The 57,671-nt window shown below is 30.0% G+C and carries 54 protein-coding genes and 2 pseudogenes (2 of these 56 running past the window's edge); 11 read left to right on the plus strand and 45 right to left on the minus strand.

The genetic code is table 11. The annotated features are described in order from the left end of the window. From G9F70_RS15900 to G9F70_RS15920, 5 genes are all read right to left on the minus strand, one after another. A protein-coding gene (locus G9F70_RS15900; RefSeq protein ID WP_164943896.1) for an LURP-one-related/scramblase family protein crosses the window boundary here: on the minus strand, positions 1 to 407 show its 5' portion. 85 nt of this gene lie to the left of the window's left edge; the window shows 407 of its 492 coding nt (coding positions 1-407); its start codon is at positions 405 to 407; its stop codon lies off the left edge, out of view. A gap of 92 nt (positions 408 to 499) precedes the next feature. Next, complete coding sequence (locus G9F70_RS15905; protein ID WP_164943897.1) at positions 500 to 2,254, minus strand: DUF4153 domain-containing protein; 1,755 nt, start codon at positions 2,252 to 2,254, stop codon at positions 500 to 502. Between the two features lie 23 nt (positions 2,255 to 2,277). Next, positions 2,278 to 3,066, minus strand: a complete 789-nt coding sequence (locus tag G9F70_RS15910; protein ID WP_164943898.1) for a RelA/SpoT domain-containing protein — start codon at positions 3,064 to 3,066, stop codon at positions 2,278 to 2,280. A gap of 47 nt (positions 3,067 to 3,113) precedes the next feature. Beyond that, complete coding sequence (locus tag G9F70_RS15915; protein ID WP_224617612.1) at positions 3,114 to 4,034, minus strand: putative RNA methyltransferase; 921 nt, start codon at positions 4,032 to 4,034, stop codon at positions 3,114 to 3,116. A gap of 2 nt (positions 4,035 to 4,036) precedes the next feature. Next, positions 4,037 to 5,062, minus strand: a complete 1,026-nt coding sequence (locus G9F70_RS15920) for an AI-2E family transporter (protein ID WP_164943900.1) — start codon at positions 5,060 to 5,062, stop codon at positions 4,037 to 4,039. Positions 5,063 to 5,245: 183 nt separating this feature from the next. Between G9F70_RS15920 and G9F70_RS15925 the strand changes: the two genes are divergently transcribed. Next, positions 5,246 to 5,506 carry a glutaredoxin family protein gene (locus tag G9F70_RS15925; protein ID WP_124999195.1) on the plus strand — a complete coding sequence of 87 codons (261 nt, stop codon included), beginning with the start codon at positions 5,246 to 5,248 and terminating at the stop codon, positions 5,504 to 5,506. A 55-nt stretch (positions 5,507 to 5,561) separates the two neighbouring features. Here the strand turns inward: G9F70_RS15925 and G9F70_RS15930 are convergent, their stop codons facing one another. Together G9F70_RS15930 and G9F70_RS15935 are read right to left on the minus strand one after the other, a co-directional pair. After that, complete coding sequence (locus G9F70_RS15930; RefSeq protein ID WP_164943901.1) at positions 5,562 to 6,284, minus strand: hypothetical protein; 723 nt, start codon at positions 6,282 to 6,284, stop codon at positions 5,562 to 5,564. Positions 6,285 to 6,733: 449 nt separating this feature from the next. After that, positions 6,734 to 8,008 carry a DEAD/DEAH box helicase gene (locus G9F70_RS15935; protein ID WP_164943902.1) on the minus strand — a complete coding sequence of 425 codons (1,275 nt, stop codon included), beginning with the start codon at positions 8,006 to 8,008 and terminating at the stop codon, positions 6,734 to 6,736. 1,074 nt (positions 8,009 to 9,082) lie between these two features. Here G9F70_RS15935 and G9F70_RS15940 point away from each other — a divergent pair. The 3 genes from G9F70_RS15940 to G9F70_RS15950 all read left to right on the plus strand — a co-directional run bounded on the left by G9F70_RS15940 (position 9,083) and on the right by G9F70_RS15950 (position 12,103). After that, positions 9,083 to 9,952 (plus strand): SDR family oxidoreductase, encoded by an 870-nt coding sequence (locus tag G9F70_RS15940; RefSeq protein ID WP_164943903.1) that lies wholly within the window; start codon positions 9,083 to 9,085, stop codon positions 9,950 to 9,952. Between the two features lie 84 nt (positions 9,953 to 10,036). Continuing rightward, a complete protein-coding gene (locus G9F70_RS15945; RefSeq protein ID WP_164943904.1) occupies positions 10,037 to 10,972 on the plus strand; it encodes a M15 family metallopeptidase in 936 nt (311 codons plus the stop codon). A gap of 15 nt (positions 10,973 to 10,987) precedes the next feature. Continuing rightward, on the plus strand, positions 10,988 to 12,103 hold the full coding sequence (locus G9F70_RS15950; protein WP_164943905.1) for an amidase domain-containing protein: 1,116 nt from the start codon (positions 10,988 to 10,990) through the stop codon (positions 12,101 to 12,103). A 67-nt stretch (positions 12,104 to 12,170) separates the two neighbouring features. Here G9F70_RS15950 and G9F70_RS15955 read toward each other — a convergent pair whose 3' ends face one another. Then, positions 12,171 to 13,835 carry a ribonuclease J gene (locus G9F70_RS15955; protein ID WP_164943906.1) on the minus strand — a complete coding sequence of 555 codons (1,665 nt, stop codon included), beginning with the start codon at positions 13,833 to 13,835 and terminating at the stop codon, positions 12,171 to 12,173. A 309-nt stretch (positions 13,836 to 14,144) separates the two neighbouring features. Here G9F70_RS15955 and G9F70_RS15960 point away from each other — a divergent pair, with 309 nt between their 5' ends. Then, positions 14,145 to 14,444, plus strand: a complete 300-nt coding sequence (locus tag G9F70_RS15960; RefSeq protein ID WP_124999181.1) for a hypothetical protein — start codon at positions 14,145 to 14,147, stop codon at positions 14,442 to 14,444. 42 nt (positions 14,445 to 14,486) lie between these two features. Here the strand turns inward: G9F70_RS15960 and G9F70_RS15965 are convergent. Beyond that, positions 14,487 to 14,624 (minus strand): annotated as a pseudogene (locus G9F70_RS15965) (FprA family A-type flavoprotein); the annotation flags it as partial. A gap of 132 nt (positions 14,625 to 14,756) precedes the next feature. Here G9F70_RS15965 and G9F70_RS15970 point away from each other — a divergent pair. The 3 genes from G9F70_RS15970 (at position 14,757) to pepF (ending at position 18,223) form a co-directional block, all read left to right on the plus strand. Then, positions 14,757 to 15,467: a Crp/Fnr family transcriptional regulator gene (locus G9F70_RS15970; protein WP_164943907.1), complete on the plus strand. Its 711-nt coding sequence runs from the start codon at positions 14,757 to 14,759 to the stop codon at positions 15,465 to 15,467. A gap of 121 nt (positions 15,468 to 15,588) precedes the next feature. Then, a complete protein-coding gene (locus G9F70_RS15975) occupies positions 15,589 to 16,035 on the plus strand; it encodes an RrF2 family transcriptional regulator (RefSeq protein ID WP_124999177.1) in 447 nt (148 codons plus the stop codon). Positions 16,036 to 16,252: 217 nt separating this feature from the next. Then, positions 16,253 to 18,223 (plus strand): oligoendopeptidase F, encoded by a 1,971-nt coding sequence (gene pepF / locus G9F70_RS15980; RefSeq protein ID WP_164943908.1) that lies wholly within the window; start codon positions 16,253 to 16,255, stop codon positions 18,221 to 18,223. Between the two features lie 151 nt (positions 18,224 to 18,374). Here the strand turns inward: pepF and G9F70_RS15985 are convergent, their stop codons facing one another. The 10 genes from G9F70_RS15985 to G9F70_RS16030 all read right to left on the minus strand — a co-directional run bounded on the left by G9F70_RS15985 (position 18,375) and on the right by G9F70_RS16030 (position 27,612). Continuing rightward, the gene (locus G9F70_RS15985; RefSeq protein ID WP_164943909.1) at positions 18,375 to 19,718 is read right to left on the minus strand and encodes a patatin-like phospholipase family protein; all 1,344 of its coding nucleotides are present in this window, start codon (positions 19,716 to 19,718) and stop codon (positions 18,375 to 18,377) included. Between the two features lie 178 nt (positions 19,719 to 19,896). Beyond that, positions 19,897 to 20,670 (minus strand): RNA polymerase sporulation sigma factor SigG, encoded by a 774-nt coding sequence (gene sigG / locus G9F70_RS15990; RefSeq protein ID WP_124999171.1) that lies wholly within the window; start codon positions 20,668 to 20,670, stop codon positions 19,897 to 19,899. A gap of 313 nt (positions 20,671 to 20,983) precedes the next feature. Further along, a complete protein-coding gene (locus tag G9F70_RS15995; protein WP_164943910.1) occupies positions 20,984 to 21,349 on the minus strand; it encodes a hypothetical protein in 366 nt (121 codons plus the stop codon). Between the two features lie 48 nt (positions 21,350 to 21,397). Continuing rightward, positions 21,398 to 21,700 carry a MutS-related protein gene (locus G9F70_RS16000; RefSeq protein ID WP_224617614.1) on the minus strand — a complete coding sequence of 101 codons (303 nt, stop codon included), beginning with the start codon at positions 21,698 to 21,700 and terminating at the stop codon, positions 21,398 to 21,400. Continuing rightward, positions 21,685 to 22,296, minus strand: a complete 612-nt coding sequence (locus G9F70_RS16005; protein ID WP_224617616.1) for a hypothetical protein — start codon at positions 22,294 to 22,296, stop codon at positions 21,685 to 21,687. Before G9F70_RS16005 ends, G9F70_RS16000 begins: the two co-directional genes overlap by 16 nt. Before the next feature lie 184 nt (positions 22,297 to 22,480). Then, entirely contained in the window at positions 22,481 to 22,633 is a 153-nt protein-coding gene (locus G9F70_RS16010; protein ID WP_164943911.1) for a hypothetical protein, read from the minus strand. A 170-nt stretch (positions 22,634 to 22,803) separates the two neighbouring features. Continuing rightward, positions 22,804 to 23,610, minus strand: a complete 807-nt coding sequence (locus G9F70_RS16015) for a DUF2268 domain-containing putative Zn-dependent protease (protein ID WP_224617619.1) — start codon at positions 23,608 to 23,610, stop codon at positions 22,804 to 22,806. 97 nt (positions 23,611 to 23,707) lie between these two features. Then, the gene (locus G9F70_RS16020; protein WP_224617782.1) at positions 23,708 to 25,030 is read right to left on the minus strand and encodes an IS1380 family transposase; all 1,323 of its coding nucleotides are present in this window, start codon (positions 25,028 to 25,030) and stop codon (positions 23,708 to 23,710) included. Positions 25,031 to 26,034: 1,004 nt separating this feature from the next. Then, complete coding sequence (locus tag G9F70_RS16025; protein ID WP_224617860.1) at positions 26,035 to 26,529, minus strand: DUF6143 family protein; 495 nt, start codon at positions 26,527 to 26,529, stop codon at positions 26,035 to 26,037. A gap of 201 nt (positions 26,530 to 26,730) precedes the next feature. After that, on the minus strand, positions 26,731 to 27,612 hold the full coding sequence (locus G9F70_RS16030) for a GNAT family N-acetyltransferase (protein WP_164944150.1): 882 nt from the start codon (positions 27,610 to 27,612) through the stop codon (positions 26,731 to 26,733). A 480-nt stretch (positions 27,613 to 28,092) separates the two neighbouring features. Between G9F70_RS16030 and G9F70_RS16035 the strand changes: the two genes are divergently transcribed. Then, positions 28,093 to 28,833 (plus strand): hypothetical protein, encoded by a 741-nt coding sequence (locus G9F70_RS16035; protein WP_164944151.1) that lies wholly within the window; start codon positions 28,093 to 28,095, stop codon positions 28,831 to 28,833. 306 nt (positions 28,834 to 29,139) lie between these two features. Here the strand turns inward: G9F70_RS16035 and hfq are convergent, their stop codons facing one another. The 5 genes from hfq to miaB form a co-directional block, all read right to left on the minus strand. After that, entirely contained in the window at positions 29,140 to 29,391 is a 252-nt protein-coding gene (gene hfq / locus G9F70_RS16040; RefSeq protein WP_164944152.1) for an RNA chaperone Hfq, read from the minus strand. Positions 29,392 to 29,472: 81 nt separating this feature from the next. Beyond that, positions 29,473 to 30,411, minus strand: a complete 939-nt coding sequence (gene miaA, locus G9F70_RS16045) for a tRNA (adenosine(37)-N6)-dimethylallyltransferase MiaA (protein ID WP_164944153.1) — start codon at positions 30,409 to 30,411, stop codon at positions 29,473 to 29,475. 15 nt (positions 30,412 to 30,426) lie between these two features. Continuing rightward, on the minus strand, positions 30,427 to 32,313 hold the full coding sequence (gene mutL / locus G9F70_RS16050) for a DNA mismatch repair endonuclease MutL (protein ID WP_187352966.1): 1,887 nt from the start codon (positions 32,311 to 32,313) through the stop codon (positions 30,427 to 30,429). A gap of 21 nt (positions 32,314 to 32,334) precedes the next feature. Continuing rightward, entirely contained in the window at positions 32,335 to 35,016 is a 2,682-nt protein-coding gene (gene mutS / locus G9F70_RS16055) for a DNA mismatch repair protein MutS (protein WP_164944154.1), read from the minus strand. Positions 35,017 to 35,037: 21 nt separating this feature from the next. Continuing rightward, complete coding sequence (gene miaB / locus G9F70_RS16060; RefSeq protein WP_164944155.1) at positions 35,038 to 36,372, minus strand: tRNA (N6-isopentenyl adenosine(37)-C2)-methylthiotransferase MiaB; 1,335 nt, start codon at positions 36,370 to 36,372, stop codon at positions 35,038 to 35,040. Between the two features lie 292 nt (positions 36,373 to 36,664). Here miaB and G9F70_RS16065 point away from each other — a divergent pair, with 292 nt between their 5' ends. Both G9F70_RS16065 and G9F70_RS16070 read left to right on the plus strand, forming a co-directional pair. Then, on the plus strand, positions 36,665 to 36,823 hold the full coding sequence (locus G9F70_RS16065) for a hypothetical protein (RefSeq protein WP_164944156.1): 159 nt from the start codon (positions 36,665 to 36,667) through the stop codon (positions 36,821 to 36,823). Positions 36,824 to 37,066: 243 nt separating this feature from the next. Further along, positions 37,067 to 38,377, plus strand: a complete 1,311-nt coding sequence (locus tag G9F70_RS16070; RefSeq protein ID WP_164944157.1) for a pyridoxal phosphate-dependent aminotransferase — start codon at positions 37,067 to 37,069, stop codon at positions 38,375 to 38,377. 222 nt (positions 38,378 to 38,599) lie between these two features. On the opposite strand, the gene G9F70_RS16075 is transcribed toward G9F70_RS16070, so the two are convergent. The 21 genes and pseudogenes from G9F70_RS16075 to rny all read right to left on the minus strand — a co-directional run. Further along, positions 38,600 to 39,472, minus strand: coding sequence for a GNAT family N-acetyltransferase (locus G9F70_RS16075; protein ID WP_164944158.1), 873 nt, complete (start codon positions 39,470 to 39,472; stop codon positions 38,600 to 38,602). A gap of 113 nt (positions 39,473 to 39,585) precedes the next feature. Continuing rightward, entirely contained in the window at positions 39,586 to 40,644 is a 1,059-nt protein-coding gene (locus tag G9F70_RS16080) for a CotS family spore coat protein (RefSeq protein ID WP_224617621.1), read from the minus strand. Between the two features lie 203 nt (positions 40,645 to 40,847). Beyond that, positions 40,848 to 41,687, minus strand: a pseudogene (locus G9F70_RS16085) (4-hydroxy-3-methylbut-2-enyl diphosphate reductase); the annotation flags it as partial. A 35-nt stretch (positions 41,688 to 41,722) separates the two neighbouring features. Continuing rightward, positions 41,723 to 42,388 carry a (d)CMP kinase gene (gene cmk, locus G9F70_RS16090; RefSeq protein WP_164944160.1) on the minus strand — a complete coding sequence of 222 codons (666 nt, stop codon included), beginning with the start codon at positions 42,386 to 42,388 and terminating at the stop codon, positions 41,723 to 41,725. Positions 42,389 to 42,422: 34 nt separating this feature from the next. Continuing rightward, positions 42,423 to 43,649 (minus strand): NAD(P)/FAD-dependent oxidoreductase, encoded by a 1,227-nt coding sequence (locus G9F70_RS16095; protein WP_164944161.1) that lies wholly within the window; start codon positions 43,647 to 43,649, stop codon positions 42,423 to 42,425. 195 nt (positions 43,650 to 43,844) lie between these two features. After that, positions 43,845 to 45,197 carry an NADP-specific glutamate dehydrogenase gene (gene gdhA / locus G9F70_RS16100; protein WP_124999143.1) on the minus strand — a complete coding sequence of 451 codons (1,353 nt, stop codon included), beginning with the start codon at positions 45,195 to 45,197 and terminating at the stop codon, positions 43,845 to 43,847. 188 nt (positions 45,198 to 45,385) lie between these two features. Beyond that, a complete protein-coding gene (locus G9F70_RS16105; RefSeq protein WP_124999141.1) occupies positions 45,386 to 46,264 on the minus strand; it encodes a MurR/RpiR family transcriptional regulator in 879 nt (292 codons plus the stop codon). Between the two features lie 215 nt (positions 46,265 to 46,479). Next, complete coding sequence (locus G9F70_RS16110; RefSeq protein WP_164944162.1) at positions 46,480 to 47,190, minus strand: pseudouridine synthase; 711 nt, start codon at positions 47,188 to 47,190, stop codon at positions 46,480 to 46,482. Positions 47,191 to 47,485: 295 nt separating this feature from the next. Next, positions 47,486 to 47,965 (minus strand): peptide-methionine (S)-S-oxide reductase MsrA, encoded by a 480-nt coding sequence (gene msrA, locus G9F70_RS16115; RefSeq protein ID WP_164944163.1) that lies wholly within the window; start codon positions 47,963 to 47,965, stop codon positions 47,486 to 47,488. 125 nt (positions 47,966 to 48,090) lie between these two features. After that, positions 48,091 to 48,420, minus strand: coding sequence for a single-stranded DNA-binding protein (locus G9F70_RS16120; RefSeq protein WP_164944164.1), 330 nt, complete (start codon positions 48,418 to 48,420; stop codon positions 48,091 to 48,093). A 163-nt stretch (positions 48,421 to 48,583) separates the two neighbouring features. Beyond that, on the minus strand, positions 48,584 to 48,913 hold the full coding sequence (locus G9F70_RS16125; RefSeq protein WP_164944165.1) for a hypothetical protein: 330 nt from the start codon (positions 48,911 to 48,913) through the stop codon (positions 48,584 to 48,586). A gap of 69 nt (positions 48,914 to 48,982) precedes the next feature. Then, positions 48,983 to 49,126: a hypothetical protein gene (locus tag G9F70_RS16130; RefSeq protein ID WP_164944166.1), complete on the minus strand. Its 144-nt coding sequence runs from the start codon at positions 49,124 to 49,126 to the stop codon at positions 48,983 to 48,985. Next, a complete protein-coding gene (locus tag G9F70_RS16135; RefSeq protein WP_164944167.1) occupies positions 49,089 to 49,331 on the minus strand; it encodes a hypothetical protein in 243 nt (80 codons plus the stop codon). Before G9F70_RS16135 ends, G9F70_RS16130 begins: the two co-directional genes overlap by 38 nt. Positions 49,332 to 49,349: 18 nt before the next feature. Next, a complete protein-coding gene (locus G9F70_RS16140; RefSeq protein WP_164944168.1) occupies positions 49,350 to 49,973 on the minus strand; it encodes a HutD family protein in 624 nt (207 codons plus the stop codon). 52 nt (positions 49,974 to 50,025) lie between these two features. After that, positions 50,026 to 51,270, minus strand: a complete 1,245-nt coding sequence (gene uvsE / locus G9F70_RS16145; RefSeq protein WP_164944169.1) for a UV DNA damage repair endonuclease UvsE — start codon at positions 51,268 to 51,270, stop codon at positions 50,026 to 50,028. Between the two features lie 212 nt (positions 51,271 to 51,482). Beyond that, positions 51,483 to 52,580, minus strand: coding sequence for a WG repeat-containing protein (locus G9F70_RS16150; RefSeq protein ID WP_164944170.1), 1,098 nt, complete (start codon positions 52,578 to 52,580; stop codon positions 51,483 to 51,485). A 443-nt stretch (positions 52,581 to 53,023) separates the two neighbouring features. Next, positions 53,024 to 54,001, minus strand: coding sequence for a tyrosine-type recombinase/integrase (locus G9F70_RS16155; RefSeq protein WP_164944171.1), 978 nt, complete (start codon positions 53,999 to 54,001; stop codon positions 53,024 to 53,026). A 125-nt stretch (positions 54,002 to 54,126) separates the two neighbouring features. Then, entirely contained in the window at positions 54,127 to 54,387 is a 261-nt protein-coding gene (locus tag G9F70_RS16160; RefSeq protein ID WP_164944172.1) for an HPr family phosphocarrier protein, read from the minus strand. Between the two features lie 102 nt (positions 54,388 to 54,489). After that, positions 54,490 to 55,680: a pyridoxal phosphate-dependent aminotransferase gene (locus tag G9F70_RS16165; protein WP_164944173.1), complete on the minus strand. Its 1,191-nt coding sequence runs from the start codon at positions 55,678 to 55,680 to the stop codon at positions 54,490 to 54,492. A gap of 206 nt (positions 55,681 to 55,886) precedes the next feature. After that, entirely contained in the window at positions 55,887 to 56,147 is a 261-nt protein-coding gene (locus G9F70_RS16170) for a stage V sporulation protein S (RefSeq protein WP_124999118.1), read from the minus strand. 119 nt (positions 56,148 to 56,266) lie between these two features. Continuing rightward, positions 56,267 to 57,671 carry the 3' portion of a ribonuclease Y gene (gene rny, locus G9F70_RS16175; protein WP_224617623.1) on the minus strand. 149 nt of this gene lie beyond the right edge of the window, so 1,405 of the gene's 1,554 nt are visible here — the last part of the coding sequence; the start codon falls outside the window, past its right edge — the gene reads right to left on this strand; its stop codon occupies positions 56,267 to 56,269.

A 57,671-nucleotide genomic window follows, 5' to 3' on the forward strand; every position in this document is an offset into this window, starting at 1 on the left:
TCATTGATATCAATCTCATAAGTATCTCCCCAAGATAACCATTTTTTGTTTACTTGTGCAACCGTGCTACTATTCTTTGTAATGGAAAAATCATGAGCAAGAAAATTCCCTTCAATTTCATAGTTCCCCATGTTGCTGTCTATATCAAACCTATTACTAAAGAAAGTAAATTCTTTTTTCACTCTCGCAGCATAGTTCCCGTTTAAGTATATATTGTATTCAGGAAGTAATTTAAATAACTTTTGCTCAATATAAACAATCTCGTTGTTATCCACATCGTAAATTTTCAACTTATTTCCTATGGAAAAAACCTTTCCTTCTACATTGAATACATCATTACCTGAAACATCCTGAATGCTAAATTTGTCACCTATTGAGAATATTTTTTCTCGAATATAAAACTTCATACAAAAACCCCCTTTTAAAATTCCTGCTTATATATCCTATTAATAATTTATAATATTATTCAATTACTCAGGATAATCCCACACCCAATTGTTTATTTTAATTTCACAAGAACATAAAATTCAAAATTCTTTGATTCTATTTTACCACTTGAAGTATTCTTATTTCCTGATAGATTAGAGAATTGTATCTTAATTTTCACTTTGCTATTTTCATCTTCAAAGAGCATTTCCTCTTGAGTTGTAGCTTGATTTTTCGGGTTAATTCCATATTTATCTATAAGCTTAGTGGCAAAATCCATTAGATCTTTTTCATAAATATCTTTTCCATCTTGAGCTATCTTTAAAATGCTTGATTCATAATCAAAATATATGCTAAAGTCTGAGCTACTTGCGCTCTGTTGCCTAGAATTTCTTGAATCAAACAAATAGTCATATCCTTTTATATCAATTGGTTTTAGTGAACCTAAGGAATTAAAATAAAAATATCCATTGTTACCTGTATTATATTCATCAGTGTATTTTACGCCCATTATCCTTTCCATATTAGATATTTTAAAGTCTAGTGGCAATCCCCTAATATCTTTTAGACTGTGATTTCTATCAAAGTAATTAAGAATACTAGATATTTGTCTTGAATCCTCAGAAGAAACCACAGCACTTGCTTTAATTACATTGCTATCTTTAATCATATTGTTTGCAATGAATATCTTAGCTAACCTCTTATTTTGGCTGTATTTTGAAACTGAGTAGCTACTAAAAGGCCCAAATACAGATATAAATGTTATTACTGCAAGTGATAGTGGAAGCATTATATTTCTTAGTTTTTTTGTAGTTGCGAAGTAAATCATAACTAAAAATGCCCATATACCAAGCGCTACAACAAAGTATCTATTTTCAGTTACCCCATATGCATTAATTCTTATTCCTATAGAGATGAACATCATGACTATTAACGGAAAGATTGCCTTTGGAAAATACTTCATATATCTTTTGGGCCAGGTCTTCTCATGAAGTAAGGGTGATATAAAAAATAGCACCGCTGAACTTATCACAGAATACCAAAGCACCAAATGAGATACAAGACCCTCTGGCCATTGCCTTGTAATAATTATTTTCCCGAAATAGATATATAGTATTATTGTATATATTGAAATAAGTGGCATTATGATGTATAGCACAAGTACATTTAAAAGCCGCGAATAATCCTTTAAAGATAATATTTCATTTTTTGTAGGAAGACCTGCAAGAAAAAATGCAGGCGCGAATATACCAGCGACAATAAGAAAAGCGTAATAGTAAAGCTCACCTTTAATATTAATTCCTAGAAGTCTATCAATTGTAAAAAGAATGGCCGCAAGTCCAAGATATAAAACTAGGGAGTATAAAACTGTAGTGAAAAATCTAGTAAAAACTCTTACAGCAAAAATCTCAAAGTTTTCTCGATTTGGTAAATATGATATGAAAAGAAAAATTAAATATAGAATAAGGTTAAAGGCAATATATCTTGACATTGAAACCATGTCAAGCATCCCTATATCCTTTAGGAAGAAGTAATAATAGAAGATTAGTAAAACAGTACCTCCTAAATAAGAAGCGTACAGCGATACCTTCTTGTAGGTTTCTAAGCCTTCAAAAAAAAGGTTAATACATAATGAAAGCGGAATTCCAAGAGCAACAATCATAGTTATCCTACGGAGGGTTTCTATAAAATCACCACTTGTTCCTGCTATTACTTCTGATATATAAATGAGAAGTATAACACACGCCGTTGATATACCAATAGTTTGTGGGAATCTATTAATACTTCTCACAATGCCTTTCAATATTGCATTAAACGCTTTTTTCATTACATTCCTCCTTCATTATTTTATTATTCTCCTTTGAGTTCATTTATTTCTTTATCCTTTAGCGCTATTATCTTTTCATATTTTGCTTCCATTTCAGTCCAATTTTTATTTAGTAGATTTATTAGAGAAGCCATTTCATCGGAACTACCTGCTATACGATTAAATAATAGTAGATTAAGTGCTAGCACTTCTGGAATTTCCTTATGTGAATATCTTAACTGATGGTCGATTTCGCCATAGCCTTCTTCAAATATTGTTCTCACCTGGATCTCTGCTATAACCTTTTGGCTGGTTGGAAAAAATTCTATCAAATAGTGAACAGAACGGTAGCCTGATTTTCTAGAATGAATTTGAATATTTAATTCATCAAACCTTTTAGTATCATCACCTTCACGAACATTGGCGGTTATTTCAATTACTTTCCAAGTACTATAAATAAAATTGTGTATATCTTCCCAATCTTCTTTAAAAATATGTATTGCCCTAACCCCTATTAAATCATTTATTTCTTCTTTATAGTTTTCCATGGAAAATTGAAATTCTGCGCCATATTTTTCTTTTCGCCCTGGCGTCTTTCTAATTATCTTCTCTATTAACCTATCCGATTCTTTAACTCTAGACTTTACTGAATGTATTTTTTTATGTGTTCTTAGAGTATCTGCAATAAATCCAGCCTGACTCTCATAACTACTCCTATAGCTATCAAAGTCAGTGTATATTTCATTTAATACCGCCCAATCTATTTCATTTTTAATAATATCATTTTCTGTAATATGAGTTTTCTTTAAGAAGTCTTCTTTTTTAAGATTCATGATTTCCCCCTAATTAATATAATATGCTTTATGATTTTAGTATATTATTAACACTTTTCATATACATTAATATTAAAATGGAGCAAGGTTGAAAGTCTAGAAGTTCCACTGGCTTTTTCTCTCATACAATTATCAAAAGTCCAATAATAAGGAGTCATTGCAATAAGATTCTTTACATGCTCCCCATCGTCTATATGAATATCGTACTTAACTTCTGCTCTGTCAATTAACTTAAATCCCTCAAAGGATATTTCTTTTTCTTCATGTTCTCTAGGATTTACATATAATATTTCTTTTAACCCATATAAATGTTGAATCCCAGGTGTTACAACAATTAACTTGCCGTTATCCACTAGAACCCTCTTAAGCTCAGTCTCATCAGAAGGTGCAAAGTTTCTGATAATAATATCTATGGTGTTTGTCATTATAGGTAAGTTAAAATTACTTCCAACTATAAAGTTTATTTTTTTATCTCTTTTAGTTGCATAAGTAGCTGCTGCTTTCGAAATATCTACACCAAAAAAATTAATCATACTATTTTGAGTAATCTTAGCTTCACTGCTATATATAGCTTCCTTTAATCTCCATAAAAAATACCCTTCTCCACAACCAGCATCAAGTATATTTACAGTGTTTCCACTTATATTTGATATTATTACCTCGCTTAATTTTTCAGAGAAAGTGTGATAATAACCTTTATTTAAAAAGTCTCTCCGACCTTCCATCATTTCTTTACTGTCCCCAGGCTCTTTTGTGTTCTTTTGATTAGCAAGTAAAAGATTAATATATCCTTTGCTTGCTATATCATAACTATGATTATTTGTACATATGTATTGTTTTTCATGTTTTTTTAGACATAAATTGCAAACAGGACATTTTAATATAGATTCCATATTTTCTGTTGTCACAAAATCACTGCCTTCCTTAAATCTGCTAAAGTCGTTTATAGTTTTTTTATTTTTATTCAATTTTAGTGTGATTTTTTCTCGCTTAAATCTACGCCAATTATATCTAATAAAAATATGAATATTGGTATTCCAAGAAGTAGACCCCAAATGCCCATAAAATGTTCTGACACTATTAATGTAACAAAAGTAAAAAATATTGGAAGATGTGTGGTATCAGACATAAGCTTTGGGTTTAAAACATAACTTTCAATAGCATGAATTATAAAAATCATAATAAGCACGAAAACTACTTTAATTAGCCCACCTATCTTAAAAGCAATTAAACATAGTGGGATTAATGAAATAAATACCCCAGCTACTGGTACAAGACTTAAAATAAATATCATAAAGGCAAGCGCTAATAATTGAGGAAATCCCATTATAGTAAGTCCAATAATTGATAATACTGTGTTTGTAATAGCTATCATTATTTGAGCCTGTATTACTTTACCAAAAGAATTTAAAAAATTATTGCCAAAATAGCTAAGGTAGTTATATTCCACTGATATTTTACTCTCTTTAAACTTATATAGAAATTTTAAGATACTGCCTTTCTCTAATATAAATATGAAGCTTATTAAAAGTGCCATAAAAAAATTCAAGCTCCATTTTCCAAAATCAGTTACAAAAAACATAATACTTTGGATACCAGATTTTGCATAACTAGCTATGTCAATTTGCTCTAATATGGGCGTTAAATAAACCATTACCCCACTAGTAGTCTTAGGAAATTTAATATACTCCAACTTATCCAAAATAAGTATACTTTCGGAAATAGCAATTGGTATATACTTAACTAGTAGAAGAACTATAGTTGCAGCCATAAACATATAAATAATTATGGTAATAAGAGCTGGATTTACTTTTATAACTTTATTGATTTGCTTAACCAATAAACACTGTAAACTATTAGCTAAATAAGTAATCATAAAAGTTAATAAAGCCAAATTAAAAATAGATCTTATTAAATATGCAAATAATGCTAATGCTAGTAATAATATTATTTTTATTACTGTTTCTCTCTGAAATAACTGTTTAACTGTTTGCATTCAAGGTTCTCCTTCATTTCTTTTATTTATTTTTAACTATTTCATTATAGCAAATCATTTAACTGATTTCTATAAATAATTATTATAATAGGTGAAGAATGCGAAAAATAGTGTATAATATTTATATATAAAATAATATGAAATAATATATATATTATTTAAAAAGTTTGGTGGTGATATTAAATGAAACCTGTAATTATGTTTGTAACTGAATGGTGTCCATATTGCAAAAAAGCACTTGCTTGGATGGATGATATAAAGAAACAAAATCCAGAATATGCTGATATTGAAATTAAAATAATTGATGAAGAACTTCAACCGGATATAGCAAAACAATACACCTATTATTATGTACCTACCTACTATGTAGACGGAGTTAAAATTCACGAGGGAGCTACCTCTAAAAATATTGTTAATAAAGTGTTCCAAATGGCATTAAAATAGAAAAGTTTATATTGGCATCTAAAAAAATAGACTAGCATTTAAACTAGTTATTTTTTTAAAGATGTCTTGATTTTTTGTAATGATTAACTTCTAGTATAAATTTTTTTTCAATTTCTTTATACTCCCCTAAACTCTGAATTCTTATAAGAAAAAAATCAATGCCTTTTTCCATATTTATAATACACTTTCTCATTCTTGCTAAGGACACTTTATCTGCAATTATTTTTCTCTTATATTTACTTATACTATTGTTATCATATTGTTTTTCTTGTCTGATTTTTTCCTTTATTTTATTACATTGCAGGATTTTAGTTTTTATACTCAGCTCATTAGAATATCTCAAAAATACCCTTCTATAGCTACTAAAAAGTATTTTCTTAATAGATTTAAATTTTTCTCTTTTAACAAAAATCCTAAGAGCTTCATTATATTTTTTACTTTGTCTTCGCTCTTGTATTATTTTATTTTCTAACTTATTCATATTGACCTTAATCACCTTAATCTCCTGTTTGTGCTGTATAATCTTATCTTTCAGCTCTATTTGTCTTTTCTCAAAGCCTTTTATCTTTGATTTATTTATATCTATATTTCTAATAAACTCTTTTTCATATACATTTAAATCTTCATCTGAAAACACTCTTATCTTTAAAAGATTGCATAGGTCCATTTTAGCTTTAGTTAAATCTTCAACTTGGCTTTTCATTTTTTCTAAAATATCACTACTTAATTTAAATTCCATTACAATAGAGTTGTAAATTTCATTATCTTCTACCATCATTGTAACTACCTCTTTTCACTCTTTAATTCAATAATTGCACAAATGTATTTTACCATATTTGTACAATTTCTGCAAAGCCCAATAATCTTCTACTACTACTTATATAAATGGCAGTGTGCTATTTATATAGTAGCTCATTAAGCTAAACAATTCCTTATTATAACTGGTGAAATAAAAAATGTAGAACTTGCTACTAAAAGATATTTTATTTCTGCGTATATCTTTTTAAGTCTGGGTTATACTATTAATGTAGTCAACTAGCCAACATTAAACTTATAAAGGGAGATGTTAGTTATGTTAATCAATAGATTTATGGTTTTAAGCGTAGGCAGTATTGCTAAGGCTAAGAACGGAGATTACTAAGTAAGTCCATATGAAATTTAAAATATGGATTAGTAAAGCCAATGATTATTTAATATAATCATTGGCTTTATGCATTTTATCTTATTTTATCTTGCTGCTCTAGCATTTCTAGGTTGCTGTCTTCCGGATTGATTTCTTTCATTCCTTCTAGCATAACCATTTGCTCCTGACTTTCCTGTAGAAACTTTCTTTGTGCTATCCTTAGTAACTACTGCTTGTAAATTACTTGCAGGATAAGGATGATCCTCTATTACTGGTATTGATTTTGCAATAACCTTCTGAATATCTTTTAGGAAATCTTTTTCTTCTGCGTCACAAAATGAAATTGCTACTCCACCAAGTCCTGCCCTGCCAGTTCTTCCTATTCTATGTACATAGGTTTCTGGTATATTAGGTAAATCAAAATTGATTACATGAGATAATTCATCAACATCTATACCTCTTGCTGCTATATCTGTTGCTACTAATACCCTTGTAATACCAGCCTTGAAATTATTTAATGCAAGTTGCCTAGCACTTTGTGATTTATTCCCGTGAATAGCTTGAGCCTCTATTCCAGAATTATTGAGATCTTTAGTTATTTTATTTGCTCCGTGCTTTGTTCTTGAGAATACCAAAGCAGAAACTATGGACTTATCTTGCAGCAAATGAATTAGTAGAGGTTTTTTATCTTTTTTATCCACAAAATATACTGATTGTTCAATAATTTCAATAGTAGAAGAAACAGGCGTCACTGCTACCTTTACTGGATTCACAAGAATAGAATCCACTAGCTTTGAAATTTCTGGTGGCATAGTTGCTGAAAATAGCATGGTTTGTCTGATTTTAGGTAGTTGCGCTATAACTTTTTTTACATCCCGCAAGAATCCCATATCAAGCATACGATCTGCCTCATCAAGTACAAACATTTCCACATGATGTATGCTAATAAATTTCTGTTGCATTAAGTCAAGTAGTCTACCAGTAGTTGCGATTAAAATATCTACTCCGCCTTTTAATGCATCAGTTTGTTTTTTTTGTGATACACCTCCAAAAATAACTGCACTAGTAAGATTCATATGTTTGCCGTAGGCATCAAAGCTTTCTCCAATTTGAATTGCCAGTTCTCTAGTTGGTGCCAGGATTAGGGCCTTTATATTTTTAGGTCCCTTTATAACTTTTTGCTTTCCACAAAGAATTTGAAGTATAGGAATAGCAAAGGCCGCTGTCTTTCCAGTGCCTGTTTGAGCACAACCTAAAAAGTCTTTTCCATTCAATATACTAGGAATTGCAGCTTCTTGTATAGGTGTAGCTTCTACGTAACCTTCAGTTTCTAGTGCTTTTTTAATTGGCGTAATGAGATTTAAGTTTTCGAATAACATTATTTTCTCCTTTGGAAGTGGTCGTCTTGAACTTTAAATGTCGCAAATCACTGATATCCTGTTATGAATCTTCTTGAAAATTGGAAACAACAACTTTCGTGCATGATTATATTGCATCTAAGAAACCACCCTTTATTAGTGATATGAGTATATTTAGGCTGATTAATCTTCATTTTAACTCTGACTTTATAGGTCTTTATGTATAAATAAATTTGTTTCATTTATATCAACTTAATTTTATTATTTTTTTAATTTAAATGTTCGTTGTACTCATATTTTTTAATTATAACATATTTCAACCCTTCTTGCTATTCTTCTACTAGATTGTCAGAGCTGAAGCATGAAAAATTCACTTAATTTTATAGAATCTTTTCGCAAAACCTACTTTAACCAACACATGTAGCACTTATTATGATATAATAAAGGATTGCACATAAATCCGTGATACATATAGATATTATTTAAGTTAATAAATGCAATATATTTGATTATTATGGAATATTAATTTCCAACAATAAACCTTAAATGGAGTTATATTCAAGGGTGTCAATGCGTAAAATTTGTATGTTTTAGAGTGTTTGCGAAAAAGTTTTTATCTGAAACCGATATATCCATTGAATTTACTACATTTTAAAATTCATGCTTCAGCTCTGCTAGATTGTCAGAGCTGAAGCATGAAAAAACAGCTTAATTTTATAACTTTTTTTCGTGAAAACGACTTCAATCAACACATATACCATTTTTTTATGATATAATGGATGGTTACACATAAAACCATTTTACAAATAAACACTATTTTAGTTAATAAATGCAATATATTTCATAATTATGGGATGTTATTATCCTTTAATTAACCTTAAATGGAATTATATTTAAGGTTGTATTCCGTAAAATTTGAATATTTTAGAGCGTTCGCGAAAAACTTTTTTATCAAAGACCCCCTAGGCATTGAATTTACTACATTTTAATATTCATGCTTCAGCTCTGCTAGATTGTAGATGAAATGAATATAAATGTCGATTTACCATAAACTATAGCTACAAAATATATTCTATAAAAAAAGGAGACATTTTTATGAATGAAAACTTTAATTTCCCTACCAACGTACCTGAGCAAACACAAGATAAACAGCCGGGACTCGAGGCACTTATGAATCCAAGACCTATTTTTGAAAATTCAAATTGTGTAGGTTCTAGTAAATTAATGAATAAGATTGCCTTAATTACAGGAGGTGATAGTGGCATTGGAAAAGCAGTTGCGTTGTCTTATGCCAGAGAAGGCGCAGATATAGCCATAATATATCTTGATGAGCATGAAGATGCGCTAGAGACAAAAAAACTTATTGAAAAAAAAGGTAGAAAATGTATTTTGATACCTGGAGATATAGGAGAATATAATTTTTGTAATCAGGCTGTAACCAAAACAATAAATGAGCTTGGCAAAATAGACATTCTTGTGAACAACGCCGCAGAGCAACATCCGCAAAATAGTATTGAAGATATTACAGTGGAGCAGCTAGAAAAAACCTTTAAAACCAATATTTTCGCCATGTTTTATATGGTAAAAGCTGCATTACCCCATTTAAAAGAAGGTGCTACAATTATAAATACTTCTTCAGTTACCGCCTATGAAGGACATAAAACACTAATTGATTACTCCTCAACTAAGGGAGCAATAGTTACCTTTACTCGTTCCTTAGCTCTTTCCCTTACAAGTAGAAAAATACGAGTTAATGCAGTGGCCCCAGGTCCTATATGGACACCTCTTATACCCGCATCATTTAGCGCCATTGAGGTTGGTAAATTTGGAAGCAAAACTCCCATGGGAAGACCAGGTCAACCAGTGGAACTTGCCGAAACTTATGTATTTTTAGCTTCTGACGGCGCTTCCTATATAAGTGGCGAAACTATCCATGTCAATGGTGGTGTGGTTATAAATGGCTAGTGGCATCTTTATCCACACATATAATAAGAATTCATAGGCAATTATATATAGCAAAAGTATTTTTGAAAAGGAGATACTATTATTATGAAAAAACACTTTGCTTTAATTTTCGCTACTAGCTTACTTTTTATCATGATAAATATAAGAATATCCCCTGTTGCAAATGCTATTTCCACTAAGGAAAATACTACTATATATAATGTGGCAATGAAGCAAGACCTACTATGTCTAATGATAGCTTATCCTAAATATATTACAAATATTGAAGAAAAAAATGGATATGTATATTTAGTACTTAGGTCTGGAAAGAAGCTCCTGTACGATGACAAAATAAGAAAAAATTCACAAGAAAAACTAGAAAACCCAGATCTTCAAGATACTCTAGAACAAATATATCCCCTTTCACCTATTAGAACTATTATGAAAACAGATTATGACCCTGGTCGTACTCGTTCCTATGGATTATTAACGGAAATTTATGGTTCTTCTAAAAAAGATATAGAATCTAGACTTACAAAAGTTAAAGTAGGCTACAACAATTATCAATTCAATATAAGTAATAGTGCAGCCGATTCACTGCAAGCTGTTATGAAAGAAGTAATGCCCCTTGCACAAACAAACCCAAACGTGAGAACCTGCCTTTTGCCTTGCAGTGGTACTTTTAATTACCGGGTAATTTCAGGCACAAGTAGGTTAAGCCCTCATGCTTTTGGAATTGCTATAGATCTTGCTAGTGATAAAAGAGATTATTGGAAATGGGCTTCTAAAGAAGCTGGTGAAAAAAGATTAGCCTCCTATGCCAGCGAACTTGTGGAAATCTTTGAGAACCACGGTTTTGTTTGGGGCGGTAAATGGTCACACTTTGATATCCTACATTTCGAGTATAGGCCTGAAATAATTTTAAAAGCACGCTATTTTACAAATAGTATGGATTCAACAAAATTATGGTATGAAGGTGCACCATTAAAACAACTTGATATAAAAAATGCCGTAGAAAAAATCGATACATTAATAAAATAATAGGAGTAAAATATTATGAATTTTTTTAAAGGGTCAAATATACAATGGTCCAAAAACAGATTATTTATATTTATAATACTTCTTTTATTGGTGCAACTATGCTCTCCTAACTTTGCCTACGCTGCAACAGATGATGAAAAAAAAGAAGTTACGAGTCATATAGAAAAAATTTTTCAAAGCAGAAACAAAGCTATATTAAGCGGTGATTTAGAATTAATTAAATCAATTTATAACATGGACACAAAATATGGAACTTGGGCTTATGAATATGAAAAACGAAAGATGGATTATATTAATAATTGGGAAGAAAAACAAGGTGTTAAGTTTATAGATATTACACCAACAGTAATTGTAAAAAGAATTAAAGGTAGTAATGATAATTTTTCTGTTTATTTATTGTGTTCCACAGAATATAAGTATGTATATGAAGATCAACCAGAAATAGAAAATATTTCAAGAATCGGAACCTATCACAATTTACAGCTTATGAGTAAGGGCGGATCTTTGGTAATTTCTAAAGAGTGGTATAAAGATCCCTTTGCTAATTCACTAGACTTAGATAATATTAAGGTAGATTCAATAAAAAGCCATATACTATCTCAAACTGCAAGAGATTTTTCTACTCTGCACAAGAGAAGAGTCACGGCTATAGAATATGCTGAAAAATATTGCGGTGCTGCAAGTGAAGCTGAAAATGAATATAAGTATAACAAAAAATATGTTGACTATAATCCTCAAGGTGGTGATTGTGCAAACTTTGCTTCACAAATTCTTTTTGAAGGTGGGAAATTTAGAAAAAATTCTGCTTGGAACTATGACAAAAATGGTGCAACAACAGGTTGGCTTAATGCGGATGGATTTAAAAGATACATGACAAATAGTGGCAGAGCATCGATAATTGCCTATGGTAGCTACGAGAAAGTATACAAGGCTAGTTATAAACTACTGCCAGGAGATTTCGTTGCCTATGAAAAGAAAAATGACATCACTCATATTTCTGTTGTGACGGGGGCAGATTCAAAAGGATATTCCTTGGTTAGTTGTCATAATTCAGATAGAAATAAAGTACCTTGGGATCTTGGATGGAGCGATAAGAGCATTAAATTTTGGTTAGTTAGAGTTCATTATTAATAAAAATACTAAAAGCTGAGGGCATTAAACCCTCAGCTTTTATATGCCATGTGGATGCACCTGTTTTTTAAATTTCCATGATAATAGGAAAAATAGTTGGTCTACGATTTGTTTTTTGGTATAAATATCGCTCTACAGATTTTTTCATGTTAGATTTTAATACATACCATTCAATGACTTTATTATCTAAGCATTTATTAAGTTCAATTCTTACAATCTCTTTTACTTCATTAATCAATTCATCTGATTCCTTTGCATATATAAATCCACGAGTAATTATGTCTGGTCCTGCAATTATACTATAGGATTCCCGTTCTAAGGTAACTACTATTGTTAACATCCCATCTTCTGCTAGGTACTTTCTATCTCTGAGCACTATACTTCCAACGTCACCAACACCTAAACCATCTACAAATACTGCTCCCGTGTGTACTCTCCCTGCTATTTTAGCTTCATCAACTGTAATTTCTAATATCTGCCCTGTTTCCATAGTAAATATATTTTCACCTTGCATACCTAACCCTTGTGCTAATTTAGCATGTTGCCTTATATGTCTATATTCACCATGAACTGGCATAAAGTATTTAGGATGAACTAAGGCATGGATTAATTTTAATTCCTCTTGGTAGGCGTGGCCGGATACATGCACTTCTTCTAAATCCTCATAAATTACCTCTGCTCCTTTTTTGAATAACTCGTTTATTACTCTAGATATAAGTTTCTCATTGCCCGGAATTGGAGATGCAGAAATAATATACAAGTCCTCTGGCTCAATGGTAATTTTCCTATGAGTAGAAAAAGCTATTCTTGCAAGACCTGCCATGGGTTCGCCTTGACTTCCAGTAGTTATTATTGTAATGTTTTTATTATTGTAATTTTGCATATCATCCATTCTTATAATGTACTCTTCTGGTATATGAAGATATCCTAGGTCCATAGCCACTTTTGAGATGTTCTCCATACTCCTTCCACTAAAAACAATTTTTCTATCATTCATTACAGAAGCATCTGCAATTTGTTGCATTCTATGAATATTTGAAGCAAAGGTGGCTACAATAACTCTTCCCGCGGCATTAGAAATTATTCTAGTTAAAGTCTTTCCTATAGCTTTTTCTGAAATTGTATGCCCTTCCCGTTCCACGTTTGTACTATCAGCCATAAGAAGCATTACGCCCTCTTTACCTAAATTTGAAATACGTTCTAGGTCCATGACTAATCCATCAATGGGAGTAAAATCTATTTTGAAATCACCTGTATGTAATATGACACCAAGTGGTGAGTGAATGGCAATAGCACAGGAGTCTGCTATGCTGTGAGTGACCCTTATAAATTCTATTTTGAAATTCTTTAATTCTATTATGTCTCCTGCATTTACATTGTGAAGTTCACAATCTGATAATATATTGTGCTCCTTTAGCTTATTTTCAACTATTCCTAAGGTTAGCTTAGTACCGTAAACAGGTACATTCAATTGTTTTAGAATGTAGGGCAATGCTCCTATATGATCTTCATGTCCATGAGTTAAAAAAATACCTTTTACTTTTTCTGCATTACTTTTTAAATAAGTTATATCTGGAATTACTAAATCCACACCATACATTTCCTCATCAGGAAATGAGATACCACAATCTATAACAATGATTTCGTCCTCGTACTCAAAAGCAGTTATATTCTTACCTATTTCTCCGAGGCCACCTAATGGAATAACCTTGATGCACTCTTCGCTTTTCACTAAATCCTCCCCTTCATTTATATGGATTAAATTATTAATTTCATTTTCTTTATTTTGCCTTATATTATGAAATTAATACCTTTCTTTTGGATAATTATTATTGTAAGATATTTTCAAAAAAATAACTGCTTCAAAGTAGATTCTATACTGCTAACATCTATAATTTAAATAGGTATTCAGCTTTAAATCCATAGCTGTTCTTTACCTTACTTTATAAAAATATTTAAAAGAATACTAAAAAAATTAATGAGCACCCTAGTAGTATAGATAAAACCGTTAAAACTATAAACTATAAGGAGATAAACTAATATGAGAACTGAAGAGCAGATCAAATCAGAAGTTTCAAGGCAGGTTATTGACAGTATGAAAACTACTTTAAATGAAGAGTTAACTCAGGTAGAAAAAGAATTTGAAGAAACTTATAAAAACAAGCTTGAACAAGAACTACAATATTCTTTAGAGCTTGCAGAGAGTGGCCTTCAACATAATTCTAGCAAAACACTAAAAGTAGAAAACAAAAAACTAATGCAACAATTAGATAGCATAAGAGTTGAGAAAATGAAAGTTGAAAACAAGTTAAAAACATTAAATGAATTCGAAAATATATAGTTTCAAAAAATTAATAAATCACTTTAAATAAAAGCTCATGAAAATCATGGGCTTTTTATTAATTAATAAATAACTATTATAAGTGCTCCCCTTAGTAAGTATAAATCTATGAAATGGTACATCTCTACCATCAACCTTACCTACCCATAATATATCTTTATTTACATAATATTTTTTCAATATGATTTAAATCAAAATATAAAAAATAAACTGTGATTATTAATAATAATAATTAGTCAGTTTAAGTTAAAGATGATATTATAAAATAAGTTAAACAAATATTAAAAAATACATTTGGTAGGTGATAAATATATGAATCAATGTAATTGTACAAATTGTAATACCTCAATCTGCGCTAAAAAAGTACCAATATTTTCTTTCCTTTCTGATAAGGAACTAAAAAAAATTGTAGATATGACTGGACATAAATCTTACAAAAAAGGATCTGTATTATGCAGCGAGGGAGATAAATCTGATACCTTATTTATAATTAATGAAGGTGGAGTGAAGATTTCAAAGCTCACAAAAGACGGCAAAGAACAAATTGTTCATATCTTAACTAGTGGAGATTTTTTTGGAGAATTGAGTCTTTTCAGCAATAATGAAACCTATAATTTTGATGTTTATGCCATATCAGACACAAAAATATGTACACTAACAAAGCAAAATATGGATGAAATTCTTCTGAATAATCCTGAAATATCTTTAAAGCTACTACAAGTAATCACAAAACGTCTCAGTGAAACTGAAAATCTTGCTCAGAATCTGGCTACTAACGATGCTGAAATTCGAATAGCATATATGCTTTTAGAATTTGCTGAAAAATATGGCGTTCCCACTTCAGAGGGTTTGCAAGTTAAACTGCCTATTAGTAAAGAAGAGATGGCAAGCTATGTGGGAGTCACAAGGGAAACTATAAGTAGGAAACTTAGCATATTTGAAGACTTGGGCATTATAAGCCATAAAGGCAATAAGATGCTAATTATAGAAAAATTAGATATGCTAAAATCCTATGTAGAATAAGCATTTAGATAGCCACAATTTGACTTATTCTTTTCATTATAGTATGATTTAGCTTAATGAATAAATATTACATTATGCATTATATGTATATTTTAGTATAGATAAGGAGAATTAAATTACCATGAATATTTCTACTAAAGGAAGATATGGTTTAAGGGCAATGGTTGATATCGCTGTGAATTCATCGGGAGACTATATTCCCTTAAAGGTTATCGCTGAAAGACAGGCCATCTCAGAAAATTATCTAGAACAAGTTTTCTCAGTACTTAGAAAGGCGAATCTTGTAAAAAGTGCAAGAGGTTCCCAGGGTGGTTATACCCTATCAAAAGAAGCATCAAAAATCACTGTAGGAGAAGTTTTAAGAATTCTTGAAGGTGACTTAAGTATTACTGGCGATAATGATGGGGCCTTAGGCCTTGATAAAACCATAAAAGTTTGCATAAACACCCTGGTATGGGAAAAGGTTAATGAGCAAATTAATAAAGTTATGGACTCTGTAACACTACAAGATCTCGTAGAAAAGTACAATACCCTTAATACAGAATATACCTTGGACTTTATAATATAAATGAAGAATAATAGCACTTGGGTTACCCAACGGTTATTATTCTTCATTTATTTTCACGGATAATTTTTATCCCTCCAATTTCTCATGGAACTCTTAACTATGATGAATTCAAAATAAACTATTTTTTACATTGCTCTTGTAATATATACAAACTAAGTATATAATTGCATTTATGTATTATATTTACATGTTTAAAAAATACGTGGGGGAGGATATTATGTCAAACTCAAAAAAGAAAATTATTATATCATGCATGGCCGCTGGGATATTTTTGACTACATCAATTAATGCTTCTGCATTTGTTAATGTGAATGGGGTAAATACAAATGTAAAGCATTCAACAATTTATGCAAAAGATAAACAGGATATAACAGCGCCAGTACCAGCAGCACCACAAAAAATTGATGACAAGTACAAATGGAACTTAGCTGATGTCTATCCAAATGTACAAGCTTGGGAAAAAGATATTGAGAAATTAGAAAAAGAATATTTACCTAAGTTAAAAGATTATAAAGGAAAAATAAATGACCCTAAAAAATTGCTTGAGTTTTTAAAATTGGATGACCAAGTATCAAGTATTTTAGATAAAGTTTATTGGTATGCTGGATTTAAGGGTGATTTAAATCAAGGAGATACTGAAGCTACAGAATTAAAAGCTAAAGCAGAAAGTATTTATGGGGAATATGGACAGCTTGTAACCTTCTTTACCCCTGAATTATTGGCACAAAGTACTGATTCATTAAAAAAACTTGTATCAAATCCTATTTTAAAAGATTATGCTCATTTTATAGATGTTTTAATAAAACAAAAGGACCATAGTCTTTCAACTGCTGAAGAAAATATATTAGCTAATGTATCAGAATTTGCTAGTTCTCCACAAGAAATTTTCACTAAATTAAAAGATGCAGATATGAAAAAAGCAGTTATAAAAGATAAAGATGGAAAAGATTTAGAATTAACTGCAGGCGTATATTCAAACATACTTGATGGTAAAGATAGAGAGTTAAGAAAAACAGCATTTAAAGCTAATGGGAAAATAACAGAAGAATTTCAAAATACCTTTACTTCTGTTTACCTAGCTTCCGTTAAGAAGGATATTTTCCTAGCTAAATCTAGGAAATATAAATCTTCCCTTGAAGCTTCCCTTTCACAAGATAGCATTCCAACAGAGGTTTATGAAAATTTAGTTAAAGCTGTTCATAATAACATGAAGCCACTTCATAAATATATAGAGTTAAGAAGAAAAGTTATGAATGTTGATAAAGTTCATGGTTATGATTTATATGCTCCATTAGTTGGTAATTATAAATTAACAATTCCTTATGAAGAAGCTAAGACTATGATTTTAGATGGATTAAAACCACTTGGAAATGAATATTTATCTATAGTAAAAAAAGGTTTTGATAGTAGATGGTTAGATGTTTATGAATCAAAAGGTAAAACAACAGGTGGATATAATTTAGGACTTAATGGAGTACATCCTTTTATACTTTTAAACTATAACGATTCTTTAGATGCAATGTCAACAACAGCTCATGAGATGGGCCATGCTGTAAATGCTGTTTATGCCGGAAAAGCTCAAACATATAGAAACTCAAATACTCCTACATTTACTGCAGAAGTAGCTTCAACTGCTAATGAATTAATAATGACAAAATATCTAATAAAAAATGCTAAAAATGATGATGAAAAATTATATTTATTAAACCAATTAATCGAAAATATAAAAGGAACAGTATACACTCAAGTAATGTTCTCAGAATTTGAAAAAATAGCACATGAAAAATTAGAGGCAGGCGAACCTTTATCAGCTAAGTCTTTAAATAAAATATATGGTGATTTACAAGTTAAATACAATGGTGATAGCTATATGCTAGATGAAGAGTCAAGTGTCGGATGGGCTAAAGTACCACATTTTTATACCAATTTCTACGTTTATAAATATGCTACTTCTATGGCTGCTTCTAATGAAATAGTTAAAAATATACTTGACGGAAAAGACAAAAATGCAGTTAATAATTATTTGGATTTCTTAAAAGCAGGATCTTCTATATATCCTGTTGATGCTCTAAAAAAAGCAGGAGTTGATCCAACAAAAACAACTTCAATAGATAACCTATTAACTGAATTTGGACAATATGTAGATCAAATGGAAACTATTCTAAAAAAACAAGGTAAAATAAAATAATTACAAGATGAAAAATTATTATATTTCTTAGGTTAAGAGTGAATTCTATCCAATATTTAGGATTAGGCTCCACTCTTTGCTTTTTTGAATAGCACCCAAATATTATAGCTAAATATTTATAGATTTTTTATAACATATTATCATTGCATCTTTATTTAACTATTTCTTCCTTGATTTTAAACTCCTTTAACTTTGCATCCTCTAATTTTCTATTTAATAATAGTGAAAAAAATAAATTTGCTATTGCATATTTAGGTTGACTTAAGGCAATTAAAATTCTTTTTTTAATAATAGAGGGGGATACTTCGTTTAAATCTGGTTCATAAAATACCAATGCCTTATTAAGGCTATCCACTTTACTTATTGAAAAAATATTATTTGTTTCCAATGTTGCTTTCTTATAATTTTCAAATTCCTTCATAATTTCCTCAATTAATTGCTCTAAACTGTATATCTGTATTCTATGTATTCCTAAACATTCTGAGCATATTTCGGCCATAGATATAATGACACTATGTCCATTTAATTCACCTGTTATATATTTTCTTATTTTTCTTAATAATCTAAATTTAATGCTACTTGTAATGTTTGAATTACTTTCATTTATATTTGATCCATAAAATTCATATATTTTTTCAATTTCTTTTTCTTCTAAGTCATTAACAAATTTATTCTTGCTCCCCTTACAAATTTCAGAATTTACAATGTAGTACTGTTTTCCTATAGTCTTGCCAAATGCCCTCAGAGTATCAAAATAACCAAGTTCTATATTGTTTTTTGAACTTTCTTCATTAAACTGAAGTGTTCTTCCAAGATATTCTGAATTTTTAATATAGATAATTTTATTATTACTTGTATCAACCTTCTTTATCCTACCTAAACCAGAAACATCTACTATGACGATATTTTTACTTTTCTCGCATATTAGTGAAATGGGTATATTATCATATATCCCTCCATCTACATATCTTTTTTCATCAATAATCTGAGGTTTGAACGTAGGAAAACATGAACTGGCAAGCAAATATTCTATAAGCCTACCTTCAGGAATATCTTTTATAAAAATATTTATTGGTTTAAAATCTGTTAAAGAAAAAGTGACAATTCCAAAATCAATTTTTGATTCTCTTATTTTCTTTTCATCAATCACCGTGTATAATAGTTCTTTTAATGGTGTGACATCCATACCACCTGATAGTAGTGAACTTTTTATAGTATTTATAATTGACACTAAGCTTAAGTTTTTGTGTGTTAATATATTCTTTTCTTGTCCAAAATTAATGATTTTACTCATGCTCAAATCATTCCACATGTTATAAGCTATATCAAAATCTCCTTGCACCATAATAGCTCCATTTAAAGCCCCCACAGATGTTCCTACAACTACCTCCACATAAATTCCCAATTCACTTAGAGCTTTCCAAACTCCTATTTCATATGCTCCTTTGGCACCGCCACCGCCTAAAACAACTCCGTATTTTTCATTATTTATCATACTTTTTTCCTCATATTAAATTTCCTCCTTAAGCCTATATTGATATTATATCAATAAAAAGAGTACATAATTACAATTAGATGTTTAAAAAAACTTTATTACTTGTTTTTTATCTATAGGTATGGAAGTGAAAGTATCGTTAAAATAAAATTAAAAAAGGGGTCCCACTTTGGGGACCCTATACATACTTTCTCATGTGCTTTAATGCATTTTTTTCAACTCTAGATACCTGTGCTTGTGATATGCCTATTTCATCAGCCACTTCCATTTGAGTTTTTCCATCGAAGAACCTCAAATTTAAAATTAACTTTTCTCTATCTTTTAATTTTTTCATTCCCTCATTGATTGATATATTTTCAAGCCAACTATCATCTGAGTTTTTACTGTCGCTAATTTGATCCATTACATAAATTTCATCTCCACCATCATGATAAATTGGTTGAAATAAAGATACCGGATCTTGTATAGCATCTAGTGCAAATACTACGTCCTCCCTTGGTAAATTTAGTTCTTTTGCTATTTGAGATATAGTTGGTTCTTTATTGTCTTCATTTACCAATCTATCTCTAACTTGTAATGCTCTATATGCAATATCCCTTAATGATCTACTAACTCTTATAGAGTTATTATCTCTTAAGTATCTTCTTATTTCCCCTATAATCATAGGGACTGCATATGTTGAAAATCTAAGGTTTAGACTTAAATCAAAATTATCAATGGATTTCATTAATCCAATACAGCCTACTTGAAATAAATCATCTACATTTTCCCCTCTATTATTGAAGCGCTTTATGACACTTAAAACCAACCTTAAATTCCCCTCAATAAATTTTTCTCTACACTCATACTCGCCATTTTGTATCCTTAATAGTAACTCTTTCTTCTCTTTTTCTTTTAATACAGGCAATTTTGAAGTATTTACTCCACATATTTCTACTTTATTGAACATCATAAGGTCATCCTTCCCTTCAGAGTAATTGCTTTTAAATTATGTCCTTATGATTTATTTTTTATACTACAGACAACCCTAAAACATTTTCTTATAATTTTTTCATTCAACATTTATTGGCCTTTTGATATATTTGAATGTTTAATACATCCTATTCCTAATGCCCAATATGCAAATAATAGAAGTAAATTCAAAATATTAGTGTATTTATATGTCCCTAAAATCAAGGTTTAATCATATGGCTATATAAGACACCACATAATAAGTATCCGCTATTTATATAACAGATTGTAACGATTAATAAGAAGGTTACGAGCTAATTTCTATTTCTGATTTTTTTATAAATTATTTGCATAAAAGCAATCATAGTTATAGTAAAACCAATAATACTAATCAATGTATCATTTTTGTGATAATTATATGTTAATGCCTGTTGCATAGATATAAACCATAGCAATAATGGCAATAGTAACAACAAAGAATTTATTAATAAGTATTTCGTATTTCTCGCATAAATACTATATAAGATTAAAAATAAAATTAATAGTAATGATATTACCATAACCTCATTAAAAGGTACTTCAACTGGTATATCACTTGCGATTAACATTTCATATCCCCATAATACAAGTATAAACATATTTATCCCTAAACAAATAATAGTATCCCACGCTTTGTTCACTTTTCTCATACCCCCATCTTTGTAGCACTAATTTTTTATGATATACATCTAATTGCTTTCATCTATTTCAATACCAGCTAACTTCATTAAGTACATGGCATTTCTTGTAGGTGAAACTCCAATTTTTAATTTATAATCAAAATGAATTTCATTCTCTCTATAATATCCAGAAAAATGATAGTTCCTAATTTTTGAATTTTTATGATTTTCCATTTCGCCAAGCTTTAAATCATGTGTGGATATAAATCCTAGATTTCCAGTTTTACTTAGTTGTTTTACCAAAATCATAGCTCCAGTGTGTCTATCCCTTGAATTGGTTCCTTTAAAAACTTCATCTAATAAAAACACCACGAAAAAAGCTCTTTGGGATTCTGTTTGTTGCTGCAAACTATTTTTCCTTCTGCCTCAAGCCTTTGTCTAAAATATATCTTTTGTTCAAGTTCTTTAACTGCAGATTGTCTATCATATATGCTCTGTTCATTTTGAGGTTTTTCCGTGAATATCTCTTTAAGCTTTTCTCTTCCAATATAAGTATAGGCTACATTTATCCATTGGAATAAAGAGCCCTTGCCAAAAATGTCAAGATCATATGAATAGTTATGATTTTCATTTATAAAGTCTTCACCAGTATCTTCAAAGTGTTTCCAGTCTCCATTAAATCGTTTTATGGAAGTTTCATTTATTTCATATAATGCAGTTGTGTATTTTTTTCTATTCTCCATGATTTTATGTAAATAGGCTAAATAACAAAATAAAATAATCGTAACTAACCCTATTAAAGCAAATAAGTAATACCTTCTCAAAGTATACGTTCTTATTAAAATTATAAACCCTAGGACAAAAATAACAAATCGTAAGATGCTTATATTATTTATACGCTTCTGTTGCTTCTTACCCAATAGATTATATTGAGTTTTTCTCTTTTTATATTTTTTTAACGCTGACATTAAATCCTATTCCTCCTTTAATGTTGTTATGTATTAGCTGTTTCACTTATTTCCCCAGCCATAACATGTCCCATATGTATACCCCACCCCTCTGGTGTATATTAATTCAACATTAACCCATCTTTCCCTTCATTATTTGTAAAAATAGGTAAGAATAAAACTCTGAGATTACCCCAGAGTTCAATTAACTGTTCTTTAACCTTATAAATACTACTTCGTTACAGCTTTTGCAGACTAAAATTAAAGTACCATCATCAATAGTTTTAAATTCATACCTTTCAATCAACTTATCAGTTTTTATATCTTCAACATTACCACATTTACAAAGTAATTTCATTTCGCTGCCTCCTACTTGGTTACTTTATTAACTTATTATACCATATTTTGAAAGCAATTACTATAGCTGCAATTAAAAAAACTATAGACATGACCTGTACGATTCATCAAGTTTGTTTAGTAATTCTTACAATTGTTTATGACGAACTTTATGAATAATAAAATTAGCATTTATACAATTGTAATTTTAAAATAAGCATTTACATATTTTTTAATATCATTGAATTTAAGTCTAAATGCTTCATTAGTACTATTTTCATAACATGCCATCTTTATTATTTCACACCCATAATAATATCCTACCCTATAAGAGGTTAACTTTTCAGCTCTTATAATACAAAATAATCTATCATATATGTTCTTATCGAATTTTTTATTAGAAATTAATTTTTTAAGGTTTATTCCTATATTCATTGTCATATTTTCACAGTTACAAACCCATTCATCAACTTCATTTTTTGCTAAGAACCCAAGCCAATACGCTGAATTCTCGGGTATTCCAAATAGATATATACTCATATATGTGGCCATGCCTTCTGCAATTAATGTTTTGAAATACTTATCCTCTGTTAAATTATAGTTTTTTGGATAGAACTCTTTATTTAAATCATAATGCACTGCATGAATTATTTCGTGAGATAGAAAAGCGTCCAAATCATAATTTTTATCAAAACGTGAAATAATTGCATTTAAATCAATAAAAAGATAGGCGTACTTATTTAAAATAATACTATGACCATCTATATTCCCATCTCCAATAAAAATTATTAGGCCAATATCACTTTTGATGTTCATCCTAGATAAGATATTAACCTTTTTTAAAAATTTGTTTATCAAGGTGTTTGATCCCGGATTATTCATGAACTTAAATTTTATGGGTTTAATTTTAAAAACACATAGAATTTGAGTTTTATTATTTATTTTCATTACAAAAATCGCGTTTCCTGGATAGAAATCACATAAAATATGATTATACATATATTTACATTTTAAAAAGTATACACTTCACCAATTTGTTTTAATCATATTATTTAAATTATTAAGTTTTGCAAATGAATTATTAAATCAAATGAACCTATATAGGTATGTAGAAAATTCTATTTAATATATTAAAAAATACTTCTTTGTAAGGGCAACTGCTGCATAATTTAAACTTTAGATATCTTCCACCTTTCACTATTTTTGCTGCAATCTTTATTAATTTTGTGCGAATAGTTTCAATTGTCATATTTTTCATTGGTGTTTTATCTAAGCATAGATTTCGAAACCAATTGTTAAAATTATATGCAAGCACCATTTCTTGAAGCTTATTAGCATTAGCTATAAAAGTAGTACTGCTCATTTTATCAAAAGATAATCCGAGTTTACCTTCTTTTATAAAGTTTTCCATAGTACCTCTGTTGCAATAGAATTTAACCACGGATTCTGGAGGTAATGTCATATTTGTAACAATGAACGTATAGTTATAGCACATTTGATCTTCTGGCTTTTCTATTTTTACAACCACCCTACGCTCTTTTTCCCAACTTGATGCTTTATATTTAAATTCTCCATAAACAACATGGTATGAGCAAAAGTCTCTTTTGCACAATTTAGACATTTCATTAGCAAATTCACATGCTGATTTGTATAATGTAGAGTTAACCTTTAATCTTATTGCATAAAGTGTGTCAAGTTGTTCGGAAATTTTATATAACTCAGGAGTAGCAAATCCACTATCGCCTCTTATAACCTTTGTAGTATTAGGATATTTATTCACATATCTTTTAAGCACAGGACCTATAAATCTTACTGCTTGCCTTGAAGTATAGACATTTCCTGACCTAAGCTCCGCTTTAATTAAATCACCTGTCAGCCCATCAAACATTAATAGTGGATGATATCCATTTGAACCATAGTGAGAGTTATAATCTGAACCATATTGATCACCATAGGTTTGAAAATTCGTAGAATCTATATCAAAAATAATATGCTCTGGCATTCTAACTGAATAAATTTTATCTTGTAGCGTTTCATTAATATATTCATGGCTTTTTAATGTTTCAACAGTAACCCTTTTATTAAACCTAGAAATTGTTGGTTGAGAGGCTAATGATTCTTTACCAAGTATATTGGTAAAAGTAGGATCGTGTCTAAGTTCATCGGCATTATCATCAGTATCATAACCTGCGATTCGTTGATATATTCTTTGAATCGCAATGTCTTCATTTTTATGTGTTCTAGCGTCAGCTGAGCTATCTATAATACAAATATTTTCTTTGATTGTTTTACTAAAGCCGATTTTTTCATCAAATTCTTTATATAATAAAAGCCCTGCATCTGATGTTAAATTTCCACCTTCAAAATCTATTTTAATTTTTTTGTTGAATTCTAATGATTTTTCATTTACACTATTCATTGTAAGAAGTCTCTCCTTTGTTTTTGTGTTTTGTTTTGTCAACTTAAACATAACAAATTTGAGGCTTTTTGCATATACTTTTTTATCACTTTTTTCATGAAAAATTAAAAGTTTATAGAATACAGTGTTTTAGCTATGTAAGTCATAGCTTTTTAGTGTTGCATGAATAATCCGGGTTGATAAGTTAATTACATTATTTATATCTAAATCATGCTGTATAGAATTAATAATATTTTCGTCAAAGGGTTTATTATCACAAAAAACTTTGAAGTACTCTTCAAAAAAGGATTCTTGGTTAAATATCTCATTTATGCTATCGGATTTCATCAGAGCTGAAGCATGAAATTTGAAACCTAGTAATTTCAACGATTGTAATGAGTTATTAAAAAAACTTTTTCGTGGAGACTTTAATATATAAAAAATTTACACCTTAATACAATGGTTTAAAATTACAAATTCGGTCTTTAAGTGCAGTGTTTTCTCGCAAAACAAGAGAATTATTTACATGTATTTACTTAAATGATATATGTATGTATTCATAATTAATACATAACTTTTAATTATATCATAAAAAATTCTATTTGTGTTGATGAATGACGTTTTCACGAAAAAAAACATTAAATTAAATTAGTTTTTTCATGCTTCAGCTCTGGGATTTCATTTGCTTTATTGCTAAATTTATTATTTTATTTTCCAAAATAATCTCCCCTCCATGCAACCTAAAATTACATATAAATTATTATTGTTTCACATTAGAGTACAAGTTCAATATATCCCCTAAGCATATTTCTATAAATTCCTATTATTTTCCTTCTTTATTTACATGAAAAGTAAATTAACCGAAATTTCACTCTTTCACTAACCTTACATATTCTTTAATCTTATAAAATAATAAAAAAATAACACTAGCATTTAACTAATGTTATTTGACTTTAAAAATACAAGGAGACACCTTTCAGTAATCCCCCTGTTATTTAATGTTCAATCACCATTTTTATACTCTATTAATCATCGCATCTACATTTATTCCGAGTACTCTCCTCCCACCAACCAAAAGCCATCCTACCTGAAGTTAAAAGCTCTGATGTTTCTGGATTTGATAAAAATACTAAGAAATTACCACCCTCACCAATAATTATTTTTCCATTTTCACTTTCCACCAGTGTTGTTTCAGGCATGGCACGCCTTACGAAGGCTTTAATTCCTCCAGTTGGATCACCTATAACATTAGATGCATACTCTAATTCCACCTTTGCTTTAGGCGATGGTTGTATATTTAAATTTGTAGGTGTTACATCTGCATATTTAATATCTGACTTAGGAGGAGTAACATTAAACCAAAACTGTGCACGGAAAGGTGACGCTGAAACATCCGTTACAGTCCAGACATTCACATGCAAAATAACGCCTGAGTTAATTGGATTGTATAATCTTGCCCAGGCACTTGCATCTTGTCCAAATACTAAATTATCAGCATATCCAATAAAATATTTCCCTATTGTAGATTAATATAACTCTATCGGAATATTAACATTTTTTAATAGTGGCTCATAAATATCTTTTATATTATTGTGACTCATTAAATTATCACCTCTTTATATGATATTTGCATTAGTATCATATAGTGACAATATCAATACTTTAATTATTAATTAAAAGATGTCCTCAAAAGAAGTTTTATAAAAGTTAAACAATAAAAATTATACCGTCTTCTGCCATTCACAGTTTATACCGTATTCTAAAAAGCCCACACTCTTGTACAAAGTCTGTGAAGCGATATTATTGCCTCCTGTTCCAACATATATATATTTGGTTCCACGCTCTTTCAGTAGGTTCATCCCATATAACAAAGTACTTTTCATAATACCTTTACGTCGATGTTCCTCTACGCATGCAACAGGCTCTAATATTGCTATCTTACTGACAGGGTCCTCCCAAATTGTACAATAAGCAATTATCTCTGCCTTATCCGTCTGAACTACCAAATCCATTGCATAACAATATGATGGCGAACTCATCATTCTTTCATATCTTTCTGCTGTTGTTCCTATTCCTCCGGTAGCGAGTCCAAATATTTCTGCACGTCTTTCTACATCCTTCATCTGCGATAGACGCATGCTAAATCCATCTGGCAATGGCGAACATGTGGATATTTTAGATAAATCACATATCCCATTAAACCGAGATCTAGCTGTTTTGGTATACCCTCGTTCTTCCAAAATATTACTTAACAACTTGTCCTCACTATTTGCATCAGTTGTGATGATATCCCCGTGAATAAAACAATTATGTTCTATATAATCCAATATATATTCTGTATGGTGTTCAAATTCTAAAAGAAGGGTAATGTAAAATTCATCTTTTTCCACTGTGATAAAACCAATTTCCATTTTGTTATCAGACACAAACCATGTTGTCTTATACAATATATCTGGACTTTCTTCGAAGGCATATCTTTCAAAATCTAGATTGCCTATATGCAGCTGGGGATATAAATGTCCAGTTTGCGCACAATTATGCTGCACTATACATCTCATAATATTATAATCACTCTCTTTATCAAATTTACGGTAACTCAGCATTTTTAACCTCCATATTTAAATCCTTAATTTAAATTATTGTTTTCGTCTAATTAATCTACTTCTCTTTCTTTTTTAAAAGTGTAACATCAATTTAAACAGATAGTGGTAACTTTATTTCCCAATTTTCTATGTCTACAAACTTCATCTGTGACTCACTTTCACCAAAAATTATCTTCCTGCTAACGATATATGATCTCTTCTTTACAGGCATTTTTATTTTATTTTATGTTTACGCTCTAATAATACCATAATTTATCATAAATTCAAAGATTATATATATACTAAGATTCACGATGGCCTATATTTCTAAAATATCACTAATTCAAAATCCCTGATTCAACAAATGGATAATCCTTAGTGCATCCTAATTTAGTATTAATTTTATTATTAATATTACAACTCTATACCATTTTAAGTTTACTATGCATAAAAATGGTAGTAAAGTTAAATTAAGGATGATGATAAAAGGAGAAGATATAAATGAATGAAGAAGCATATAAAATTAGATGGGAGATCAATAATCTTAAGAAAAAATTAAAGGAAATTGAAAAAAATGAGATGTCTGCAGAAGATCACGCTCAAGCATGCTCTTCTGCAGTGTGTGGACAAGATGAGATTTTATCAATTATTCAGAAGCTATGTAAGGAGAGAGGACAAAAAAATTTAGCTGTAATGGCCTGTTGGGAGAAAAATGAAAATGGCAAAGCTAGGTGGTATGTAACAAATGCATCTCCTGTCTGCCTACCATATTTATTAAGAGGAGTAGAAAATATTATAACTTGTTTTTCACCTATAAATAATGAACTTTCTCTTAAAATACTCGAATTAATGTTGAATGAAGATAGTGTAATTACTAATTTTTTCTATGAAAAACTTGAATTTAGCGAAGAGGAAATTAATAAAAAATTACAGGTGCTGGAGGAGAAAAGTTTTATAGCAGGCGATAGTGGAAAATGGAGGCTTCTTGATAAAGGGTGGAAAAGTTATATTGTTTTAGCACATTTAGCAGTAAAATTAGAAGTAGACCTACCAATTGAAAAGGCCCTTTATATAGCCCAAGCTTTTGAGGTAGCGTTAGGCAAACAATGGGGAGAGCATTTAGGTAAAAGCTTTGAAGACATAGTTGTTATTCTTAAAGATAGTAACTGGTTAGAAAAACTTCAACATAAAGGTATTACATTAAAGGATATAGAGCAAGCAGTATATGAAAATAATTGTTAAATCATCTTCTGCGAAGCTGCAATATTAACGACTTCAGAAGGAGATTTAGACTCCCACGGAAGTTTTCTTTTTGTTATAGTACAGGACTCCCACTTATAGAAGTAGGAGACTTCCTTCTGAAATGTCGTTAAAATATAAGAATAGAATATGATGAGATTAGGCGAATTTTTGTAGGGTATCTTGGGTAAATTTTTATTTGAAATATCAGGAGAAATTAAAAAAGAGCTAATTGAAGCTTTTTTGAATATACACATAAAAAATATAAAAACATACCTTAATATGCAAGGTATGTTTTATAATTTTATACTACTCCTTTGAAGGGCTTCCTTCTGAAATGTCGTTAAACAATATTGGTTTTAATGGAGTTATAGTAGAAATAGCATGTTTATATATCATCATTTGTTTTCCATCGCAATTTAATATTACTGTGAAGCTATCGAACCCTGTAACATTTCCCTTTAACTGAAAACCATTTGTCAAATATAAAGTAACAGGTATTCTATTTTTTCTTGACCCATTCAAAATTATATCTTGTAAATTATTAGTAGATTTATTCATAGTACACCTCCATAATATGTATTTTAAGAATATTCTATAAATATCCTGAAAATCCTTTTTATTTTATGAAAATATAGTAATTTATAATTTTTTCATAGAGGCTAGCTTACTTGCAATATATTCTACGATTTCATCATCATTGTTAAAATCATCCTTATTAATCCAATTTATTCGTGGATCTTTTCTAAACCAGGTAAGTTGTCTTTTAGCGTAATTTCTACTTCCTTGTTTAATCATTTCTATAGCCTCATTTAAGGATATTTCATGGTTTAAATAATATAATATCTCTTTGTATCCTATGCCCTTCATTGACTGCATATCTGAATTATAGCCCATTTCTTTTAATTTTATAACTTCCTGGATTAAATTTTCTTCCATCATTATATCTACACGGGAATTTATTCTACTATATAGCTTTTGTCTATCCATATTTAGCACAAAATAATGTACATTATAAGGGATATCTAAAAGGTTTTGCTCCTCTTTAAACTCGCTCATGGGTTTACCACTGACTTTATAAACTTCTAAAGCTCTAATAACTCTTTTTAAATCATTAGGATATAGTTTATTGTAGGATTCTTCATCGATACCTTTAAGCAAGTTATGTACATATTCATTTCCCTTTGTATTTGCAAGTTCTGTAAGATAATCTCTATATTCTTCATCTTTATTAGTATCAGCAAAGCTATAATTATATATTAGTGAATTTATATAAAAGCCAGTTCCACCAACTATCATTGGAAGTTTATTTTTATAAGTTATCTCTTTAATAGCACTTTCAGCCTTTTCTTTAAACTCTGCCACACTAAATCCTTCACTTGGCTCTATTATATCTATTAAATGATGAGGAACTCCCCTCATCTCCACTTTTGAAATTTTAGCAGAACCAACATCCATATATTTGTATATTTGCATTGAATCCGCTGATATAACCTCTCCATTTAACCTTAGTGCCAGCTTTATAGAAATTTCCGTTTTGCCTATAGCTGTAGGACCTGCTAAAATAAATAAATCTTTCATTTTTCCACCTTTTCTCTATTGTATTCTTTTAAATTTTTTTTCTAGTTCATTTAGTGTTATTTTTATTATTGTAGGCCTTCCATGAGGACAAGTAAATGGCTCATCAATATATCTTAAATCATTGATTAATTTATTCATTTCCAATTCTGACAGCTGATTATTTGCTTTTACAGCTGCCTTGCAAGCAAGTGTTGCTATACGTGTATACTTAATTTCTACAGTTTTACCTGTGCCCATATTTTTTAAATTATCCAAGATCTCATTAAAAAGATTTTTAATATCTGGTTTACCAAGTATAATAGGAACTTCCTTTATACTTATTGTGTTTTCACCAAATTCTATAATATCAAAACCAGAATTCTTAAACACCGCTTCATTTTCAACGTAGTATGCGTAATCATCTTGGCTAAGTTCTATTACTGTTGGTGTAAGTAAAATCTGAGATATCACCTCTGAATTTATAATTTCACTTTTATATTTCTCAAACAGTATTTTTTCATGAGCTGCATGTTGGTCAATTAGGTAAAGTTCATTGTATACCTCACCTAGTATATAGGTTTTATTAAATTGCCCAATAATTCGTAGCTCAGGAAACTTTGAGATTTTAGAAATTTCATGTGCGGAAGGCTCCTTACTCATATCATAATTAATGCCATAGTTCTCTTTAATATTTTCACGCACATCTTCATTAGGTAATTCATAAGTATTTCCCCCATACAAATTATCCCTTTCATCATTTACTGTTTTATAATTAAAATCTAATGGGATTTGAACCTGTTTTTCTAATTCCTGCTTATCTTTTTCATCTATTACTATCCTGTTAAAATCATAAATTTGACTTCTCAAGGTATTTTTTTCTATTTCTTTTCCAACATAATTTTCATTATCCTCTTCTTCTATAGTGAAATTGCCTCGCAAGCTATCAGCAATTGCTGTATGCACCGCATCAAAAACAATTTTGAATACAGCTTTGTCCTCTTGAAACTTAATTTCAGTTTTTTGTGGGTGAACATTTATATCTATATACTCAGGAAAAATGTCCAGAAATATAAGAAAAAAAGGAAACTTATTTATAGTCAAAAAAGATTTAAAAGCATTTTCTACAGCTGCGGTAATTAGACTGCTTTTAACATACCTTTTATTAACAAAAATACTTTGCCTATTTCTACTTCCGCGACTTATTTCTGCATTACCAATATATCCATGAACGGACATTATATCGCCCAACTTTTCGAAACTTGTGACATTATCTACAACCTCTTTGCCATATATATATCTGATGGTATCACAAATGTTTGTAGAGCCATAGGTAGTTAAACCCTTTTTATCATTATTGATTAGCTTAAAAGAAATTTCATTGTTAGCAAGTGCTAGTCTTCCTAAAATATCTGATATTAAAGCTGCTTCTCTTTGAGGTGATTTTAAGAACTTTTGTCTTGCAGGAACATTAAAAAATAGATCCTTAACTTCTATAGTTGTACCAATATTACATCCTATTTCTTTAACGTATAGTATGTCCCCTGAGGACTGAGATATTTCTTTGCCTACCGTTGATTCTTTAGTTCTACTATTTAGTGTAGTTTTAGATACAGAGGCAATACTTGCTAATGCCTCTCCCCTAAAACCTAAGGTGTGTATATTATAGATGTCTTCAACATATTTTATTTTACTAGTGGCATGAGGCAAAAATGCCTTTTCTATATCATCTATATGTATTCCAGCGCCGTCATCAATTACTTTTATATTTTTTTGACCACCCTCAAAAATCTCCACGATAATATTTTTAGCACCTGCATCTATGCTATTTTCCACTAACTCCTTTACTACTGAGGAAGGGCGCTCTACCACTTCACCTGCAGCAATTTTATTAGAAGTTTCAACTTCTAATATATTGATTCTCATGATAACTCACATCCTTCGCTATTATAGCAACTTAGCTCTATTAACTAACTCATATAGCTTATTAAAGCCATCCATTGGTGTTAGATTAAGGATATTTATGTTTTTAATTTCATTTAATATATTATCTTTCTCTATGTCTGTAAAATTAATTTGAATGATTTCATCTTTTACTATATTAGGTTCATAAGCTATAGCTGCTTCTTTGACTGCAGTTTCAACAAGCTTTTTTTCATTCTTATTATTAGTTTTTTTACTTGAAGTTTTCTTGTCGATTAAATCAATTTCAGTATTATTAAGATTCTCTAGTACTTCTAATATTTCGCTTGCCCTGGTAATTACATCTTTTGGAAGGCCCGCCAGCTTTGCCACCTCTATACCATAGGATTTGTCAGCTCCCCCAGGTACAATTTTTCTTATGAACACAATTTCATTTTCGATTTTTTTTACAGCTACAGAATAATTTTTAACGCCCTTAATCATACCCTCAAGTTTTGTTAACTCATGATAGTGAGTAGCAAATAAGGTTTTACTCCTCAAGCTTAAATTCTTACAAATATACTCAATTACAGACCAAGCAATACTTAGTCCATCATAAGTACTAGTTCCGCGACCTACCTCATCAAGTAAAACTAAACTTCTATTAGTTGCATTTTGTAGTATGTTGGATACTTCCCACATTTCTACCATAAAAGTACTTTTACCAGCAGCAAGATCATCTGAAGCTCCTATCCTAGTAAATATCTTATCACATATAGATATATCAGCTGACGCACAAGGAACAAAGCTCCCTAATTGAGCCATAATAGTTATTAAGGCCACTTGACGCATATAGGTAGATTTACCAGCCATGTTAGGTCCCGTTATTAATAGTAATTGATTATCTACAGTATCCATATATGTGTCATTTTCAATAAAAGTATTTGTGGGCATCATTTTCTCAACTACTGGATGCCTTCCCCCCACAATATTAAAAATACCCTTTGTATTTATTTCAGGTTTTGTATAATTATTTTCAAGGGCAATTGTAGCAAGGGAGCTTAAACAATCAATTTCTGATATTAGCTGAGCAGTATTTTTCATTCTTTCAACGTGCTTTTCAATCTCTTCACGAATACCTGTAAATACCTCGTATTCAAGATTTACTAATTTTTCTTCTGCACCTAAAATCTTTTCTTCCATTTCCTTAAGTTCAGGAGTAATATATCTTTCTGCATTAGATAGTGTTTGTTTTCGTATATACCTGCCCTCAGGTATTAGTGGAATATTTGCTTTTGTTATTTCAATATAATAACCAAATACTCTGTTATATCCTACTTTTAGTGATCTTATTCCAGTTATGCCCTTCTCATCATTTTCTAAGGTAGCAATCCATTCCTTACCATGAGCCTTAGCTAGCCTTAGCTCATCTATTTCAGTATTTAATCCTTCTTTAATAATATTTCCCTCTTTAATAGAAATAGCTGGATTTTCAATAATGGACTTATTTAAAGTATCATATATATCTTTTAAGTCGTCTAAACCTAAATATATTTTTCTCATTAATTTACTATTAAGTCCTGCTAAAATCAATTTAATCTTTGGTATTTTTTCTATAGAATTTTTAAGAGAAATCAATTCTTTTGCATTAACATTTTTAGAAGAAATTTTTCCTACAAGTCTTTCTATATCATATATATCCGTAAGTACATCTTTTAAATCTTCATGGCTGGATATATTACTTTTTAATTCCGAAACGACCTCTAATCTCTCTTCTATTAACGCTTTATTTATTAGTGGTTGATCTAACCATTTGCGTAGCCTTCTAGCACCCATTGCAGTATTTGTTCTATCTAATACCCAAAGCAGCGAACCTTTCTTAGTTTTATCCCTTAGTGTTTCTGTGAGCTCCAAATTCCTCCTGGAATTCGCATCCAAACTTACATAATCTAAAATATCATAATATTCTATAGTATCTATGTGTGACAGAGAATTTCTTTGAGTATCCATAATATAACTGAGAAGTCCTGTAATACTTCTCAGTAATTCTTCTGACAGGGTGATTTCACAAAAATTGTTAAACTGGTTTTTTATTAAAGTGTAGTCTTTTGTTATAAAATAATCATTTGGATAAGATGAATAGGATACATTAAATCTTTCTTTGATGGCACTTAGCATATCGCCTGATATATCCTCTGATACAATAATTTCTTTTGGACTAAATTTTGAAATTTCATCTAATATATTAACAAGACTTAGTTTAGTATCCGTGCAACTAAATTCCCCTGTTGATACATCACAAAAACAAAGTCCGCAGAAATTAGTTTTTTTATCAATGTAAATACTCATAACATAATTATTTTTACTTTCTTCTAAAAAACCAGAATCAGTGTAGGTACCTGGCGTAATTATTTTAATTATATCTCTTTTAACTATACCCTTTGCCACTGCTGGATCTTCTACTTGTTCACATATAGCAACCTTATATCCTTTAGCAATTAGCCTACCCACATAGGTATTTGCTGCATGGTATGGAATCCCGCACATAGGTGCCCTTTTCTCTAGTCCACAGTCACGACCTGTAAGCACTAGTTCTAATTCTTTTGCTGCAAGCTCTGCATCTGTAAAAAACATTTCATAAAAGTCACCTAATCTAAAAAACAGTATACAGTCCGTGCAGGTTTCTTTTATTTCAAAATATTGTACCATCATTGGAGTTAATGCCACTTATAATGCCCCCTTGCTTGTCTATGCGCCTAATATTTCTTCACCCATAAGTGAAAAAGAATGTGCATTGGTTATTTGAACTGATACCAGCTCTCCAATAGCTTTGTAATTGCCTTCAAAATTAACTAATTTTCCTGTTCTTGTTCTTCCAGTTAGTTTGCTTTTATCATTTTTACTAAAACCTTCAACCAGTACTTCTACAATTTTTCCTACATATTCTATATTTTTTTCTTTAGAAGTTCTATTAACAACTTCGATTAATCTATTAAATCTTTCATGCTTAATTTTATCTGGTATTTGGTCTAGCATTTCATCTGCGGGAGTTCCTTTTCTTTTAGAATAAAGGTACATAAATGCTAAATCAAATTTTACCTCTTCCGTAAGACTTAATGTTTCTGCAAAGTCTTCTTCTGTTTCTCCTGGAAATCCAACGATAATATCTGTACTTAGTCCAACATTGGGCAGTATATTTTTAATGTTCTTAACTAATTCCAAATATTGCTCTCTATCGTAGTGTCTATTCATTTTGTTTAAAAGATTAGTTGAACCCGATTGCACTGGTAAATGAATTTGCTCACAAATTTTATCGCACTCAGCTATTACTTCTATTACCTCAATAGATAAATCCTTTGGGTGAGATGTCATAAATCTTATTCTCTCTAAATCCTCAATATCGTTAATCCTTCTGAGTAACTCTGCAAAATTTATTTCAGGAATTAATCCCTTGCCATATGAATTAACATTTTGACCAAGTACGGTTATTTCTTTATAACCCTCTGAAACCAAAGTTTTTATTTCACTTATAATATCTTCTGGAGTTCTACTTCGCTCTCGCCCTCTTACATAAGGAACTATGCAATAAGTACAAAAATTATTGCAACCATACATAATAGTAACAAAGCCTTTTATACTACTTTCCCTGTCTATTGGCATTCCTTCGATTATAGCGCCTTCTTTATCCCAAATTTCTACAATAGAGGACTCTCCGCCTTGTATTCTTTTTAAGTACTCAGGAAATTTATAAGCATTATGTGTTCCAATAATAATATCTACAAATGGAAATTTAGTGATTATATGTTTAGCCATACCTTCCTGCTGCATCATACATCCAGTAACTGCTATTATAAGGTTTGGATTTTGTTTTTTCATATTCTTTAGAGCTCCTATGTTCCCATCAACCTTTTGCTCTGCATTCTCTCTAACACAACAGGTATTGAAAATAATTATATCAGCAGCTTCCTTATCCGTAGTTTTTTTATATCCCATAGGTATTAGCATACCGGATAATTTTTCGGAATCCTCCTCATTCATCTGACAACCCCATGTTTCTATATAATAGTTAAGTATTTCATTCATTAGTGCATTCTCCTTTATAAAAAAAGTATTACTATCTACCCATTATATATAATGTGTAGGTTTTTTTAAAGGTATTTTTAATATTTCAATGTATTTAATCATTTAATTAATTTACTTGAAATATATGTTTAAATTAGATTTTAATAATAGTAGTCCTATTGTATTGTAATACATAAAAAAACTATACGTAAATTATGTTCTTTATTTTCCGCTTATCTCTAATATTCATTTATTTAGCTATTACATTAAATTTCTGATTTTTGGGTAATATACCTAAAGAGGAGTGATTTATATGTATGATGCAAAAAAAGATGAAAATTTTAGAAGTAAGCAATTACAATATGATTGTATTGGTGACAGGAGTTATTTTTATATGTGTGCCCATAGTAATATGGTAAATATAACAGTACCCTATGTACCTGCAGAAATTATAATAAGAGAATTTAAATAGTTTTAAATTTAGGAAGTGTGCATTCTAACAAAGAAGTATCTTATTTAGTTAAGATACTTCTTTATATTCTGTTACGAAAAAATTAAATTATAAGGATTAGAACTCGCCTGTTACCGTTTTTAGCGGTTTAGTACTCATTTACCATAAATTGAGCATTATAGCAATAATCTAATTAACCTGATATAATATTATATGAAGGTAACTATTTTATAAATTATAATTATATTTTTAGGGGGTATTTTTATGAACAAACCAATACTGTCAGAACATTTTAAGAAAAGGATGCCATCAGACGTCAGACTTGGTCAGATCAAATTTGATGAGCGCACAGTTAAACCTGCATTAGTCAATGTAGCAATTGGAAACGTTTCCCTACCAACAAATCCTGCTATGCAGAAAAGGATGTTTTCACTGGATGCACCTGAAAGCCCATTTGCAAAGGGTATTGTAAGATATTCAGGTACTGCCGGTGTAGCTGAAGCTAAGGATGCATTTAAAAACATCCTAAGGTGCCAAGGTTTTGATACTAGTAAATTATTCGTTCAGGTAACCGATGGCGGATCCTCAGGTATGGAACTTTTATTACTGGGGGTTTGCGGAGATGCAGGCACTGATGATAAACCTCTTATGATGATTGACCCAGCCTATACAAATTATATTTCTTTTGCAGAAAGAATCGGACGTAAAACTGTTACAGTAAAACGTAATTTAGGCGCTGATGGCAAGTTCAGCCTTCCAGAGCTTGACAAAATTGAAGAAACCATTAAAAAACACAATCCTGGAGCACTTCTTGTAATACCTTACGACAATCCTACAGGACAGCTCTACGACTATGCAACGCTTAAAGAGCTTGCTAAAATATGCGTAAAATATAATATGTGGATGATCAGCGATGAAGCTTATCGTGGACTGTTTTATGTTGACGGTGACCTGGTAAGCATTTGGGGAATCACTGATGCAGATGTACCTGGCATAGAAGGCAGAAGAATAAGCATCGATACCGCATCAAAGGTATGGAGTGCCTGTGGTTTAAGAATAGGAGCTTTAATCACTGATAATGAAGAGTTCCATACTCAGTCAGTAGCTGAATATACTGCTAATCTTTGCGCCAATGTAATAGGTCAGTATATCTTCGGAGCACTAGCTCATGAAAGCAAGCAGCAGATTGATGGATGGTGTAAAGGCCTTCGTGAGTATTACAAAAATATCATGTTTAAATTCTATAACGGTCTGAGAGAGCTGGACCCTGGTCTGATTGTTTCTAGCCCTGATTCATCTATATATTCAGTAGTTGATGTTAGAAATGTTGTAAAACCAGGATTTGATTCAATCAACTTTGTTATGTATTGTGCCCAGGAAGGTTCTGTGGACTTAAACGGAGTAGAAACAACTCTTTTGGTAGCACCTATGAAAGGTTTCTATGACCTTAAACCAGGCCAGGCTAATCCAGGAAGCACTCAGATGCGTATCGCATTCGTAGAAACTCCAGAAAACATGGAAAAGGTTCCTGAGTTATTCGTTAAGCTTCTAAGGAAGTATGAAAAAGCACGCTAAATAATTATTAACATCCTCCAATTATAATAATAGAACAGTAATGGTTGCTCCTGCAGAAGGTTCCTATACAACTAATGGACTAGCTATATCATCCTATTGAGTTAATACAACTACATTAAAAGATGCTATGGAAATTTTAGGGATAGCTCTTGAAAAATATATGGAATTAAATAAACATACAATAATATAAAAGGAGGTAATATAATAATACCTCCTTTTATATTATTGAAGTCTAGTCTTTTCCCAAGTATATAATTCTCTTTTAATATTAAAGCCAAGTGAACTATATAATCTAAAAGCATCAACATTATTAGAATCTACCTTCAAAGATACTTTAGAAAAGTCATTTTCCCTAGCTATATTAAGCAAATAGCACAGCAGCACTTTCCCATATCCTTCTTTTCTATATTTTTTTACAATTCCAAAATTTACTATGATCGCCACCTTATCTTCAATTATAATTTGACCATATCCAATTGGTATTTTGCCTAGCTCAATAAATATTGCACCTTTATCAAAATAATATTCCTGTGCTTCATCATAATAAATATCTTCTATATTTATTGGAATTCTATCATCGTTGTTAAATATATCATTTTGTAATAAACATCGTGCTTTTTCATCTTTATCCTTTTCTACTATAGAAAAACTAATGTTCTTAGGCTGGGCGGTACTAATATATTCTGTACACTGTTTTTCAAGTTCCATAAAACCTTTAGCTCTAATAAAACCTAATTTACTTAAAATATCTATATTCACTTCATTATCTTCACATTCATAAGTTATTAAACTATCATTTTTCAATGAACCTATTAAAGTTTCATAATAATAAATTGAATTATTATCTCCGATTACATTTATTGAGTTAATAGAACTATGATGTTTATTATGTTTTTCAAACCATATATAACCTATATAAGTATTTTTTTCTAATAGTAAGTTTACATTTTTCCTTAAAAACATTCTTTGGATAATATTGCTGTTATCATAGAGCTGAAAGAAATCTTGATTTGACAAACTAAAGCTAGTATTAAATTGGGAAACTTTTCTAAACTTATTAATATTTTTTAAAGTTAGACTTATTGATTTATACATTTAGCTTTACTCCATTAATTTTTATTTTTAAATATATTTGATTACTGATAAAGTATAATACAATTCTAATTATAAATCTATTAATAATATTTTTACAATAAATTTATTGTTATTTATAAATATTCTTGCAAAAAAATCAAATAATCAGCAAAAAATTTCTCTTGGTTTTCACTGTAGCTTAAAATCCTCTTTAGCTTATGCAAATATTTAGTTTCGGACCATTTTTTTTGATCTATATACCTTCTATATCCTAACCTCCAAAATTTTTGAGGAAAAATTATTAATGCAAACATTATTTCTAAATCTTCTTTGCACAATCTATTGATGGAATTATAAGCTTCAATTAGATCTTTAGCAAAATCAAAGTTCCATCCATAAGATTTTTTAAACATCAACCTCCTAATAAGCGTTCCTAGATCACTTATTTGTAAATCAATTATAATACTATCAAGGTCAGTTATAAAGTACTCTCCCTCCTTTTTAATTATATTCTGATTATAAAAGTCGTTGTAGCATATTGTTTTACCATCGTTTGCTACTTTTGATAGTTTATAATATTGTGACTTATTTATCATATTAATGGCTAACAATCCTCTATTATAAAAGTTATCAATTCCTTCTAAAAAAAGCACATCAAAATCATTTTTTATCCTTTTGCTAATAATTATTTTTTTGAATTTTTCAAGATTATTTAAATTACTAGCGAAAATCTTTGGCCAATTATTTAAATTTCTTCCTATATGAATTTTGTTATGGTCAATTTTATTTAATTTATTATGAAATTCGGCTAAAAGTTTTGTACAATTTACAGCTTCATCAATATCAGTTAAATCACATTCACAGCCTTCTAGCCATTCTGTTAAGTAAAATATATTACTTTTATACCTTACATAAAAATCTCCCTCCTTTGTTCTGAAATACTTAGCTATATTTGTAAATTTATTAAATATCAACTCTTCTGTTAAAAGACAACCATTTTTAGCTTTATTTCTTCCATGTTTTATTCTCTTTAAAGAGAAATTGCCACTATCTGCGGTAATTTTGTATGCACCTCTAATTTTTTCTGCAGTTACTAATTGGATATTGTACTTATGCATTACGCTTATTAATACTTGCATCTCTTTATTGTTAATTATTTTAAAGTGCTGAGCTGTCTTGGTATTCCCTTTCAATTTTTTCTCTCCCCATAATAGTGCTATTAAATTATATTACTTAATTTTATTTAGTATTCAATAATTTTCAAATAACATATTTATTTAGAACCTATTTATGATTCCACAATTTTAGAAGCCCAATAAATCATAAAAAACGTGTATGCATAATTTATGCTACACGTTTTTATAGTAAATATTATAATTTTATAAATCTATTTACCAGAATTGATTTTTATAATTGCCTCCTTAATAATCCAATCTGGTGTAGAAGCTCCTGCTGTAACACCTATATTTTTTAAATTCCCATCTTTTATAAATTCATCTGGGATACCTGATAAATTTTCTACATGTACTGTGTTTTCGCAATTTTTTTTGCATATTTCATAAAGTTTTGTAGTGTTTGAACTATTAAACCCGCCAATAACTACCATAGCATCAACTTTTGTTGATATTTCCTCTGCAGACTTTTGACGAACCTCTGTTGCACTACAAATAGTATTGAATGCAACTATTTCTTTACTGGTTTTTATAAGCACAGCTAATACCTCTTCCCAGGTAGATTGCCTTTCAGTTGTCTGAGATACAACACATACTTTATTGGGTATATTAAAAATGGGATCACCACTCTTAAGTATTAAAGCCGAGTCATTACACCATCCATTAATTCCAATAACTTCAGGATGATTTTTATCTCCTACAATAATAATACTATATCCCAAATCGTAGTATTTCTTTACCTTCTTGTGAATATTTTCTACATAGGGACATGTTGCATCTATTATATTAAGTTTATGTTTTTTTAAAACATTTAACGCTTTTTCAGATATTCCATGCGATCTAATAATGATTGTATCATTTTCTTTTAAGCTATCAATATTATCAAGTTCTATAGGTAATATTAGATTTTCCTTTAAAAAATCCACAACATCATTATTATGAATAAGTGGTCCTAGTGTATAGATTTCACTTTTGTACTTCTCTTTCATTTTTAAAGCCGTATCTACTGCTCGTTTAACTCCAAAGCAAAAGCCAGCTGAATCTGCAAGTGTTATTTTTTTCATTCTGCCCACTCCTTATTAAGGTATCTCACAAAATACTAATTATTATTTTTAATATTTGAATTAATATAATCTATCATTTTTTGTGCTACCCCATCAATATCCAAATCATTAGAATCAATTTCTATAGCATCTATTGCTTTTTTTAGTGGACTAACTTCTCTATGGGTATCAATATAGTCCCTTTTTATAATATCGCTTAAAATGGTGTCATAATCAACATTTATGCCCTTAGTAATTAGCTCTTTATATCTTCTTTTAGCTCTCTCTTCACTGCTTGCAGTTAAATAAAATTTAAAACTAGCATCTTTAAGTACAACATTACCAATATCTCTACCATCCATAATAACATTGAATTTTTTAGCTATATCCTGTTGCAACTTAACAAGAATTTCTCTGACTTTAGGAACTGCTGCATACTTTGAAACATTATTGCTTATAACAGGCATGCCTATCATTTCTGTCAAATCTTCCTTGTTAACAAACAAATGATCCTCTTCAAAATGCATTTCTAAAGATGCTACTATTTTAACTAAATCATCTACATTTTTTTCAGAAATATTTGCATTCATAGCCGTAAGTGTAACTGCTCTATACATTGATCCTGTGTTAATATACATAAGATTGAATTTTTCACCTATTATTTTAGCAATAGTACTTTTTCCTGCACCCGCAGGTCCATCTATTGCAACTGAAATTCTCATTATATTCCACCCGCCCTTTATAAATATGATAGTATTAGTCTTCCCCTACATTATTCCCAGCTAAATAGCCTGTCGATAATGCTATTTGAAGGTTATAACCTCCTGTATATGCATCTACATCTATCATTTCGCCTGCGAAATAAAGATTATCAATTACTTTTGATTTCATAGTAGACGCATCTATTTGCAGCGTATCTACTCCGCCACTAGTTATAATCGCTTCTTCAATTGGGCGAAGACCTTTTATGTTAAGAGTCAAATTTTGAAGTAAATTCACTAAAACTTTTCTTTCTTCTTTAGTAATAGAATTCACTTTTTTATTTTCATCAATATTAGATAATTGGATTATTGTATTAATTAATTTACTAGGAAGTAAATCATTTAATGAGTTTCTAAAATCTTTGTTTGCATATTTTATAAAATCGCTTTGAATTCGCTTATCAAGCTCAACTTCACTTAAAGCTGGTTTTAGATTTATGAAAGCTTTTAATTTTACTCCCTCTTTCACAAAACTACTACCACTTAAAACAATAGGTCCTGAAATACCATAATGAGTAAAAAGCATTTCTCCAAACTCTTTATATACACATTTATTTTTACTATCAGTAATTCTTAATTCTACATTTTTTAGAGAAAGACCCTGTACATCAGGGATCCAAGCCTCCTCAGCCTCTATTGGTACTAGAGATGGTCTAGGTTTAATTATATTATGTCCTAAAACACGAGCATAAGATAAGCCTTCACCAGATGAACCTGTTTGTGGATATGATAAACCACCAGTACATAAGATAAAGTAATCCCCTAATACAATACTTCCATCACCGAGTTCAACGGAAATGATCTTTTGATTATCTCTAATTAACTTTTTCACTTTTGTGTTTAATAGTATTTCAACCTTTTTATTTTTTAATTCCATATTAAAAGCTTTTATAATATCTGAAGACTTATCTGACTGCGGAAATACTCTATCTCCTCTTTCAACTTTAAGGTTAACTCCCAATTCTTTGAAGAAATTCATTGTATCTTCGTTAGTAAAAGAATATAGTGAACTATATAAAAAATGCGGATTACATGGTATATTTTCAAAAAAATCACCGATATCCTTCGCATTTGTAATATTACATCTACCCTTACCTGTTATATAAAGTTTCCTTCCTAATTTTTCATTCTTTTCAATGAGTACCACTTCGTGTTTTGATGAAGCTGTAACAGCTGCCATCATACCTGCTGGTCCTCCTCCAATAATAATTATTTTTGACACTTAATCACTCCCTTATAATACTTACCATTATAACTTAATATAATATATTAATCTATTAACCTTATTTAAAATAAATAAAATAATTTAAAATAATGCATATATTTTTCTAGTAAGTTTTCTTATAAAGATAAAAACAAGGGAAACGAAAAAAAGAATCCCAATAAAGGGATTCTCTTAAAAACGTTTACTTAATAATTAATAACTTCCTTGTGAATGCATAGCTTCTGCAACTTTAACAAATCCTGCAATGTTAGCTCCTGCAACTAGATTATAACCAAATCCAAATTCTTCTGCAGCATCTCTACAATTATTGTATATATTAACCATAATTGCATGTAATTTTGCATCAACTTCTTCTTCAGTCCATGATAATCTCATACTATTTTGGCTCATTTCAAGTGCTGATGTAGCAACTCCACCTGCATTTGCAGCCTTAGATGGTCCTACTTTAAGTCCCTTTTCTAAGAAGTATTCAACGGCTTCATTAGTACATGGCATATTAGCGCCTTCACAAACCATTGTTATTCCATTTGCAACTATTTGTTTAGCATGCTCAATATGAATATCATTTTGAGTAGCACATGGTATTACTATATCCACTTTTACATTCCATGGTTTTTCTCCAGCAAAGAATTCACAACCATACTTGTCAGCATAGTCTTTAACTCTTGCGCCTTTGTTTACACGTAACATTTCAACCATGTAATCTACTTTCTCGCCAAGTACTCCAGCTGGGTCATATATGTATCCGTCTGGACCAGAAAGTGTTACTACTTTACCACCTAATTCTTCAACTTTTTTGCAAAGACCCCAAGCAACGTTACCGAAACCTGAAGATGCTACTGTTTTGCCTTTAAAGCTTGTTCCTTCATGTTTAAGCATTTCTTCACAGTAATAAGCTATACCAAATCCTGTAGCACTTGGTCTTCCTATACTTCCACCATAAGATAATCCTTTTCCTGTAAGAACTCCATTTTCGAAATTTCCTTTGATTCTTCTATATTGTCCAAATAAATAACCAATTTCACGTCCACCAACACCAATGTCTCCAGCTGGAACGTCTACATCTGGTCCAATATGTCTGTAAAGTTCAGTCATAAAGCTTTGGCAGAATCTCATTATTTCAGCATCAGATTTTCCTTTTGGATCAAAATCAGAACCACCTTTACCTCCGCCTATTGGAAGTCCAGTTAATGAATTCTTTAATATTTGTTCGAATCCTAGGAATTTAATGATTCCTATATAAACTGAAGGATGAAATCTTAAACCACCTTTAAATGGTCCTATACATCCATTAAATTGCACTCTAAAACCACGATTAACCTGATTAACGCCTGCATCATCTATCCATGGTACTCTAAACATAATTTGTCTTTCTGGTTCACAAAATCTTTCTAAAAGATTTGCTTCCATATACTCTGGGTGTTTTTCTAAAACTGGTCCTAATGATCCTAATACCTCTTGAACTGTTTGTAAAAATTCTGGTTCATTAGCATTTCTCTTTTTAACATTTTCTATTACCTGTTGAATATAAGCTTTTGTTTCCATAACTTAATCCCTCCCAAAAATGAATGTATAAATTCAATTTAATACCATCATGCATACTAAATTGCTTTATATATAGTATATTCTATATTTTTTTCAATAATCCTTCTTTATTTTTAAAAAAAACATTATTTTTTAAAAAAAGAGTAAACATTTACATATAATTATTCTAAGGGAATATTTTATCGGGATTATCTTTCATTCTTATCTTTATAAGAGTAAACTTGATATTCTTCCCATATACTTTCCAAAGTAGAAAATGTTCTTGAAATTTTCTCTTTTTCACGAAGTCCAACAGCAATAATTAGTGCATTTATTACACTAAGCGGTGCTACTAAAGAATCAACAAAAGAAGCCATATTACTTTGAGCAATTAATGTGTAGTCAGCTTTAGCTGCAAGTGGAGATAATAAACTATCTGTAATTGCTACAACATCAGCATTTCTGCTTTTAGCAAAAGCTAAAGCTTCAATTGTCCTTGTAGCATACCTTGGAAATCCTATTCCAATCAATACGTCTTCTTCAGAAACATTAATTATTTGTTCAAATATATCGCTAACTCCATAGGCAACAACCTTAACATTATCTAAAATTAGATTTAAATAAAAGGCTAAAAACTCTGCCAGCGCTGAGGAACTTCTAAGTCCAATTATATATATTTTTTTAGCTTTAAATAGTGAATTTACTACGTCCTCAAAAGTTTTATGATTTATCTTTTCAAGAGTGGCGCGAATATTTTCCATATCAGCTTTTAATACACCTTTTAATGCATTTTCTTGCGTAATAAAATCATTAGATAATTCAATTCTTTGCACAGTAGTTAATTTGTTTTTAATTAATTCTTGAAGAGATTTTTGTAGTTTTGGATACCCACTAAAACCTAATTCGTTAGCAAATCTTACAACTGTAGATTCACTTACCCCTACACTAGAACCTAACTTTGCAGCCGTCATAAAAGCAGCCTTATCATAGTGCTTTAAAATATATTCTGCTATTAACTTTTGTCCCTTACTTAAACGCGGAAACTTCACTTGAATAGCCCTCATCAAATCTTGTTTGTTGTTTTCCATAATAACCCCAACCCTTTCTATGTTAACTTTTTAAAAATGAAATAAAAAATTCATTATATAAATAAATGAAATTTTTATTTCATTTTATCATTTATTGAACATAGTTTCAACAAATTATTCATTTCTTATGAAATCTTAGCTGTTTTTTATTTTAAGCAGCTAAGATTTCCTCCATAATATCTTGATTTCTTCAAAACACTACTGACATTTAATAATTATAAATTCTTCAAATATCTTATTTCTTCTTCAGTCAAGTTTCTCCATTCACCTTTTTCCATATTTCCCAGTGTAATCTCACCAACTGAAACTCTTTTTAATGCAATAACTGGATGATCTATAGCCTCACACATTTTTCTAATTTGACGATTCTTTCCTTCATGAATAGTAATTGTAACCTTGCTGTTAAATCCAATTCTCTTATTCATTTCAAAGTTTGCTCCTGCTGTAATATATCCGTCAATATCTATACCATTACAGAACTTAAATATTTCTTCCTCTGTTGCGCAGCCTTCTAATAAAGCTATATAAACTTTATTAATTGCTTGCCTTGGATGAATCACCCTATTATAGATATCTCCATCATTAGTTAATATAATTAAACCAGATGTATCATAGTCCAAACGCCCTATAGGGTATATCCTTTCTTTTGTCTTCACTAAATCTAAAATGGTTTTTCTTTCTTTTTCATCTTTTACAGTAGATACTATTCCCTCAGGTTTATTTAATGCAATATAAACCTTATTTTCTTCTATATTGATAATTTTATTATCTACATATACAGTATCTTTATCAGGGTTAACTTTTTGTCCAAGTTCTGTAACTACAAAATCATTTACTTTTACTCTCCCACCTGTAATTATTTCCTCACATTTTCTTCTTGAAGCAACCCCACATCTAGCCATGAATTTTTGCAAACGCTCTTCCACTATACCACTTCCTAATATTATTTTAATTACTATATAATTAAGTCTTCATAAAGAAGTATATAAGTATATTAGTAAAAAATCAATTGTCGAAATCTTTTTTTCATTTGATTAGTACCTCCAAAGTAAAATTTTGTGATATATTTCACTACCCTTTCTTTTAACTTGCCTAATGATATAATATATACATAATGATTCCTTAAAAATATAACTCACGCTACAGTCAACAAAGACATAAAAATAAGGAAGTGTAAAATTTACACTTCCTTATTTTTATGTCTTTAAGCTTTTCTTTAACTTAATCATCCTTTAAATTAATGTGGCAGTAGCCTCCAGGATTTTTTTCTAGATACTTTTGATGATAATCTTCAGCATCGTAAAAACAAACTAAAGGCTGTATTTCTGTAACTATGGGTTTATTATATTTACCTTGGGCTTCATCTTTTGTTTTTAATATAATATCTAAATCCACTTTATCAGTATAATAAATACCACTTCTATATTGACTACCTACATCAGGCCCTTGCCTATTAGAAACCGTAGGATCTATTATTCCCCAAAACTTATTTAATATTTTTTGAAGGGATATAATGTTTTCATCGTAACTTATTAAACATGCTTCTGCATGACCTGTGCTTCCCGTGCAAACCTCATTATATGTTGGATCTTTCTTTGAACCATTAGCATAACCAACTACAGTTTCAATAATACCATTTATTCTTGATATATAAGCTTCTACACCCCAAAAACATCCTCCTGCTACAACAATAGTCTTCATAAACGCACCTCCATATTATATAAACTAGTACATATATATATTACTACAAATGCATTTGCTTTTCTAACTAATTGTAAAAAACAATCTAGTAATAGTAAATTTTCCCCTTGTTAGTTTTACTTACATTATACTATTTCTTTCTTTTTATCTAAAAACTTAAAATCCTCTGCTACAACTTCCATACTATATTTTTTGTTTCCATCTTTATCTGTATAACTGCTGCTGCAAAGTCTACCTGTTAGACCAATTTGGCTTCCTTTCCCTAAATATTTGCACATAGTTTCTGCTAGTGTATTCCATACTAAAACATTTATAAAATCGGCTTCAGGTTGTGAGTCCTTACGTTGTATTCTATTAATTGCCAATGTAAATTTAGTATAAAACCCTTTTCCATCATTAAAATCTTTTAGTTCCAAATCTCTTGTTATTCTGCCTATCAATGATACATTATTCATAATATCTCTCCTTTTTTTTAATAGCTTTTTAAATTATTGACAGCAAAAATAATTTTTATACAAACAAATGTTTGCTTTTAAATTTATTGTTTTGGGGCAACAAAAAATTTTCGCCTTCCTAGAGTGAATCTAAGAAAGCGAAAGTATATTTTTTATCAAAAATTTATTTACTGTAATATATAGTCTTAATATTTTTTTCAATTTCCTCTTTAGTTCTTGTGTCAAAAGGATTATTAGTCATTGCCGTAACAAATAAATATGGAAAAGCATTTTTTAAATGCTTCATATACAAAACCCATTGACCTACGCTTGCTCTATATACTCTTTTTATATCAATTTCTAAATGTTCTTTTTCATCATCTCTTAGTTCTGATAAATTTCTTGAAGATAACTCATCTTGTAAATGAAAAACTGCAGTTAATAAATGCGTAAAAATTTCATGTTCTAATAATTTAAGTAAAAATTCCCTTTTACACAATAGAAATTCATTCATTCTTTCTAAATCAACTTTGCAAAATTCAATTTCATAGTTATAATTTTTGCATTTTTCTAATGCTTTTTTTTAATCTCTTTCTTCCCAACTTGGCTCAACTATCAGGGGATTTGCTATTTCATCTACCTTTGGATGAATTGATGTACAGTATTTTAAAATAGTAGTACCTACTTCATTAAAATATACACCTATTATTAAATTGAGTTTTTCCATTAAGGCCTCTCTCTCTTATTTTAATAACTCCATCTATAACTAATGATACAAATAAAACCTCAATAGGTATAAATGCTAAATCACCTACAATGTATAAGAATATATGATGTGCATCTCTAAAAACAAAATAGTGAAAACAATATAATAATGCTGATGAAAGTATCAATAATACCGAAAGTTTTAAACGCCAATCCGTTTTCTTCATGTTTGTCCCCCTCTGGAATTACTCTAAGTAAAATATTGACGCTTTTATAATTATTGATTCTTCGTGACTTCTATTTTGAATCATAAATTGTGAAATGATTTCTTTATCTGTTCTAGTTACTATTGCTAAATCACCTTGATTAAGATTTATTTTCCCATTTATTTCTGAATCTATTTCTATATCACCTTTTACTATGTAGAATGCTTCTGTTATTTGCGAAGACTTTTCAACATCATTCAGATTAATATCTTTAAACTCTCCTGCATTAACTGAAATCGCCTCTAATTTCCCTTTGTAACCTTTAGCCATCATTAAATTAAAATCTGTAACCTTACCAAAACTTTTTGTCACCCACTCTCCGCTAAAATTATCCTGCTGAAATGCTTTTAACATAGCATTGTGATGATTTTCATGTTCAAGAAGTAATTCTCCCTCAAGAACCATAATAATCCTAGATATGCCTTGCAAAAAAGTAAATGTAGAAGATTCTACTTGGACCTTTGCAGAACTAAGCCTCCATTTAAAACTACGAAGACTATATTGTGAATCCACAGGATAAATGTAAAGTTCAGTTGTCGTACCACCAGACCATTCACTTGTTTTATGTTGGTTTTTTTTAATTACTTCAATATTGCATGACATTTATATATCCTCCTTTTTTTATAAGCCTACTAGTAACATAAATTTAAAAAAATCAATAATGAAAATAATAGGAATTAAGTATATACTCAACATTATACTTATCACATAATTTTTTCAGATAAATCTTAACCTTTTCTTTATGTTCTAAATCCATTAGAAGTTTTTTAAAATGCGCATGCTCTTTATCAGAAGCACTATTTTTCACATACCCCCAAACATGTTCGCAAGTGTTTATAAAACTTCCATTCTCTACAGGAAAATTCATTACTTCATCTGTGTACTCATAGAATTCCTGAATACTGCAATTTTCTTTAACAAGGCGGCTACACTCTTTATAATATTTATAATTTCTTTCCATTAGCAAATATTTATATTTTGCCCACTGCTTTTCTGTAATTACATGCTTTAATTTCTTATTCATATTACTAACTACAAGATTGCATTTTATAGCTGAAACATCCTTATCTTTTACTTCTAACATAATATCAAGATTAAACTCTTTAACTTCTTCATAGTATTCTAGAAAGTTTTTAATTATTATAGTATTTGAATGCGCCCCTACATGTTTATGTAAATCTTGTTGACTATAATGGACTTTTGGATTTCCATCTTCTTCTTTCCATGTTTTAGCTACCCTATTCATTATCTCTTTTATTGGAATCTCCATTTCATGGTTACACTCATGGTGAAGGTTATCAAATATTACTGGTATATTAATTTTACCACTTACGAAAAGTAAATCATTAATATTGAATGTTCTATCATCATTTTCAATTACAAGCCTATTCTTTACTGATAGCGATAATCTTTTATAGTTTTCAATAAACCTATTCATAGCGGAAGCCTTATCTCCATAACCACCACCAATATGAAGTATTATCTTATTCTCTCCGTCTACCCCTAATGCATCAAGAAGTCTAGCATGATATTCCAAATCTTTAATTGCTTTTTCTACAATGTCTTCTTTTTCTGCATTAAGAACTGTATACTGTCCTGGATGCATAGAAACCCTCATACCACATTTTCTTATATATTCCCCTATTTCATTTAATTCATTTTGAAAATATTTATGCCAAGGAATTTCATTAATACTATGGCTTCCTAGTGGAACTATATCTGAGCTTATTCTAAATAACTTTATGTTATACTTCTCATTATTCTCTAGTATTTCTCTCAAATCTATTAGATTTTGCTCTAATACCTCTAAAAGCATCTTTTCGGAAAAATTTTTCAGCGTTAATCTTCTGTTTGTTCTTGCATCTATTGTAAGCGGTATGCATGCATATCCAATTTTCATGTTTTCCTCCTGTTCATATTTATAATTATAAAAAACTATACGTATATTGCTACTACTTCTGCCAGGTTATTCTTCTATATTAATCACATAATTGTCGTTAAAAAAGCAATAAAAGATTAAGAAAGCATAAATAACTCTCTTAACCCTTTTATCACTATACACCAATATAAATTAAACTTCAAATAAATATAAGTCACTTATTATTTCATAAATTATTGAAAATCAAATACATTTTCAAATTTGGGCTTTATGACGAATTTACCTTGTTTATCTATGAACCCCCACTTATTATCCATTTTAACCGCTGCTACACCTTCTGAAAAGTCTGAAGCTGATTCAAAGGTAGGTTTAATGGTCCAATGCAACTTACTGTCCATATAACCCCATTTATCATTTTTTTCTATTGCTACTAAGCCTTCAGAGTACTTTAATTTGGAATAGGGGTTATTATCAAATTTAGGTTCTATTATAAAATCCCCCTTTTTATTTATTATTCCCCACTTATTTTCAGTTTTTACTGCAGCTAATCCATCTGAAAAATCTGATACATCTTCAAACTTAGGTTGTATTAAAAAAGTACCATTTTTATCAATAATACCCCATTCATCCTTTACTTTCACAAAAGCAAGCCCACCCGAAAAGTCCTCTGCATCATCAAATTGGGGTTTTATAATGAAATTCCCTTTTTTATCTAAATACCCCCATTTATAGTTATAACAAGCAGGTATTAGCCCTTCAGAAAATTCTACAACTTGAAAATTTCTAGAATAATTCCCGATATCATCAAATACAGGTTCAATTATAAATGAACCACTTTTATCTATGCATCCCCATTTTCCATCACTACAGATTACTGCAGCCCCTTCTTTAAAATTTCCAAGTGAAGTGCCCTTAAATTTAGGTTCTATAACCATAGTCCCTTTTTTATCTATATAGCCATATTTACCATTTTGGCTTGCTAATGCTAATCCTTCTGAAAAATTATATGCATTGTCAAAATTTGGCTTTATAGACCATTCCCCCTTTATATCTATATACCCATACTTATTTTCATATTCAGCAGAAGCTAACCCTTCTGAAAATTTTCCTACTGCACTAAACTTTGGCTTAATAACCCACTGACCACCCTTATCAATAAAACCCCACTTTCCTTCATAATTAGCAGCTACCATATTACTCTTCTTCGTAGCCTCCAGATTATTCAAATTTACAATTTCCTTGCCTTTTTTACTTACTGAAGGTAAACATATGATTAGCCCTGTTATTAAAATAGTAACTGCTGTTATTCGTATTCTTTTATTTTTTTCCACATATTACATCTCCTCGTAACTAAAATAATTAAAACAATTCGTAATTAATTGGTAATATATTACATATAATACCACCATAAAGTGCTCGTGTAAATAGATTTTACAAAATATGTAATATATTTTATACATTGAAACTATTAAATTTATTTATTTTTTTTGTAATAGTAAGACTATAAAATTCCCTAAAAAAATAAAACCTTATAGGTTTCATTTTTTTAGGGAATCGTGATGCTAAGGATTTATTCAAATTTTAGAATCTACTACCCTGTTAAATCATCACCTGCAGTGCTGCAGTATTAACGACTTCAGAAGGAGATTTACCCCCTTGCAGACCTCTGGGGGGATAACAATTATCAATTGTTATCCCCCCAGTGAAGTTTTATTTTTGTTGTAGTATGTAACCCCCACTTATAAAAGTGGGAGACTTTCCTTCTGAAATGTCGTTAAAATAAATCAATTAAATCACCAGCATTATTTTTCAACCTATCTACAGAGTGAATATACCGATTAGTGGTGGCTAAATTTTTATGCGCGGCAAAATCCCGAACTTTTTCTACGGTAGCCCCTTCTAAAATTGCTAGAGTAATGGCTGTATGCCTAGTAGAATGAACTTGCAGTTTTTTATCTATGCCTGCATTTTTGCATACTTTTTTTATCATGTAATTTAAAGTACTTGCATCTAATTTTTCTTTATTCTTGCCATTACTGGAATGACCAATAAATAAATACTCCTCTCCACTATATAACTTATTTCTCTTAGTAAGCAGAATATACTCGTTAATCATAACAAGAACGTTTTTTTGAAGTTTTACTATATCCTCCTTGCCACCCTTTCTCCTTACTTTAACTACATCATAACCAGTATAAGTAGTAACATGTTTTATTTTAATATTTATAATTTCTGATTTTCTTAAAGCAGTGGTTAATGCGAGTACTAATATAGTTTTATTTCTATGGCCCAATATAGTAGTTGTATCTATACTACTTAATAAAACCTTACACTCTTCTTTTGTTAAAAACTCAGTTTCCTTGTTGTTTATAACTGGTTTTTCTTCTTTTAAATTTCCAAAAGGATTATATTTAATTATATGAATATCTGTAGAGTTATCTTGGTATTTTAATAACCATTTATATAGTGCACTCAATGATGATATTTTCCGATTTATAGTAGCAGAAGACATATTTTTATCCATTAATTTTATTATATAATTTTGTGTATTTACTATAGAAACTTTTCTAATATCTTCTATACTGATATCAGAAATAGAGTCTACGCTGAAATAATCTTTTATATCGCGTTCATAGCTTTTAGCAGTATAAATACTTTTTCTAGCTTTGATCTCAAGAAAATACCATATAAAATGTTTATTGCCTAAAAATACGTTTGAATCACAATTGTATTCTATAATTTTTTTTATCATATATATTCTCCCTTAATATTTTCCTTTTTCTATGAATTTTAAAAAGCTGCAAACAGTAAGTTAGCAGCTTTTTAAAGTATACAGACTATAATGCATCTTTGACTTGTTATTTTTTAAATGATTAATTACTCTTCTAAGGAGCTAATTAGGTTTATTATTTCTTCTAAGGCTAATTTTTCATCATCACCATTTGCTATAACGTTTACAGTGCTGTTAGAACCAACACCAAGAGATAAAATACCTATTAAACTCTTAATATTGGCCTTTTTACCCATATATTCTAAACCTATATCGGATTTGAAAGAAGCAGCTTTCCTTACTAATAATGTAGCTGGCCTTGCATGCAGCCCTTTTGGATTACTAACCATAACTTCTCTTGTTACCAATTCACTTCACCCCAATACTTTAATAATAGCATGAGCTAATATATAAAAGTTTACTATTAACTCATACTATTATAATAGCATTAAAAAGTATGTAAATCAATTTTAAATATTTTCAACAAACTTTGCTATTCTATCAATTCCATTTTTTATGTTTTCCATTGAAGTAGCATAGGATAGTCTAATAAAATTATCTGCTCCAAATGCAATACCGGGTATAACCGCAACTTTTTCCTTTTGAAGTAAAAGTTCTGAAAATTGGAATGAATCTTTTATAATTTTTCCATCTATTGATTTATTTAAGACTTTGCACAAATTTACCATAACATAGAAAGCACCTTCAGGTTCTATGCAAGATAAATTACTGATACTATTAATTCTTTCTACCATATAATCTCGCCTTAGCTTAAATTGTTCAACCATAATGTGCATATCATCTTGCTTACCGTTTATTGCTTCAACTGATGCATATTGGGCAATTGAATTAGGATTCGAGGTAGTATGGCTTTGAAGGTTAGACATCAATGCTATTATTTCTGTACTAGCAGCAGCATACCCTATTCTCCATCCTGTCATAGCGTAAGCCTTAGAAACACCATTGATTACAATAGTTCTATTATAAGCATCCTCTGAAAGGGTTGCTATACTAATATGAGGATTAGTTCCATATAATAATTTTTCATAAATTTCATCTGATATTATAAATAAATTGTTTGTTTTTGCAAAATCAGCAATTTCTATAAGTTCTTCCCTTGAATATACTGTCCCTGTAGGATTATTCGGACTATTTAATACTATTGCTTTAGATTTAGAGGTTATTGCTCTATTTAGGTTTTCAATTGTTAATTTGAATTTGTGTATTTCTTCGGTTTGTACATAAACAGGTTCTCCATCTGCTAATTTAACTAGTTCTGGATAACTTACCCAATACGGAACTCCTATTAACACTTCGTCTCCTGGATTTAAAATAGTTTGAAAAACATTAGCTAAGCATTGTTTTGCTCCAGTTGAAACTATAATTTGCGATGGTATATAAGTTAAGTTATTATCATTCTTTAACTTTTGAATTATTGCATGTTTTAACTCAATAATACCTGATGAAGCTGTATATTTGGTCTTTCCTTCTTGAATTGCTTTTATAGCCGCATCTTGAATGTTTTTTGGTGTATTAAAATCAGGTTCACCAGCACCAAAACCTATGACATCTATTCCATCAGCCCTCATTTTTTTTGCCTTTGCAGTTATATCCAATGTTAAAGATGGTGATATTTGTTTAGCTTTTTTAGAAAAAATCATTTTTTTACCCCCAACACATATATTATTTGTATATTTTTACATGAATTTGATTTAAATTAGATAATTGAATTTTTGCCTTCATTTATAAATAAAGTGAAGGATATAATTCATATACTACTAATATAGCATTTTTCTTTTGTAATGTAAATAGTACAAATTTCTATAAAAAAATAAAGAGCTTATACCACAAGCCCTTTTTATATTTATTATCTAGGTTGAACTATTAATTTAATTGCAGTTCTTTCTTCGCCTTCTATTATTACATCTGTAAAAGCAGGTATACAAACTAGGTCAACACCACTAGGTGCGACAAACCCTCTTGCTATAGCAATAGCCTTAACTGCTTGATTAATTGCACCAGCACCTATTGCTTGAATTTCTGCTGCTCCTTTTTCTCTTAGTACTCCTGCTAAGGCTCCTGCTACTGAATTTGGGCTAGATTTTGCCGAAACTTTTAACACTTCCATAATAAACCTCCTATTAGCCAATTTAATTGCTACATTTGTATTATTCTACAAACATAAAAAAAATCCTCTTAAAATTTGGAAATTTTCTAAATTTTAAGAGGAGTAAATATTATATTGGTTTATTTAGCATAATCAATGGCTCTTGTTTCTCTGATTACATTCACCTTAATTTGGCCTGGATATTCTAGTTCATTTTCAATTCTTTTAACTAGATTTCTTGCCAATTCAACAGCACCTGCATCATCAACTATTTCTGGTTTAATCATGATTCGAACTTCTCTTCCAGCTTGAATAGCATATGACTTTTCTACGCCTTCATAGGAATTTGCAATTTCTTCTAATTTTTCTAGTCTTTTAATATAGGCTTCCAAAGTTTCTCTTCTTGCACCTGGTCTTGCAGCTGATATAGCATCTGCTGCTTGAACTAGTATTGCTTCAAGAGACTGCAGTTCAACGTCACCATGATGAGCTGCAATAGCATTTACTACAATAGCTGATTCGTGGTGTTTCTTTGCTATCTCTGCACCTATAAGTGCATGAGGTCCTTCAACTTCATGGTCTACAGCTTTACCTATATCATGAAGTAGTCCACACCTTTTAGCAAGAGTTGGATCAATTCCCAGTTCAGAGGCCATAAGTCCAGCTAAATATGAAACTTCAATAGAATGCTTTAATACATTTTGACCATAACTAGTTCTGTATTTAAGCCTTCCAAGTAGTCTAATAATTTCTGAATGAAGACCATGCACTCCTGTTTCAAAAGTAGCTTGTTCTCCTTCTTCTCTTATATCACTCTCAACCTCTTTTTTAGCTTTTTCTACCATTTCTTCAATTCTAGCAGGATGAATTCTTCCATCCACTATTAGCTTCTCAAGTGCTATTCTAGCAACTTCACGCCTTATAGGATCAAATGCTGAAAGAATTACTGCTTCAGGTGTATCATCTATTATTAAATCAACGCCTGTAAGTGTTTCTAGAGTTCGAATATTTCTACCCTCTCTACCTATTATTCTTCCCTTCATCTCATCATTAGGAAGTGAAACTACATGAACTGTTGTTTCTGCAACATGATCAGCAGCGCATCTTTGAATAGCATAAGTAATAATTTCTCGTGCTTTTTTATCGGCTTCTTCTTTTGCCTTAGTCTCAATTTCTTTAATCATAATTGCGGCATCATGTTTAATTTCTTTTTTAATTTCATCTAATAAAACTTGTTTTGCTTCATCGGCTGTTAACCCTGATAGTCTTTCTAATTCTTCCCTTTGTTTTGTGTATAAATCTTGAATACTTGCTTCTAACATCTCAATTTCTTGTTGCTTTTTATTAAGATTTTCTTCTTTTCTCTCCAGCACATCACTTTTTTTATCTAAAGATTCCTCTCTTTGGATATTTCTTCTTTCTAACCTCTGAACTTCATTACGTCTTTCTCTTGATTCTTTTTCTAAATCAGTTCTAAGTCTGTGAACTTCTTCTTTGGCTTCTAAAATAGCTTCTTTCTTTTTTGTTTCAGATTCTTTTGAACTT

The sequence above is a fragment of the Clostridium sp. FP1 genome (genome assembly GCF_011065975.2).
GTDB lineage: Bacteria > Bacillota > Clostridia > Clostridiales > Clostridiaceae > Clostridium_AD > Clostridium_AD tagluense.

Excerpts from the sequence above, each read along its gene's own strand:
- G9F70_RS15905 (WP_164943897.1), bottom strand. The coding sequence starts at position 2,254 with ATGAAAAAAGCGTTTAATGCAATATTGAAAGGCATTGTGAGAAGTATT.
- G9F70_RS15910 (WP_164943898.1), bottom strand. The coding sequence starts at position 3,066 with ATGAATCTTAAAAAAGAAGACTTCTTAAAGAAAACTCATATTACAGAA.
- G9F70_RS15920 (WP_164943900.1), bottom strand. The coding sequence starts at position 5,062 with ATGCAAACAGTTAAACAGTTATTTCAGAGAGAAACAGTAATAAAAATA.
- G9F70_RS15925 (WP_124999195.1), top strand. The coding sequence starts at position 5,246 with ATGAAACCTGTAATTATGTTTGTAACTGAATGGTGTCCATATTGCAAA.
- G9F70_RS15930 (WP_164943901.1), bottom strand. The coding sequence starts at position 6,284 with ATGATGGTAGAAGATAATGAAATTTACAACTCTATTGTAATGGAATTT.
- G9F70_RS15935 (WP_164943902.1), bottom strand. The coding sequence starts at position 8,008 with ATGTTATTCGAAAACTTAAATCTCATTACGCCAATTAAAAAAGCACTA.
- G9F70_RS15940 (WP_164943903.1), top strand. The coding sequence starts at position 9,083 with ATGAATGAAAACTTTAATTTCCCTACCAACGTACCTGAGCAAACACAA.
- G9F70_RS15945 (WP_164943904.1), top strand. The coding sequence starts at position 10,037 with ATGAAAAAACACTTTGCTTTAATTTTCGCTACTAGCTTACTTTTTATC.
- G9F70_RS15950 (WP_164943905.1), top strand. The coding sequence starts at position 10,988 with ATGAATTTTTTTAAAGGGTCAAATATACAATGGTCCAAAAACAGATTA.
- G9F70_RS15960 (WP_124999181.1), top strand. The coding sequence starts at position 14,145 with ATGAGAACTGAAGAGCAGATCAAATCAGAAGTTTCAAGGCAGGTTATT.
- G9F70_RS15970 (WP_164943907.1), top strand. The coding sequence starts at position 14,757 with ATGAATCAATGTAATTGTACAAATTGTAATACCTCAATCTGCGCTAAA.
- G9F70_RS15975 (WP_124999177.1), top strand. The coding sequence starts at position 15,589 with ATGAATATTTCTACTAAAGGAAGATATGGTTTAAGGGCAATGGTTGAT.
- pepF (WP_164943908.1), top strand. The coding sequence starts at position 16,253 with ATGTCAAACTCAAAAAAGAAAATTATTATATCATGCATGGCCGCTGGG.
- G9F70_RS15985 (WP_164943909.1), bottom strand. The coding sequence starts at position 19,718 with ATGATAAATAATGAAAAATACGGAGTTGTTTTAGGCGGTGGCGGTGCC.
- sigG (WP_124999171.1), bottom strand. The coding sequence starts at position 20,670 with ATGATGTTCAATAAAGTAGAAATATGTGGAGTAAATACTTCAAAATTG.
- G9F70_RS16005 (WP_224617616.1), bottom strand. The coding sequence starts at position 22,296 with ATGTCAGCGTTAAAAAAATATAAAAAGAGAAAAACTCAATATAATCTA.
- G9F70_RS16010 (WP_164943911.1), bottom strand. The coding sequence starts at position 22,633 with ATGAAATTACTTTGTAAATGTGGTAATGTTGAAGATATAAAAACTGAT.
- G9F70_RS16015 (WP_224617619.1), bottom strand. The coding sequence starts at position 23,610 with ATGTATAATCATATTTTATGTGATTTCTATCCAGGAAACGCGATTTTT.
- G9F70_RS16020 (WP_224617782.1), bottom strand. The coding sequence starts at position 25,030 with ATGAATAGTGTAAATGAAAAATCATTAGAATTCAACAAAAAAATTAAA.
- G9F70_RS16030 (WP_164944150.1), bottom strand. The coding sequence starts at position 27,612 with ATGCTGAGTTACCGTAAATTTGATAAAGAGAGTGATTATAATATTATG.
- G9F70_RS16035 (WP_164944151.1), top strand. The coding sequence starts at position 28,093 with ATGAATGAAGAAGCATATAAAATTAGATGGGAGATCAATAATCTTAAG.
- hfq (WP_164944152.1), bottom strand. The coding sequence starts at position 29,391 with ATGAATAAATCTACTAATAATTTACAAGATATAATTTTGAATGGGTCA.
- miaA (WP_164944153.1), bottom strand. The coding sequence starts at position 30,411 with ATGAAAGATTTATTTATTTTAGCAGGTCCTACAGCTATAGGCAAAACG.
- mutL (WP_187352966.1), bottom strand. The coding sequence starts at position 32,313 with ATGAGAATCAATATATTAGAAGTTGAAACTTCTAATAAAATTGCTGCA.
- miaB (WP_164944155.1), bottom strand. The coding sequence starts at position 36,372 with ATGAATGAAATACTTAACTATTATATAGAAACATGGGGTTGTCAGATG.
- G9F70_RS16065 (WP_164944156.1), top strand. The coding sequence starts at position 36,665 with ATGTATGATGCAAAAAAAGATGAAAATTTTAGAAGTAAGCAATTACAA.
- G9F70_RS16070 (WP_164944157.1), top strand. The coding sequence starts at position 37,067 with ATGAACAAACCAATACTGTCAGAACATTTTAAGAAAAGGATGCCATCA.
- G9F70_RS16075 (WP_164944158.1), bottom strand. The coding sequence starts at position 39,472 with ATGTATAAATCAATAAGTCTAACTTTAAAAAATATTAATAAGTTTAGA.
- cmk (WP_164944160.1), bottom strand. The coding sequence starts at position 42,388 with ATGAGAATTTCAGTTGCAATAGATGGACCTGCGGGTGCAGGAAAAAGT.
- gdhA (WP_124999143.1), bottom strand. The coding sequence starts at position 45,197 with ATGGAAACAAAAGCTTATATTCAACAGGTAATAGAAAATGTTAAAAAG.
- G9F70_RS16105 (WP_124999141.1), bottom strand. The coding sequence starts at position 46,264 with ATGGAAAACAACAAACAAGATTTGATGAGGGCTATTCAAGTGAAGTTT.
- msrA (WP_164944163.1), bottom strand. The coding sequence starts at position 47,965 with ATGAAGACTATTGTTGTAGCAGGAGGATGTTTTTGGGGTGTAGAAGCT.
- G9F70_RS16120 (WP_164944164.1), bottom strand. The coding sequence starts at position 48,420 with ATGAATAATGTATCATTGATAGGCAGAATAACAAGAGATTTGGAACTA.
- G9F70_RS16125 (WP_164944165.1), bottom strand. The coding sequence starts at position 48,913 with ATGAATGAATTTCTATTGTGTAAAAGGGAATTTTTACTTAAATTATTA.
- G9F70_RS16130 (WP_164944166.1), bottom strand. The coding sequence starts at position 49,126 with ATGGAAAAACTCAATTTAATAATAGGTGTATATTTTAATGAAGTAGGT.
- G9F70_RS16135 (WP_164944167.1), bottom strand. The coding sequence starts at position 49,331 with ATGAAGAAAACGGATTGGCGTTTAAAACTTTCGGTATTATTGATACTT.
- G9F70_RS16140 (WP_164944168.1), bottom strand. The coding sequence starts at position 49,973 with ATGTCATGCAATATTGAAGTAATTAAAAAAAACCAACATAAAACAAGT.
- uvsE (WP_164944169.1), bottom strand. The coding sequence starts at position 51,270 with ATGAAAATTGGATATGCATGCATACCGCTTACAATAGATGCAAGAACA.
- G9F70_RS16155 (WP_164944171.1), bottom strand. The coding sequence starts at position 54,001 with ATGATAAAAAAAATTATAGAATACAATTGTGATTCAAACGTATTTTTA.
- G9F70_RS16165 (WP_164944173.1), bottom strand. The coding sequence starts at position 55,680 with ATGATTTTTTCTAAAAAAGCTAAACAAATATCACCATCTTTAACATTG.
- G9F70_RS16170 (WP_124999118.1), bottom strand. The coding sequence starts at position 56,147 with ATGGAAGTGTTAAAAGTTTCGGCAAAATCTAGCCCAAATTCAGTAGCA.